The organism is Variovorax sp. Soil_C_33 (assembly GCF_057656935.1).
The window spans coordinates 1-54,483 of the sequence record NZ_JBDGJK010000013.1 but is presented as its reverse complement, the minus strand read 5'-3'; the positions used below and the strand labels follow the sequence as shown (position 1 = coordinate 54,483).

The following is a 54,483-nucleotide window of genomic DNA, read 5'->3' as shown; positions in this document are numbered from 1 at the left end:
GGATGCGCTCGACCGCCTCAATGCGCTTGGTGAAGTTGCGGCGGCGTTCCTTGAGCTGCGCATCGAGCTGGGCGCCGGCGCCCTTGCTCCAGCGCTCCACCTCGGTCATGGCTGCTTCGTTGACCACACGCAGCCGGCTTGCCAGCGCGCGCACGAGCTTGTCGCAGAAGTCCGGCTGCGCCAGCTTGAGCAGGTTGCCGATGCCGAGGTAGTGGATGTGGCTGCGCTCGATCTGGCTCAGTTGCTGTTCGAAGCCCATCAGGTCGGGCTCCGCCGGCGCCTGCAGCGCGAAGCCATGCTCGGCGTTGAGCTGGCGGAACGTGGCGTGCAGCATCGACTGGATCTCGGCCGTGGTCGCCTGCACCTCGCGCAGGTTGTTGCGCAACGAGTCGAAGGTTTCGCCGTACACCTTGCGCACGTTGAACTTGATGCCCGGGCGCTTGAGCGCGGAGGCCAGGCGGCCCATGTCGGCCTTGAGCGCGGTGCTGCCGAGCACCGCGTACACCTCGCGCAACAGCTTGCCCTGCACCGAGCGCAGCGCCAGGATGCGCGCGTTGCTGCCTTCGAACTCGGTTTGCTCCTGCTCTATGCGGCTTCGCATGTGGCGGATGACCGACACGTTCTTGCCGCGCAGGCCTTGCAGTTCCAGCGCCTGCTCCGAAAGATCGCGTTGGCGAACCTTGAGGATGCGCGCCGCTTCGGCCTGCAGGGCCGCGATGCCCGCGTCGACAGCGAGCCGCAGCATCTTTTCGCGCTTGCCGAGCAGGCCCTCGCCCAGCACGGCTTCGAGCGCAGGAAGCCGGCTCGCCTGCAGCAGCGGCACGTCGCGGCGGATCTTGGCCTGCAGTCCTTTTTGCGCCGACACCGGCAGCACCTGCGGCAGCGGCACGCCGAGCAGTTCGGCAGCGCCCTTGCGCTGGCGCTGGATCTGCGCGTCGATCTGCGCCGGCGTGCTGAGGGTGTCCCACATGGTGTCGATCTTGTTGAGCACCACGATGCGGGTGTCGCCGGCCTCGCTTTCGGTGATCAGATGCTCGCGCCAGATGGCGAGATCGGAGCGCGTGACGCCCGTGTCCGCGGCCAGGATGAAGACCACGGCGTGCGCCTGCGGGATCAGGCTGACGGTCAGCTCGGGCTCGGCGCCGATCGCGTTGAGTCCAGGCGTGTCCAGAATCACGAGGCCTTGCTCCAGCAGCGGATGCGGCATGTTCAGTACTGCATGGCGCCAGCGCGGAATTTCGACATGCCCCTCGGCGTCGGGCACCGGATTGTCCTCGGGCGAGTCATCGTTCCAGAATCCCAGCGAACGCGCCTCGGCCTGGGGCACCCATCGAACTTCGGCCACCTTGTTCATCGTCTGCGACAACTGCTCGGCATCCTCGACGTCGATCGGAATCTCGGTCCAGTGCTCGGGCTTGTCGCGCCAATGGGCGAGCGAATACGGCTCGAGGCGGGTTTCGATCGGCAGCAGCCGCAGGCTGGGGAGATGCGCAGCGTCGTATCCGAGTTCGGTCGGGCACATCGTCGTGCGACCCGCGCTCGCCGGCATGATGCGGCGTCCGTAGGCGGCAAAGAAGATCGCGTTGATCAGCTCGGACTTGCCGCGCGAGAACTCGGCGACGAAGGCCACCATGACCTTGCTGGTGCGCATCTGCGATTCGAGATCGCGCAGCCGTTCGGCCACGCTCTGATCGAGCAGCTCGTTCTCGTCCAGCCAGCGCGAAAGCCATTTGAGGCGATGCGCGAAATTGCGTCGCCAGGCGCCATGCTGGTCGAATTGCTGATTGAAAGAACGTGTCAAGGGTGATGTAAAGGTTGCTTACAAAATATAGCACCCACTTGGGTTTCGCGCCTCATCTGTCCTCAGCGCTTTCAACGCTTTTGGCATTTTGGACAGAAATAAGTGGATCGCTGGCCTTGGCGCATCTGCCTTACAAGTGTCGCGCACACGCGGCATGGTTCCCCAGCGCGTCCGTAAACGGTTGCTTCCAGCTGGAAATAGCCGCTCTGGCCGTCGATATTGGAGAAGTCGCGCAAGGTGCTGCCGCCGCGTTCGACGGCCCGCGCCAGAATTTCGCGCACCGCGGCATGCAAGCGCACAGCGCGCGGCCGGCTGATGCGTGAAGCAGACATCGTCGGGCGGATGCCGGCGAGAAAGAGCGCCTCGGAAGCATAGATGTTGCCCACACCCACCACCACGTCGCCGGCCAGCAACACCTGCTTGATCGGCGCCCTGCGGCGCCGCAGCCCTGCGTAAAAACGGTCGATATCGAAAGCCTCGCCCAGAGGCTCCATTCCCAGGCCGCCCAACAGCTTGATCGCCAGCGGCGCAGCCTCGTCCGCGGCATAGACGACGGCGCCGAAGCGCCTCGGATCGTTGAGGCGCAGCGTGCCGCGGCTGGTCACCAGATCGAAATGGTCGTGCGTACCGGGCGAAGGCAGGCCTGCATCGAAGCGCAGGCTGCCCGACATGCCCAGGTGCACCAGCAGCAATCCGGCATCCAGGTCGATCAGCAGGTACTTGCCGCGCCGGCGCACCGCACGTACGGTGCGTCCCACCAGTTCAGCCGGCTCGACGGCAAGTGCCCAGCGCAGCGGCTTGCCCGTGCGCACGGCATCGATGCGCGCACCGGCAATGCGATCGGCGAAGCCGATCCGCGTCACTTCGACTTCAGGCAATTCAGGCATGGACGAAGGCTGACATGAAAAGAAGCCGGGGCTGAAGCCCCCGCATGACCATCGTTCAAAAGCCTGGATTATTATGGTTCGATGACCCCATCGCTCCGCCGATCCCGCCTTGCGGCGGCCGCGCTTCTGACCCTCGCCGTGCTCGCCGTCCAGGCGCAGCCTGCAACGCCAGCCCCTGCAGCGCCGACCAGTCCGGCTCCCATCATCGAACCGGCCGCGCCCGCGGCAACGACATCGGCCGCCGCGGCCCAGCGCGCCGAAAAGGCCCAGGCCTCGGCGCTCACGGCGGAGCTGTTCTACGAAGTTCTGATGGGCGAGCTGACCGCCCGCACCGGCGATCCGGGCTCGGGCTACGCGCTGGTCCTCGATGCTGCGCGCAGGTCGCGCGACGGCAAGCTGTTCCAGCGGGCGGTCGAGATCGCGTTGCAGGCGCGCTCCGGCGATGCCGCATTGGCTGCTGCGCGCGCCTGGAAGGAAACCCTGCCCGAATCGCGCGAGGCGCGGCGTTTCGAGCTGCAGATCCTGATCGCGCTGAACCGCATCGGCGAAACCGCCGAACCGCTGCGGGCCGAACTGGCCGCCACGCCGCAGGTGGAACGTCCGTTCCTGATGGCCGTGATCGCGCGCAACTATGCGCGAGCTACCGACAAGAAGCTTGCCGCTTCGGTGGTCGAACAGGCGCTGGCCGATGAACTCAAGAGCCCCGCGACGGGCGGGGCGGCCTGGAGCACGGTCGGCCGTCTGCGGCTGGCAGCGGGCGATACCTCGGGGGCGCTCGACGCCGCGCGAAGAGGCCAGGAAGCCGATCCTTCCTCGGATGGCCCCGCCATGCTGGCGCTGGAGCTGATGGACCCCGGCCAGCCGTTGGCCGAACCGCTGGTGAAGCGCTACCTCGCGGGCCCGAAGGCGCTGCCGGAACTGCGCGTCGCCTACGCGCGGGTGCTGGTGGAAGGACGCCGCTATGAAGATGCCAGCGCGGAACTCGCCGCGCTCACCGTGGCCCGTCCCGAACTGGCCGAACCCTGGCTGCTGCTCGGCAGCCTGCAAACGCAGGCACGCCAGGATGCGGCGGCCGAAAGCTCGCTCAAGCGCTACATCGGCCTGGCCGATACGCAGCGCGATGCCGAGGCGCGCAGCCGCGGCCAGACCCAGGCCTTTTTGCTGCTGGCGCAACTGGCGGAGCGCCGCAAGGACTTCAAGGGTGCCGAGCACTGGCTGGGCCGCATCGACAGCACCGACGACCTGGTAGGCGCGCAGACGCGCCGCGCGGCACTGCTGGTGCGCCAGGGCAAGCTGCCCCAGGCACGCGAGCTGGTTCGCGGCTTGCCCGAACGCACTGCTGACGAAAAGAAGCAGAAGTTCCTGGCCGAGGTCCAGCTGCTGCGCGATGCCAAGCAATACCAGGCCGCCTACGACATGCTGACCGAGGCCAGCACGGCCGCGCCGCAGGACACCGACCTGATCTACGACCGGGCGATGGTGGCCGAGAAGCTGAACCGTCTCGACGAGATGGAACGCTTGCTGCGCCGCCTGATCGAGCTCAAGCCCGACAACCAGAACGCCTACAACGCGCTCGGCTATTCGCTGGCCGATCGCAAGGTCCGGCTGGAAGAGGCGCGCACGCTGATCCTGAAGGCCGTGCAGCTGGCCCCGGAAGACCCGTTCATCGCGGACAGCCTCGGATGGGTCGAGTTCAGGCTCGGCAACATCGACGAAGCCATGCGCATCCTCGAGGCGGCCTACAAGCGCCGGCCCGACCCGGAAATCGGCGCGCACCTCGGCGAAGTTCTCTGGGCCAAGGGCCAGCGCGACCGCGCGCTTTCCATCTGGAAGGAAGCGCACCTGGTCGATGCCGACAACGAGACGCTGCAGGAAACGCTCAAGCGCCTGCGCGTAAAGCTTTGAACCGCCGCCTGGCATTGAGCGCCGGCGCCGCCGGCGTGTTGCTGCTCGCGGGCTGCGCCAGCCCGGTCGGCCCGACCGGCGCGATTGGCGCGGTCGGCACCGAAGCCTGGAGCGGCCGGCTGTCGCTGCGCATCGACAGCGAGCCGGTGCAGACTTTCTCGGCCCTGTTCGAACTGCGCGGCGCGCCGCGGGCCGGCGAGCTCACCCTCACCAGCCCGATTGGCAGCACCTTGGCCCAGCTTCACTGGGCGCCCGGCGAAGCGCTGCTGAAGGACGGCAGCAAGACGCGGCGCTTCGACTCGCTCGACGCGCTCATCGAGGCGGCGACGGGTGCCGCCATTCCGGTGGCTGCGCTGTTCGGCTGGCTGGCGGGCCGCGAAGAGCGCGTGCCGGGTTGGCGGCCCGACCTGTCGCAGATCGGCACAGGACGATTGCAAGCCACCCGCGACGCACCGCAGCCGCGGGCCGATCTGCGCATCGTCTTCGAACGCGCATGAAGGCGATCTACGACCTTCCGGCGCCGGCCAAGCTCAACCTCTTTCTGCATATCACCGGCCGGCGTGCGGACGGCTACCACCTGCTGCAGTCGGTGTTCATGCTGATCGACTGGTGCGACACCCTGCATGTCGAAATACGCGGTGACGGCGCCGTCACCCGCGAAGACCTGACGACCGCGCTGCCGCCCGACGACTTGGTTGTGCGCGCCGCGAAGGCGCTTCAAGCCTTTGCCCAAACCCCGCAAGGCGCCCATATCGGAATCGCGAAGCAGGTGCCGGCCCAGGCCGGCATGGGCGGCGGCTCCTCGGATGCCGCCACCTGCCTCCTGGCGCTCAATCGCCTGTGGGGACTGAAGTTGCCGCTGTCGAAACTGGAGCAGATCGGCCTGGCGCTGGGCGCCGATGTGCCCTTCTTCCTGCGTGGACGGAACGCCTGGGTCGAGGGAATCGGCGAAGAGATCACGCCCATCGAGCTGCCGCCGGGATGTTTTGCCGTCGCCAAGCCGCCCGAGGGACTCGACACCCGTCTGATTTTTGCAGCGCCCGATCTTCAGCGCGCCACACCCGCTGCTATAATCTCGGGCTTTGCTGCACACAGCGGGGCTGGAGCCACAAGTTTCAGCTTTGACTTCGGTCATAACGATCTGCAGCCGGTTGCCGAGCGGCTTTGTCCCGCGGTCACCGAAGCCGTCGAATGGCTCGGTCGCCAAGGACTTCAGGCCCGGATGACCGGTTCGGGGAGTTCGGTGTTCGCAGCGATGCCGCACCAAGCGGAACTCGCCACGGCGCCCTCGGGCTGGCAGGTTCGCAAGTGCAGCAATCTGGCCGTTCATCCCCTCGTGGGCTGGGCGGGCTAGAAGATCAGAGCGCTTTTGTGATCTGATGCGACATATATCGGTTGACGACCCTGGTCGTCGACCCGTGTAGGGGAGTCGCCAAGCTGGTTAAGGCACTGGATTTTGATTCCAGCATGCAAAGGTTCGAATCCTTTCTCCCCTGCCAAATCTTCATTGACACGTAGATTGGCGGCCCTCCAAAAGGGCCATTTCGCATTGCCGGATGCATTTTGCCGGGACGCTCATGCAGGTTCACCACCCTGATTTCATGGTTTTCACCGGCAATGCCAACCCGGGCCTTGCCGCAGAGATCGCGCAGCATCTGGGCACCTCGCTGGGCGCCGCCCGCGTCGGTCGCTTCTCCGACGGCGAAGTCACCGTCGAGATCAACCAGAACGTGCGGGCGCGCGACGTGTTCGTCGTCCAGTCGACCTGCGCGCCGACCAACGAGAACCTGATGGAACTGCTCATCATGGTCGACGCGCTCAAGCGCGCTTCGGCCGAGCGCATCAGCGCGGTGATTCCCTACTACGGCTATGCGCGCCAGGACCGCCGCCCGCGCTCGAGCCGGGTGCCGATCTCGGCCAAGGTGGTGGCCAACCTGCTCGAAACGGTGGGCGTCGCCCGCGTGCTGACCATGGACCTGCACGCCGACCAGATCCAGGGCTTCTTCGACATCCCGGTCGACAACATCTATGCGTCGCCGGTGCTCCTGGGCGATCTGCGCCAGCAGAACTACGAAGACCTGATCGTGGTCTCGCCCGACGTCGGCGGCGTGGTTCGCGCCCGCGCCCTCGCGAAGCAGTTGAATTGCGACCTGGCGATCATCGACAAGCGCCGTCCGCGCGCCAACGTGAGCGAGGTCATGCACGTGATCGGTGAAATCGACGGCCGCAACTGCGTGATCATGGACGACATGATCGACACCGCCGGCACCCTGGTGAAGGCGGCCGAAGTCCTGAAGGAACGCGGCGCCAAGAAGGTGTACGCCTATTGCACGCACCCGATCTTCTCGGGCCCCGCCATCGAGCGGATCGCCCAGGGCAGCGCGCTCGACGAAGTGGTCGTGACCAACACGATCCCGCTGTCGAGCGTCGCGACGGGCTGCACCAAGATCCGCCAGCTCTCCGTGGCACCGCTGATCGCCGAAACGATCCAGCGCATTGCCAAGGGCGAGTCGGTGATGAGTTTGTTTTCGGACCAGGAAAATCTCTTTTAGAAGAGCCTGGTCTGAGCAAGAAGCCGGGCTCCCTTCGAGGAGCCCATTTTGAAACCGGAGTCGCACTGGTCGCGGTCGACTTCCACAGGAGTAGTTATGAAATTCGTCGCTTATGAGCGCGCAAAGCAGGGCACGGGTGCGAGCCGCCGTCTCCGCATCACGGGCAAGACGCCCGGTATCGTCTACGGTGGCGAAGGCCAGCCGCAATTGATCGAGCTCGATCACAACGCGCTGTGGCACGCCCTCAAGAAGGAAGCCTTCCACTCGTCCATCCTCGAGATGGAACTCGCCGGCGCTACGACCAAGGTCCTGCTGCGCGACGTGCAATACCACCCGTTCCGCCCGCTCGTGCAGCACGTCGACTTCCAGCGCGTCGATGCCCGCACCCGAATGACGGTCAAGGTGCCCCTGCACTACAAGGGCGAGGAAGAGTCCACGGCCGTCAAGCTGGACCACAACCTCGTGAACCACGTGATGACCGAAATCGAAGTCAGCTGCCTGCCGGCCGACCTGCCCGAGTTCATCGAAATCGACCTCTCCGGCCTGACGAAGAACGCCACGCTCCACGTCAACGACATCACGCTGCCCAAGGGCGTGAAGTTCGTGAGCCACGGCAAGGTCAACCCGGTGCTGGTGTCGGCCGTGCCGCCGCTGGTGGCTGAAGAAGCCGCTCCGGCAGCCGAAGGCGCTGCCCCGGCAGAAGGCGCCCCGGCTGCCGCCAAGACGGACGCCAAGGCTGCGCCTGCCAAGAAGAAGTAATTTCTTCGCGCCTCCAGCCTGAAACGGCCCGCCTCGCGCGGGCCGTTTTTCTTTTTGCAGCCACGGATAATCCCCTCCATGATCAAGTTGTTCGTCGGCCTGGGCAACCCCGGCCCGGAGTACGAAGCCACGCGGCACAACGCAGGCTTCTGGTGGATCGATGCGCTCGCGCGCGAGCGCAAGCTCGCGCTTTCGCCCGAGCGCGCCTACCACGGCCTGGTTGCGCGCATGCAGATCGGCGGGCAGCCCGTGTGGCTGCTCGAGCCGCAGACCTTCATGAACCTCTCGGGCAAGTCGGTTGCCGCATTGGCCCGATTCTTCAAGATCGAGCCGAACGAAATCCTGGTGGTGCACGACGAGCTCGACGTGGTGCCCGGCCAGGCCAAGCTGAAGCTCGGCGGCAGCCATGCCGGGCACAACGGCCTGCGCGACATCCATGCGCAGCTCGGCACCGGCGACTACTGGCGGCTGCGCCTGGGCATCGGCCATCCGGGCGTGAAGTCCGAGGTGGTCGGCTGGGTGCTGAAGAAACCCCTCAAGGAACAGCGCGAAGCGATCGACGACGCGATCGCCCGCACCCTGCATGCCTTTCCGGCGCTGGTGGCCGGCGAGATGGACAAGGCGACCCTGCTCATCCACACGAGCAAGCCGCCGCGCCCCAAACCACCGCGGCGCGAGCCGGGCGACGGGGGTGAACCCGCCGCGGGCTAGCGGAAAGCGAAGCAAGGGAGAGAAAGAAAAATGAAACTGTCAGAAGCATCGATCGCCGCCCTCCTCGCGGCAGCCTGCGCCCAGTTGGTGCCGCCTGCAGCCCACGCAGGCACGGAAACCTGGCGCTGCGGCAACACCTATACCGACCAGCCGTGCCAGGGCGGCAAGGCGATAGTCCTCGACGACGCGCGCGATGCGACGCAAAAGCGCGAGGCCGACGGCGCCACGCGGGAGGCCCTGGCTGCCGCCGAACCGCTGGAGCGGGAGCGTGTCCGGCTCGAGTCCGCGCAGGCCCGCCGCGCACCAGCGCTGATCGACAACAAGCCGCTCAACGCGAAGCCGGATCCACCGCAAGGCCCGGGCGTTGTGCAGAAAAAGAAGAAGATCAAAAAGGAATCCGACTACTTCAGCGCCCACGACCCGATCGCCACGGCGAAGAAGAAGGCCGCAAAGGCCGCCAGCAAGAGCGCCGGCAAAAGCTAGGAAGCCGCCTTGGCGGCAGTCAGCCGCTGGAACTTCTGCCACAAGGTCTCACGCGTCTCCAGATGCGCGGGATTCTTCGGGATGCAGGCCACCGGGCACACCTGCACGCACTGCGGCTCGTCGAAGTGGCCCACGCACTCGGTGCACCTGTGCGGGTCGATCTCGTAGATCTCCACGCCCATGTAGATCGCGTCGTTGGGGCACTCCGGTTCGCACACATCGCAGTTGATGCATTCGTCGGTGATCATGAGGGCCATGGCGCGAATTATCCGCCGGCCGCCGCGGGGCCGCCCCCAAGGCGGCCGAAGCCCCCACAGGGGGCAGTGAGGACGCGAAGCGCCGAACGTGGGGGCAAACAGTTCAGGCATGGTCGTTGCGTCCGTCGGGTTATGCTGCCCCCCGCCCTATGAGCCTGTTTCTCTTCAAGCGCTTCGTGACGCTGATCGCCACCTTGATCGGCGCTTCGGTCATCGTGTTCCTCGTGCTGGAGATCCTGCCCGGCAATGCCGCGCAGATGCTCATGGGCCCGGACGCCTCGCCCGACGCGGTGGCGGCGCTGGCCGCCAAGCTCGGGCTCGACCAGCCGGCCTGGACCCGCTACTGGCACTGGATCGGCGGTTTGCTGACCGGCGAGCTCGGCGACAGCTACGCCTACAGCTCGCCGGTGCTCGACCTGATCCTCGAGCGCCTCGCGCTGACCGTGCCGCTGGCGCTGCTCGCGATGACCCTCACCACCGTGCTGGCGCTCATCGTGGGCGTGACGGCCGCGGCGCGCCACAACAAGCTCGGCGACGTCGGCCTCATGGGCCTGACGCAGGTGGGCATCGCTATCCCCAACTTCTGGTTCGCGATCCTCCTGATCCTCGTCTTCTCGGTGCAGTTGCAGTGGTTCTCTGCCGGCGGCTTCGAAGGCTGGGGGGAAGGCGTGTTCGCCGGGCTCAAGGCGCTGCTCTTGCCGGCCCTCTCGCTCGCGGTGGTGCAGGCCGCGATCCTGGCACGCATCACCCGCTCGGCCGTGCTCGAGGTGATGCGCGAAGACTTCGTGCGCACCGCGCGCGCCAAGGGCGTTTCGCAGCGGGCCGTGCTGTGGACCCATGTGCTGCGCAATGCGCTGATCCCGGTGATCACCGTGATGGGCATGCAGTTCTCCGAGCTCTTGGCCGGCACCATCGTGGTGGAGAACGTGTTCTACCTGCCGGGTCTGGGCCGGCTGATCTTCCAAGCCATCAGCAACCGCGACCTGATCGTGGTGCGCAACTGCGTGATGCTGCTGGCCGCGATGGTCGTCATCGTCAACTTCGTGGTCGATGTCCTGTACGCCGTCATCGACCCGCGCATCAAGGCGAGCGACATATGAGCCCCCTCGGCTTTTCACTCCGCTTCGCTGCGTGTAACTCCACCCCCCGTGGGGGCGGCGCAGCGCGCCTTGGGCCGGCCCGGCGGCGACCGCTATGAGCGCCGTTCCCACCCAAGTGCCGAGTGCAGCCGCCTTCAAGGTGCCCGGCTTCTGGCGCCGCGCACTGCACCACCGCAGCTTCACCATCGGCGCCGTGCTCACGCTGCTGCTGCTGCTCGCGGCCGCCGTCTCGCTGATCTGGACCCCCTGGTCCCCGTACGAGATGGACATCGCCAACAAGCTCAAGCCGCCGAGCGGCGCGCACTGGCTGGGCACAGACACCTTCGGCCGCGACGTGGCCTCGCTGCTGCTGGTGGGGGCGCGCGCGTCCATCCTGGTCGGCGTGATCGCGGTCGGCATCGGCCTGGCGGTGGGCACCGCGCTCGGCCTGCTCGCGGCGGCGCGGCGCGGCTGGGTGGAGGAAGCGATCATGCGCTTCACCGATTTCTCGATGGCCTTTCCCGCCATCCTGTCGGCCATCATGATGACGGCGGTGTTCGGCGCCGGCATCGTCAACGCGATCATCGCGATCGGCATCTACAACATCCCGACCTTCGCCCGCATCACGCGCGCATCGGCCAACGCGATCTGGTCGCGCGAGTACGTGGCGGCCGCGCGCGCCTGCGGCAAGGGCGCGTTCGCGATCACCATGCAGCACGTGCTGCCCAACATCTCGGCCGTGCTGATCGTGCAGATCACGATCCGCTTCGCCATCGCGATCCTGGCCGAGGCCGCCCTCTCCTACCTCGGCCTCGGCACGCAGCCGCCGCAGCCTTCCTGGGGCCGCATGCTCAGCGAAGCCCAGACCATGATGTTCCAGGCGCCGCTGCTCGCGGTCTTTCCGGGCATGGCGATCGCGCTGGCTGTGCTCGGCCTCAACCTGCTGGGCGATGGCCTGCGCGATCTGCTCGATCCGCGCCTGGCCCGCGCCCGTTAGGTCCCGCACCATGCCTCTGCTCGAAGTCAACAACCTTCACGTCCAGCTGCAGACACAGCGCGGTCCCGCCGAGGCCGTGCGCGGCATCGGCTTCACGCTGGAACGCGGCGAGACGATGGGCATCGTCGGCGAGTCGGGTTGCGGCAAGTCGATCACGGTGCAGTCGCTGATGGGGCTGCTGCCGGCCAGCGCCGAGGTGACGGGCAGCATCCGCTTCGACGGCACCGAACTCGTCGGCCTGCCCGAGCGCGCGATGTGCGATATCCGCGGCAACCGCATCGGCATGATCTTCCAGGAGCCGATGACGGCGCTGAACCCGGTCCACACCATCGCGCGCCAGGTCGGCGAGCCGCTCCGGCTGCATCGCGGCCTCTCGAACGCCGACGCGCGCCAGGAGGCACTGGCGCTGCTCGCACGCGTCGGCATCCCCGATGCCGCAGCGCGGCTCGATGCCTATCCGCACCAGTTCTCGGGCGGACAGCGCCAGCGCATCGGCATCGCGATGGCGCTGGCCTGCGGGCCCGACCTGCTGATCGCCGACGAGCCGACGACCGCGCTCGACGTCACGATCCAGAAGCAGATCCTCGAACTGATCCAGAACCTGGTGGCCGAGCGCGGCATGGCGCTGATCCTGATCTCGCACGACCTGGGCGTAATCGCGCAGAGCGTCTCGAAGATGCTCGTGATGTACGGCGGCAGTGTGGTCGAGAGCGGGCCGACCGCGGCCGTGTTCGCCGAGCGCGCCCATCCGTACACGCAGGGCCTGTTCGCCGCTCGGCCCGCGCTCGGCGCGCCGCGCGGCCTGAAGCTCGCGACCATCAAGGGCAGCGTGCCTGAGCTGGTCGACCTGCCGGCGGGCTGCCCCTTCGCGGGCCGTTGCCGCTTCACGATCGACGACTGCCACACGACGCGTCCGCCGCCCACGCAGATGCCGCACAACCACCAGGTGCGCTGCATCCGGCTCGACGACGTGATCGCCGAAGGAGTGACTGCGTGACGGCTCTGCTCGAAGTCAGCGACCTGGTCCGCCACTACACGCTGCCGCGCGAGCGCCTCTTCGGCCCGCCGCCGTCGGTCAAGGCGCTCAACGGCGTGAGCTTCAGCCTGCGCGCGGGGCAGAGCCTCGGCATCGTCGGCGAATCGGGCTCGGGCAAATCGACCATCGCACGGCTGGTGATGGCGCTCGACAAGCCGACCTCGGGCACCGTGAAGCTGCTCGGCCGCGACCTTCATGCCCTGCCCAGGGGCGAGCTGCGCGCCGCGCGGCGCGACGTCCAGATGGTGTTCCAGGACCCCTACGGTTCGCTGGATCCGCGCCAGACCGTGGCGCGGATCGTCGCCGAGCCGTTGGAGGCGCTGGCCGAAACCAGCCGCGCGGAGCAGCGCGAGCGCGCCGGCGAATCGCTCGCCGCCGTCGGCCTGCGCGCCACCGACCTCGGCAAATACCCGCACGAGTTCTCCGGCGGCCAGCGCCAGCGCATCGCGATCGCGCGGGCGCTGATCACGCGGCCCAAGCTGATCGTCGCCGACGAGCCGGTGAGCGCCCTTGACGTCTCGGTCCAGGCGCAGGTGCTGAACCTCATGCAGGACCTGCAGCAGCAGTTCGGCATCAGCTACCTGCTGATCAGCCACGACCTCGCGGTGGTCAACCACCTGTGCGACGAGGTCTGCGTGCTGCACCGCGGATTGGTGGTCGAGCGCGGCACGCCGCAGCGACTGTTCGCGCATGCGGAACACCCCTATACCCAAGCCCTGCTCGCTGCGGTACCAAGGGCGGAGCCTGCGGCCGTGCAAAGCCAGATGCTTGCGGCCGGCGAGGCCGCTCGCGCATGATGTAACGATTGCTTTCTTCTCAGTTTTTTCCTGGAGCCCTGACCATGTTGAAACGCCGCACCCTTCTGACCACCGCCGCACTGGCCACCGTGCCGCTCGCACTGCCGCAAGCCGCACTGGCGCAGGGCCGCAAGGATTCGATCGTGCTCGGCATGGCGCTGGAACCGCCGGGGCTGGACCCGACCGCGGGCGCGGCCGCCGCGATCGCCGAGATCGTGCAATACAACATCCTCGAGACGCTGACCAAGATCAATGCCGACGGCAGCGTCACGCCATTGCTGGCCGAAAGCTGGGAAGTTTCGCCGGACCTGCGCACCTACACCTTCAAGCTGCGCCAGGGCGTCAAGTTCCAGAACGGCGAGCCCTTCAATGCGCAGACGGTCAAGTTTTCCTTCGACCGCGCCGGCGGCGAGAAAAGCACCAACAAGGACAAGCGCACCTTCGCCAACATGACAACGCAGGCGGTCGATGCCAATACCGTAGTCGTCATCAACAAGGAGATCGACCCCGACCTCCTGTTCGTGCTGGGCCAGGCTACGGCCGTCATCGTCGAGCCCAAGAGCGCCGACACCAACGCCACCAAGCCGGTCGGCACCGGCCCGTACAAGCTCGACAGCTGGAGCAAGGGAAGTTCGATCGTGCTGAGCAAGTGGGAGGGTTTCCGCAATCCGGGCGCGGCGAAGCTTCGCAAGGTGACCTTCCGCTTCATCTCCGACCCGGCCGCACAGGCCGCTTCGCTCCTGGCCGGCGACGTCGATGCGTTCCCGCGCGCGGCGACACGCATCGTTCCGCAGTTCAAGAACAACCCGCAATTTCAGGTGATCCTGGGCGGCTCGCGCGCCAAGACCATTTTGGCCTTCAACAACAAGAAGAAGCCGCTGGACGATGTGCGCGTGCGGCGCGCGATCTCGGCGGCCATCGACCGCAAGGCCGTCATCGAAGGTGCGGCCGACGGCTTCGGCGTGCCGATCGGCAGCCACTATGTGCCCGGCGCCACCGGCTTCGTGGATACCACCGGCGTCAATCCCTTCAACATCGAGAAGGCCAAGGCCCTGCTGGCCGAAGCCGGCGTCAAGACGCCGCTCGAACTCACGATGACGCTGCCGCCCCCTCCCTATGCGCGCCAGGGCGGCGAGGTGATCGTCGCGCAGCTGGCCAAGATCGGCATCACCGTGAAAGTGCAGAACGTCGAATGGGCGCAGTGGCTGAGCGGCACCTATGGCAACAAGGACTACGACCTCTCGATCGTTTCGCACGTCGAGCCCTTCGACCTCGGCAACTACGCCAAGCCGGACTACTACTGGGGCTACCAGTCGAAGGAGTTCAACGCGCTGTTCGACAAGATCAAGACCACGCCCAACCCGGCCGAGCGCGTCAAGCTGCTGGGCGAGGCGCAGAAGCTGCTCGCTGCCGACGCGGCCAACGGCTTCCTGTTCCAGCCCCAGTTCCCGACCATCGCGAAGAAGGGCGTGAAGGGGTTGTGGAAAGACATGCCGATCTTCGCCAACGACCTGTCGGCGCTGTCGTGGTCGTGAGCCGCCGGGCCGCCCCCAAGGCGAACGCCGCAGCGCGCAGCGCGGAGGCTGCCGAGTGAGCCGCAACCTTCACGACCTGTCCGCACGGGAACTCGCCGCCGCCTATCGCGACGCCAGCCTTTCGCCGGTCGAAGTCACGCAGGCCGTGCTCGACCACATCGCGCGCTGGGAGCCCCATCTGCAGGCCACCTGGCTGCTGCGCCCCGAGGCCGCGCTCGAACAGGCGCACACCTCTGAAGCGCGCTGGCGGCGCGGCGAGCCGCTCGGCCCGCTCGACGGCGTACCGACGACGATCAAGGAGAACATCGCGACGCGCGGCGATCCGATGCCAGCCGGCACGGCCGCCGTCGAACTGCGGCCTGCCGCGGCCGATGCGCCCCCGGCGGCACGCCTCAAGGAAGCCGGCGTGGTCGTCGTGAGCAAGACCACCATGCCCGACTACGGGATGCTGTCCTCGGGCCTTTCGAGCTTCCACACGCTGGCGCGCAACCCCTGGGACCTGCGCAAGACCCCGGGCGGATCGAGCGCCGGCGCAGGCGCCGCGGCGGCGGCCGGCTACGGCCCGCTGCACATCGGCACCGACATCGGCGGCTCGCTCCGTCTGCCGGCGGCCTGGTGCGGCATCTTCACCCTCAAGCCCAGCCTGGGCCGGATCCCGATCGATCCGCCGTACATGGGCCGCGCCGCCGGGCCGATGACGCGCAGCGTCGCCGATGCTGCGCTCATGATGCAGGCCCTGGCCCGCCCCGACGCGCGCGACAGCATGAGCCTGCCGGCGCAGGACATCGCATGGTCCGAGTTCGATGTCCCCGCGGATCACTTGCGTGGCCTGCGCATCGGTCTTTTGCTCGATGCCGGCTGCGGCCTCGCGGTCGAGCCCGAGATTCGCGCGGCGGTCGAGCAGGCGGCGCGCCTCTTCGAGCAGGCCGGCGCCATCGTCGAGCCGATGCAGTCCTTCATGTCGCAGGCCATGCTCGACGGCATGGACCACCTGTGGCGCATGCGCTCGCTGGTGGACATGAACGCGCTCCCGCCCGCGCAGCGCGCGAAGGTGCTGCCCTACATCCGGGACTGGGCCGAGAGCGCAGCGGGCTTCAGCGGCGAGCACGTATTCCGCGCCTTCAGCCAGTTCCATGCGACGCGCGTCGCGGCGGTGGCGGCCTGCGCGAAGTTCGACTACGTGATCTCGCCCACTGCGCCGAACTCGCCGGCAGCCGCCGAACTGCCCTCGCCCACCAATGACCCGCTGCGGCCGCTCGAGCACATCGGCTTCACCGTGCCGTTCAACATGTCGGAGCAGCCGGCCGCGTCGATCAATTGCGGGTACACCAGCGAAGGTTTGCCGATCGGGTTGCAGATCGCGGGACAGCGCTTCGACGATCTGGGCGTGCTCAAGGTCTCGCGTGCCTTCGAGCTGATCCGCGAGCCGCAGCGGCCCTGGCCGGAACCGCCCGGCGCCTGAGACCTGGCGCTGCCGGCCCGCATCTCAGACGAGGTGCGAAGCCAGCAGTCCACGCGCGCGGGCGACGAAATCCGACTCGCCACGCCGCGCGGGCAGGAAATGAAAACCCACCCGCGGCAGCGCCGGCAGGCCGTGCGGCGGCGGCAGGCGCGCCACGCCCTCGCACAGCGCCGATTCGTTGAGGCAGGCCACGCCCAGCCCGGCCGCCAGCGCCGATTGCAGGCCGGCAACGCCCGAGGCCACGTGTGCCACCGAATAGGGCACGCGCCGCTTCTGCAGCAGTTGCACGGTGAACTGGTGCAGCGAGCAGGTGTCGGGCAGGACCAGGAGTCGCAGCGGGTCGCAGCGCGCGATGCGCAGGCCGGCTGCGCCCATCCACGCCAGCGATTCGCGGCGCAGCACCGGTGCCTCCGGCCTGGCCGCGGCACCCGGCGTGCCGGTGATTCGCATCGACAGGCCGACGTCGAAGTCACCCTTCGCATACCCGGCCTCGATCGCGCCGCTCTTGAGGATGCTCACGTGCAAGCGCACCTGCGGATAGCTCTCGCCGAGGCGGCTCAACAGCCGGGTCAGGTCGCCCGGCCTGAAGTAATCGGTGACTGCGAGCCGCAATTCGCCCTGCAGCGCTTCACCGCGCATATCCCGAAAGGCCTCGTCGGAGAGCGCCAGGAGCCGATGCGCATGCGCCAGCAATCGGATGCCCGCCGCCGTGGGCGCCACCCCGGCCTTGCTGCGCGTCAGCAGCGACTGGCCGACCCGTTCCTCGAGCTTGCGCATCTGCTCGCTGACGGCGGATTGCGACAGGAAGACCTGCGGCGCCGCCGCCGTGAGGCTGCCCGCTTCGGTGACGGCGACGAAGGTCCGGAGTTGCTCGAGATCGAAGGCCTGCATGGCGCAATCCATTCGTGAAACAGATGACAATCATCATATCTTCCCGCTTTTCCGATGCCATCGATCTTTCCACAATGGCGGCACCAACCACCAAAAAGGAAAGCGCCATGCCTCACATCGTCATCCATCTCTCCGGCCAACCCGACGCCCAGCTCACCCGCCGGACCGTCGACACGGTGGCAGAACTGACGCAGACCGTGCTCGGCAAGAAACTGCCGGTGATCGCCGTCACGGTGCAGTACATCGCGGACGACGCCTGGTTCGTCGGCGGCCGATCGCTGGCCGAGCTGGGCAAGTCGGCATTCCATCTGGACATCAGCATCACCGACGAGACCAACACCAAGGCGGAGAAGGCGCGCTACCTGCGCGAGGTCTACGCGGCCATGGCGGCGCTGCGCAAGAACCTGCACGATGTGTCGTACGTGCACCTGATCGATGCGCGCGCCGCCGCCTACGGCTATGGCGGCCTGACGCAGGAGTACCGCCATCAACAGGCCGGGGTCTAGCACAATAAGCTTCATGCAAGACAGCCTCGGCAACCCGGTCAGCCTGACAGACGCGGCCAGCCTGCGCGCCGTCAACGACTTCGTCGAAGGCTTCATCGCCTGCGAGGCGCGCGCGGTCGACGTGCTGGCCGCCGCGCAGGACGAGAGTCCGATCGTGCAGGCCTATTGCGCCACGCTGCACCTGTTTGCCGAATCGCGGGATGCCGCTTCCAACGCGCGCCCCTTTCTCGAGCGCGCTCGAGGCGGCGCAGCCCGCGCCAGCTCGCGCGAGCAGCGCTACATCGCGGCGGTCGCGGCGTGGTCCGATGGCGACATCGCGCGCGCGATCACGCTGCACCAGGAGCAGGCACGCGAACATCCGCGCGACCTGGCTTCGCTCAAGCTCGGCCAGTACCACTGCTTCAACACCGGCGACTGCCCCGGCATGCTGCGGCTTGCGCTGGCGGCGCTGCCCGCGGCCGCCGACGTGCCCTACCTGCACGGCATGGCCGCCTTCGGTTACGAGCAATGCCACCTGATGCGCGAGGCCGAAGCCAGCGCGCGCCGCGCGATCGCGATGGAACGCAAGGAGCCCTGGGCACACCATGCGCTCGGCCACGTCATGCTGACCGAGGGCCGGCTCGCCGAGGGCCTGGCCTTCATGCAGGAGGTGAGCGACACCTGGGTCGGACTCAACTCCTTCATGGTGACGCACAACTGGTGGCACGTGGCGCTGTTCCTGATCGACCTGGGCAGGGACGCCGAGGCACTCGCCGTCTACGACCAGCAGGTGTGGGCCGTGGTCAAGGACTATTCGCAGGACCAGATCGGCGCAGTGTCGCTGCTCGCGCGCTTCGAACTCGCGGGCATCGATGTGGGCGAACGCTGGCAGGACCTGGCCGGCTACCTCGCGCAACGGCTCGACGACCACGTGCTGCCCTTCCTCGATCTGCAGTACCTCTACGGCCTGGCTCGCGCCGGACGGCCCGAGGCCGAGGCCTTGCTGCGCAACATCGAGGCCTACGCAGCGCATGCGCCGGCCTCGTCGCGACCCGCCTGGCAGCGCGTCTGCGTGCCTGCGGCGCATGGACTCCTTGCCCATGCGCGCGGCGACTTCGGGGCAACGATCGAATCGCTGGGGCAGGCGCTCCCGCGCCTGATGGAGATCGGCGGCAGCCATGCACAGCGCGACCTGTTCGAGCAGGTTTACCTCGACGCGCTGATCCGCAGCGGCACCGCGGCCGCGCTGGCTGGCGCCCAAGGCATCCTGCAGCAGCAGGTCAACGGGCAGCCGGAATCGCTGCGCCTGCGCCGGCAGGCCGATGCGGTCTACACCGCGCTGGGTTTGCGGGCGGCGGGCAGGTCAGCGCCGGCGGTGAAAGCTCCCGCCTGAGCGCTGTCCGCACGCGGGGATCACCCCGTCAGTGCGCAGTCCGGTCGTGCCACCAGCGGCTGTAGTCCTTGTCGGTCAGCAGCGTCCACAGCGCCAGCACCAGGACCACGAGGCCGGTGATGACTGCCGTGAGCATGGCGTCGCCATGGGCGTTGAAGCCGAGCACCCACGGGGATGCCATCAGCCAGAGCCCCAGTGCCGCTTCGACCCACTCTTCCCAGGCCTGGGGGAGCAGCATGGCGCCGAAGGCCGCGGCGATGAGCGCCACGCCGACGATCACAGCGTTCGGCATGGCAGAAGCCTCGCCGGTGTAGCCCAGGATCCAGGGCGAAAGAGCCAACCAGACACCCAGTGCACCGTTGACCGGGTCTTGCCAATGCTTGAGTTGCATCATGGTCTGTACCTCCAGCCGGCAATAAGGCGCCGGCATCCGTTGGAGCCGCGCTTGACAGCCGAGTTTCCGGCCTAGGGAGCTATGCCAAATAGTGCCGGAAGGAGCATCATTCATGCTGACGAACCCACGGTATGGGCTCATTGCGAGGCAGAGCGTGGCAAGGTTCAGAACGGTCTTCTGGCTCGGCGCGGCGCTCGCCGGGGTGGCTGCGCTCGTCGCCTTCGCCGTGGACGAACTCAAGACCTCGCGGCTGCAATCGGCGCTGTGGCACGACTACGCCCGAGACGCGCGCTTCAGCGTCGATGCCGGCGCCAGCGACGCCATCCGTTTTCCCCATAGCGGCCCCTACGACGAGCGCCTGGGCTACCGCCAGCTGCCCGACTACATCGAGCGCCTGCAGGCCCAGGGCTACGTGCTGACCCGCCAGGCGCGCATGTCGCCGCGGCTGATCGAGCTGCATGAGCGCGGGCTTTTCGGGCCCTACCGCGAGAAGAACCAGGCCGGCTTGACGGTGCGCGACTGCCGCGCGCAGACGCTGCTGCGTACGCGGGTGCCCCAGCGCGTGTACGAACGCTTCGAGGAGGTGCCGCCGCTGCTGGTCAACGCCCTGCTCTTCGTCGAGGACCGCCATCTGCTGGATGCCCAGCCGGCGCAGCGCAACCCCGCGATCGATCCGGAGCGCTTCGCGAAAGCCGCGCTCGAGCAGATGCACCGGGCGCTCGACGTCACGCGCCCGGCCTCCGGCGGCAGCACGTTGGCCACGCAGATCGAGAAATACCGTCATTCGCCTGGAGGCCGCACAGCCTCGGTCGGCGACAAGCTGCGCCAGATGGCATCGGCCTCGCTGCGTGCCTACCAGGACGGCGACGACACGCTAGCGCGGCGCCGGCAGATCGTGGTCGACTACCTCGACACCGTGCCTCTGGCCGCACGTCCGGAGTACGGCGAGGTCCACGGCCTGGGCGACGGCCTGTGGGCCTGGTACGGGCGCGATTTCGGCGAAGTCAACCGCCTGCTGGCCGACACCGGCGAAGAGGCAGCCCCTTCGGACGAGGCCCTGCGCCGCCAGGCCGAGGCCTTCAAGCAGGCGCTGTCGCTGATGATCGCGCAGCGCCGTCCGTCGCAGCACCTGCTCGGCAAGGGCGAGGGCCTGGCGCGGTTGACCGACAGCTATCTGCGGCTGATGGCCGATGCGGGCCTCATCGCGCCCGCGCTGCGCGATGCCGCGCTGGCCGTCCCGCTGCAGCGTCAGGGCGAGTTGCCGACGGCGCCGCGTCCGGACTTCGTCCAGCGCAAGGCGGTGAACGCGTTGCGCACCCACGTGGCCACGCTGCTGGATGTGCCGCGCGCCTATGACCTCGAGCGCCTCGACCTGGAAGCGGAAACCAGCCTCGACAACGAGGCCCAGGCGCTTGCCACGAACGTGCTGACCCGCTTGCGCACGCCCGCCGCGACGAAGGCTGCAGGGCTCGTCGGCGATCACCTGCTCGATCCGGGCGCAAATCTCAACCCCCTGATCTACAGCTTCACGCTGTACGAGCGCGGCTCGCAGGCGAACCTGCTGCGCATTCAGGCCGACAACATCGACCAGCCCTTCGACGTGAACCAGGGCGCCAGGTTGGACCTCGGCTCGACGGCCAAGCTGCGCACGCTGGTCAGCTATCTCGAACTGGTGGCCGAGATGCACGAACGCTGGTCCGGGCTCGACGCGGCCGCGCTGTCCGCATTGAAGCCCAGCGATCGCGATGCGCTCGGCACGTGGGCGCGGCAGTACCTCCTGCGCGCCAAGGACCGCAGCCTCGCACCCATGCTGGAGACGGCGATGCAGCGCCGCTACTCGGCGAGCGCGGGCGAAGCCTTCTTCACCGGCGGCGGCCTGCATCGCTTCGAGAACTTCGATCGCACGCATGCAGACGCTTCGATGACCGTGCAGGAAGCCTTCAAGCATTCGGTCAACCTGGTGTTCATCCGCCTGATGCGCGACATCGTGCGCCACCGGATGTTCGGCAGTGCCGACGATGGCCAGCGCCTGCTGCAGGACCCGGCCGACCCGCGTCGCCGCGAGATGCTCGCGCGCTTCGCCGACCGCGAAGGCTCGGCTTACCTTGCGCGCTTCCATCGCAAGTACAAGGGCAAGTCGGCGGCCGAGGCGGAAGCGCTGCTGCTGCGCGGCGTGCGCCCCTCCGCGCCGCGCCTCGCGAGCGTGCTGTTCACGATCGAGCCCGAAGCCGGCGATGCGCAGCTCGACGAGCTGCTCGCGCGCAAGCTCGGCCGCGGTGCCGGCTCGCCGCGCACACTGCGTGCACTGCGCACCACCTATGCGGGTTTGTCGCTCGCCGACCGCGGTTACGTGGCCCGCGTGCATCCGCTCGAGCTCTGGCTGGTCGGCTACCTGCGGCGCCACCCGGACGCGACGCTGGCCCAGGCGCTGGACGCGAGCCCGGGCGAGCGACAGGAGGTCTATGCCTGGCTCTTCAAGACGCGCCACAAGAGCGCGCAGGACCGGCGCATCCGCGAGTTGCTCGAACTCGACGCCTTTGCGCAGGTTCATCGCTCATGGCAGCGCCTGGGCTACCCCTTCGCCTCGCTGACGCCTTCTTACGCCAGCGCGATCGGCGCTTCGGGCGACCGGCCGGCGGCGCTGGCGGAACTGATGGGCATCCTCGTCAACGACGGCGCGCGGCTGCCGGTGCAGCGCGTCGGCGCACTGCACTTCGCACGCGACACGCCCTACGAGAGTCGGCTCGAGCAGCGCGCCCCCGCGCTGCAGGTGCTGCCGCCCGAGGTGGCCGCGACGGCACGCCGCGCACTGTTCTCGGTGGTGCGCGAAGGCACGGCGAGACGCCTCAAGGGGACGTTCGTGGGCGCCGACGGCCGCGCGATGGAGATCGGCGGCAAGACCGGCACCGGCGACCATCGCTACGAACTCAGGGGGCGCAGCGGCCAGGTGATCGCCGAGCGCAAGATCGGCCGCTCGGCCACCTTCGTCTTCATGATCGGCGATCGCTACTACGGCACGATCCTCGCGTACGTGCGCGAGCCCCACGCCGCGCGCTATCGCTTCACGAGCGCGCTGCCGGTACAGCTGCTGAAGTCGCTGGGGCCCCAGTTGCTGCCGGTGCTCCAGCGCAACGGATGCGGCGAGAACGGCCGCTCATGATTTCCTGAGGTGGCGGCTCTGGTCGTAGGTGGGCTGCGGCGGCAGATCGGCCAGGTGCCGCGTGTCCGCCCAGTCGACGATCTCGATGCGCTCCGGCGCCGCGGCATCGGTCATGCGGATGCGGTTGAAGCCCGCATTGGGAATCTCGCTCTGCCGCGGCCCGTTCAGGCCCAGGCCGCGCGCGGTGCGCCAGACCATGTCGAGCACGCCGCCATGCGTGACCACCAGCACCTTCAGCCCTGCATGGGCGGTTGCGATGCCGCCCAGCGCCTCGATGATGCGCGCATGAAACTGGCGCGCCGACTCGCCTTCGGGCATGGCATGGTCTTCCCGGAACTGGAGCCAGTCCTCCCAGGCGCGCGGATGCAGGCGCTGGATCTCGTCGGCACGCATGCCTTCGACGATGCCGAAGTGCTGCTCTCGCAGCGCGGCCGATGTGATGACGTCGAGTTCGAGCTGGCGCGCAGCCGGTGCCGCCGTCTGCTGCGCGCGCATTAGGTCGCTGCTGATCAGCTGCTGCACCGGTTCGCCTGCGAGCCGCAGCCCGAGCCGGCGCGCCTGCTCGTGTCCAGTGTCGTTGAGAGGAACGTCGATGTGGCCTTGAAAGCGGAGTTCGCGGTTCCAGTCGGTTTCGCCGTGGCGGATCAGGATGATTTCGGTGGACATGGTCTGGGCTCTATTCTCCTCGCAGCAGATGTCAGCAATTCGGCCGCCGCCTCATTGCCTCGGATCGCGGAGAATCCGGCGATGTCCCGTCTTGTCCTGTTGCCCGGCCTCGCCTGCGACGAGCGCCTCTGGGAGGCGCAGATGCCTGCCCTGCCCGCCACGCTCGACGTGCATGTGAGCGATGCCCACATGCGCCACGATCGCATCGAAGCCATGGCCGAGGCCGTGCTGCGCGAGCATGCCGGCCCGCTGATCCTCTGCGGCGCCTCGATGGGCGGCATGATCGCGATGGAGGCCGCGCGCCAGGCGCCGGAACGCATCGCAGGGCTCGCGCTGCTCGGCACCAATGCGCGGCCGGAAACGCCCGACATGTACGCGCTGCGCGAATCGGCGATCGAGCTTTTCGAGCAGGGCGAGGCGCGCGACGTGATCGAGTTCAACGCGGGCTTCGCCTTTCATCCGGCGCAGGCCGGCGACAGGGCGCTGGTGCGGCGCTATGTCGAACTCGTGCTCGACGCCGGCGCGCAGCAGTTGATCCGCCAGAACCGCGCGCTGATGGAGCGTCCCGATGCGCGCCCGAATCTGGCTTCGCTGCGCTGCCCGGTGCTCGTGGTGTGCGGCGACGGCGATCGGCTGACGCCGCCCGAATGCTCGCAAGAGATTGCGCAGATCGTGCCGCATGCCGAGCTCGTGTGGGTGGTGGACTGCGGCCACATGCTGACCATGGAGAAGCCCGCCTTCGTCAACGCCGCGCTGGTTCCGTGGCTCGAGCGCTTGCTGGCCTAGTTCAACTGACCGCCCGTTTCGCGCACGTCCTCGCGCACCGCGAGCGATGTGCCGACTGCGATGCGCAGCGCCGCGATCACGGTCTCGAGCGCCATGCTCGGCAAGCCCGGAAAACGCGTCGCCTGTTCCGGCAGATAGGGAATGTGGATGAAGCCGCCGCGCATGCCCGGCACCGGCCGCGTCGCGATGCGGTGCATGAGACCGAAGAACAAGTGATTGCAAACGAAGGTGCCGGCTGTGTTCGACACCGCGCCCGGGATGCCTGCGGCGCGCAGATCGCGTACGATGGCCTTGATCGGCAGGCTCGAGAAATAGGCGGCCGGCGCGCCCGCCACCACCGGAACATCGATCGGCTGGCAGCCCGCGTTGTCGCAGATGCGGCCGTCGTCGACGTTGATCGCGATGCGCTCGGGCGTGATCTCGCTGCGGCCGCCGGCCTGGCCGATGCCCAGCACCAGCTGCGGCTGCAGTTCGTCGATGGCGCGATCGAGCTCGGCGAGCGCCGCGCCGAACACGCAGGAGATGCGGCGCGCATGCACCGCGGCGCCTTCGCAGCGCCAGCCGTCGAGCGCGCGCACCGCTTCCCACGAGGGATTGAGCGCTTCCTTGTCGAAGGGCTCGAAGCCGGTCAGCAACACGTTCACGGCGCGTGACGGCGCTCAAGCCGTGGCGGCGACCGCAATGCCCTCGGTCGCGAGGCGCTCGCGGATGCGCTTTGCGAACGCCAGCGCATGGGCGCCGTCGCCGTGCAGGCACACCGTCTGTGCATTGACGCCGACCACCGTGCCGTCGATGGCGGTCACCTTGTGATCGCGCACCAGGGAGAGCGTCTGCGCCAGCGACTGCTCTTCGTCCTCGATCAAGGCACCGGGCCGGCTGCGCGGCACCAGGCTGCCGTCGGGCATGTAGCCGCGATCGGCGAACACCTCTTCCACCGGCTTGAGGCCGGCGCGTTCGGCGGCGCTGATCATGCCGCTGCCCGCGAGTCCGAAGAAGCGCAGGCCGGGGTCGAAGCGCCGCACAGCCTCGCAGATCGCCTCGGCCAGCACCGGGTCCTTCACCGCCTGGTTGTAGAGCGCGCCATGCGGCTTGACGTGCGCCAGCGTGCCGCCTTCGGCCTTGACGATCGCCGCCAGCGCGCCGACCTGGTAGAGCACGCCGGCAACGATCTCTTCGGGCGGCAGCTTCATTTCGCTGCGGCCGAAGTTCTCGCGGTCGGGGAAGCTGGGATGCGCGCCGATCGCCACGCCGTTGTTTATGGCCCAGCGCACGCACTGGCGCATGGTCTTGGCATCGCCCGCATGCCAGCCGCAAGCGATGTTGGCCGAGCTCACGAGGTGAAGCAGCGCTTCGTCGTTGCCGCAGCCTTCGCCGAGGTCGGCGTTGAGGTCAATCTGCATGGCTTTCTCCTGTAGGGCAATTCTGCGCCGCGGGGCGCCAGCCTGCAGACGCCAGGGCTTGCGCCACCTGGGCCAGGTAGCGCTGCTGCTCGGCCCAGGCCTCCAACGCCGCGGCCGCATCGACCTGCACGAGCCGCAGCCGGCCGTTGAGCGGCGCCCGCGCGAGTTTCCAGAGGTCGGCCCGGATGACGACGCCGATGCGCGGATAGCCGCCGGTGGTCTGCGCATCGCCCATCAGGATGATCGGCTGCCCCGAGGGCGGCACCTGGATCGTGCCGGGGATCACCGCCGACGACAGCATGTCGGCGCTGCGTTTGCGCTTGAGCTCCGGGCCTTCCAGCCGGTTGCCCATGCGGTTGCTCTGCGACGTGGTGCGCCAAGGCTCGCGCCACAACAGCTCGCGCGAGGCCACGGTGAACTGTTCGAACTCGGGCCCCGGCATGACGCGCAGCAGCAACGCGCCGTCGTCCTCGTGCTCCCATTCGGGCGCGCGCAAGCCGAAGGGCCGCCGCGCCATCTGGGCCGCGTCCAGCGCTGGTGCGCCCAGGGGCAACCGGTCGCCCTTCTTGAGCGCGCGGCCCAGATGACCGCCGAAGCCGGCCTTCAGATCGGTGCTGCGCGAGCCGATGACCAGCGGCACGTCGATGCCGCCTGCGATCGCCAGCCAGCTGCGCAGCCCTTCCTTCGAACTCCACTGGTTGGCAGCTTCCAGCTTGAGCACCTGGCCGGCCGCCACCGGGACGCTCCAGCAGGGCCAAAGCGGCGCGCCGTCGAGCCGGGCGCCGAAGTCGTCGCCTGCCAGGGCGATGCGGGTGGGCGATTCGAACCGGATTTCGCAGCCGCCCATCGTGAGCTCGAGGCCGGCCGCGCCGTCGGCGTTGCCGACCAGCCGGTTGGCCAGCGCGAGGGCCAGCGCATCGAGCGCGCCGCCCGGGCAGATGCCCTGCTGGCGATGGCCATAGCGCCCCAGGTCCTGCACCGAAGCCAGCATGCCGGGGCGCAGGATCGCGATGCCGCCGCTCGCCGCCGTCAAAGCTCGACGCTTTCCGCGACGAAGCGCACGCGGTCGCCGGGGCGCAGCAGGGTCGGCTCGTCCGCACGCGGATCGAAGAGCTCGATCGGGGTCCGCCCGATCAGTTGCCAGCCGCCCGGCGACACCAGCGGATAGATGCCCGTTTGCTCGCCGCCGATGCCGACCGAACGGGCCGGCACCGCCACGCGCGGTTCAGCGCGACGCGGCGTCGCGAGTTCGGGCGCGAGCCCGCCCAGGAACGCGAAGCCGGGCAGGAAGCCGAGCAGGTAGACCACGTACTCGCCCGCACTGTGGCGCCGCACGACTTCGGCCGGCGTCAGACCGGTATGCGCAGCCACGTCGGCGAGGTCGGGGCCGGCCTCGCCGCCATAGGCGACCGGAATCTCGATCTCGCGCCCCTGGATCGAGGTCGCGGCCAGTTGCGGCCAAGCGGAAAGCACCTGCATCTCGAGTTCGGCGGCATCGATCTGCTCCGGGTCGAACAGCAGGCTCAGGTTGTTCATGCCGGGCAGGACTTCGTGCACGCCGCGCCACTGCACGGCTTCAGTCGCCAATGCCCAGATCTGCTGCTGCTGTGCCAGTGTCGCCGGTGCGGGGAGTTCGCACAGCAGTGCGGCATCACCCAGCGCGTGGAGACGGGGCGATGTCATTCGCGGCCGAGACTCCGCACCTTGGCCATCAGGCTGTCCTGGACGTTGGGCGAGACAAACTTGTCGACCTCGCCGCCGAGCATCGCGATCTCGCGCACGAAGGTGCTCGAGATGAACTGGTACTTGTCGCTCGGCGTCAGGAACACCGTTTCCACATCCGGCATCAGCGAGCGGTTCATGCCGGCGAGCTGGAACTCGTAGTCGAAGTCGGTCACCGCGCGCAGGCCGCGCACCATCGCCTTGCCGCCGCGCGCGACGACGAAATCGCGAAGGAGGCCAGAGAAGCTTTCCACGGTGACCTGGTCGCTGTAGGGCTGCACCGCCGTGCGCGCCATGTCCATGCGTTCCTGCAGCGTGAACAAGGCCTTCTTGTGATGGCCGGCCGCCACCGCGACGATGACCTTGGAAAATAGCTGGGTCGCTCGGCGCACCACGTCTTCATGACCGAGCGTCATGGGGTCGAAGGTGCCGGGGTATACCGCGATCACGTTGCTGGACATGGTGGCTTCCTCCTCGTGCAGTTGATGCGGCCTGATCCGGCGGATTATGCAGTGCTGTCAGTCGCAAGTATCAAGAGATGCGCATGCACCGCGCCGGCCTTGAGATAGCGATAGGCCGCGAGCCCCAACGCGGCCAGTTCCTCGTCGCTCCATCGGCGAGCGGCTTCGAGGTAGACCACGCCGTTGGGCCGCAGCGCCCGCGCCGCGGCGCGCAGCGCGGGCTCGTAGAGCGCGGCGTTCTCGAAAGGCGGATCGAGGAAGACCGCATGCACGCTGCCGGCCGGCGTGCGTTCGAGCAGGGTGACGCCGTTGCCGCGCTCGATGCGCACCGCTTCGGCTGCCAGCTTGCTCTTCAGGGTCTGCAGTTGCGCAACCAGCGCCGCGTCCTGCTCGCACAGCAGCACCGAAGCGGCGCCGCGCGACGCGGCTTCGAGACCCAGCGCGCCGGTGCCGGCGAAGGCGTCGATGCAATGCCAGCCCGGCAGTTCGCCGCCGCCGGCGCCGGCCAGACTCGCCAGCCAGTTGAACAGCGTTTCGCGCACGCGATCGGGCGTGGGGCGCAGGCCGGGCTTGTCGGCCACGGCGAGGCGCGTGCGCCGCCATTGGCCGCCGATGATGCGGATGACATGGGGCGCCTTCGCGAGCTTGGGCGAGGCTGCAGGAGTGGTTCGGGGTGTCGCTTTCACGCGCAGAGCTTAACGGCTGCCGCGCATGAGCTCTACGCCTTCAGGGCTTGCCGCCCACCACCACCGTCACCATCCGCTCGGGCTGCAGCTTGCGCGCGAATGCGGCCTTGACGTCGGCCGCCGTGACCGCGTTCATGCGCGCGGTCCAGGTGTCGAGATAGTCGAGCGGCAGATCGTTCCACGCGATGTTGGACACGTTGCCGAGCAGCTTGCGGTTGCTGTCGAGCAGGAGCGGGAAGCCGCCGATCAGGTTGTCCTTGGCGGCCTTGAGTTCGGCCGCGGTCGGCCCCTCGGCGACGAACTTGGCAACCACCTCGCGCGCGACCTTCACCGCCTCCGCGGCCTGGTCGGGCCGGGTCTGGAAGCCGATGCGGAAGGCGCCCGCGTGCAGCCCCGGCGAAAAGCCGCTGTAGACGCTGTAGGCCAGGCCGCGCTTCTCGCGCACTTCTTCGGTCAGGCGCGAAACGAAGCCACCGCCGCCGAGGACGTAGTTGCCGAGCGTGAGCGCGAAATGGTCCGGGTCGCTGCGCGGGTAGCCGGGCTGGCCGACCCACACGTGCGCTTGCGCCGAATCGAAAGGCAGGCGTTCGTCCTTCGCCGCCGCAAGCGCGGCGACCTGCGGCACGGGCGGCAGCGCGGCGCAGCCGCCGGGCTCGGTGGCCGTGGGCAGGCGCGACAGCAGCGTGGTCGCGATAGCCTCCGCCCGCGCGCGCGTGACCGCACCGACGATGCTGAGCTTGGCGCGGCAAGGCAGGATGAGCTGCTCGTAGCGCTGGCGCATGGTGGCGACGTCGATCCGCGCCAGCGTGGCCTCGGTCGTGTCCTGGCCATAGGGATGCGTGCCGTAGACCGCCTGCGAGAAGGCACGGCCGGCGATGGTCGCGGGCTTGGTGTTGGCTTCGCGGATCGACGCGTTGAGCTGTTCGCGCTCGCGCTTCCAGACGTCTTCGGGAAAGGCCGGTTCGCCGATTTCACGCGAAGCCAGCCGCACCGCCTTGTCGAGCAGCGCCGGCTCGGACAGCGTGCGCAGCGAGAAGCTCATGCGGTCGGAGCCCGCGCTGGCATCGAAGCTCGCACCCAGATCGGCCCAGGCTTCGCCGAGCGCGTTCTCGTCCATCGCAGGCTCGTTTCCATTCACGCGAATGCCCTTCTCGACCATGCCGGCCGTGACGCCAGCCAAGCCGGACTGCGCCGGCGGATCGCGCCGGCTGCCGGCATCGAAATCGATCTGCACGTCGACAATCGGCAAGGCGTTGGTGGCCACGAGGTAGATCTTCGCGCCGTTCGGGAGCGTCCAGTGCTCGATCGGAATGGCGGCCTGGGCGACGGCGCCGAAGAGAACCGCTGCGCCCGCCAGCACGGCACGCGCCAGGATCTGTTTCTTGAGAGTCAGCATGAAGCGAGGCCTTTCAGCGCAGTTCGCCGGCCGGCGCTGCAAAGCCGCGCGGGCGGCGATTCGTCTCGGTCGGCAGCGGGCGCAAGGCGGCGGCGGTCAGTTGGTCGTCGCCGAAGTACTTGGCAGCCACAGCCTGCACCTCCTCGGCAGTGACGGCCTGGAGCCGCGCGATGATGCGTGCGCTGGCGTCCATCGGCAGGCCCTGGATCCAGTTGCTGCCGAGCTCGCGCGCCTGGGCCATCACCGAATCCAGCTTGTAGGTTTCGCTCGCCACCCACTGGGTCTTGACGCGCGCCAGCTCGGCTGCGCCGATACCCTCGCGCGCGATCAGCGCCACCTGCGCGCGCAGCGCGGCCTCGACCGCTTCCGCGCTCTTGCCCGCGGCGGGCACGCCGTCGAGCACAAAAAGCTGCGGGCCGCGGCCGACGAAGCCCGCGTACGCGCCAGCCGAGTCAGCCACGCGGTCCGGGCCCTGGGTCAGCGCGCGGTCGAGCCGCGCGCCGGAGTAGCCGTCGAGCACGGCGGACAGGACCACCAGCGCATAGGAATCGCTGGCGGCGTCGAACTGGTCGGTGGCGGGTATCTGCGGCACGCGGAAGGCGAGCGAGACATAGGCCTGCTCGGCCGGCGCCTTGAACTCGATGCGTCGGATCCCGCGCTGGGGGGGCTCGATGCGCGGCTTGCGCTCGGGCACCGCGCGTGCCGGGATGCGGCCGTAGTACTTCTCGGCCATGGCGCGCACTTTCTCGACGTCGACATCGCCCGCCACCACCACGGCCGCGTTGGCCGGCACGTACCAGCGCTGGAAGAAGGCACGCGCGTCGGCCGGCGTCATGGCATCGAGATCGCTCATCCAGCCGACGATCGGCCGGTGATAGGGCGAGGCGATGAAGACGGCGGCGTTCTGCTGCTCGCCGAGCAGCGCGCGTGGCTGGTCCTCGGTGCGCAAGCGGCGCTCTTCCTTGACGACTTCAATCTCGCGCTTGAACTCGTCGTCGGGCCACTGGTTGTTCGCGAAGCGGTCGGACTCCAGCTTCATCACCTGCTCCAGCTTGTCGGCCGGGATCTGCTGGTAATAGCCGGTGTAGTCGCGCGTGGTGAAAGCGTTCTCGCGCCCGCCGAGCGCGGCGACGCGGCGCGAGAACTCGCCGGCTTTCAGGTCCTTCGTGCCCTTGAACATCATGTGTTCGAGCACGTGCGCCACGCCCGAGGTCCCGTCGACCTCGTCGATCGAGCCGACGCGCACCCAGAGCATCTGCACCGCGGTCGGCGCGCGCCGGTCGGGCTTGACGATCAGGGTCATGCCATTGGCCAGGGTGAACTGTCGGGCTTGGGCGGGAGCGGAGGCGGCCGGCGGGGTTGGCTGCGCAAGTGCGGGCAGGATCGGCAGCGCGAACAGCACCGAGGCCAGCACCGCACCAGACGCAGCGCGGCGTGGCGAGGGGTGTTTCATAGAATGGGTCGGATTGTAAAAACCCCCCAATGTTCAGTTTCTTCAAGAAAAAGCCGCCGGCCGACAGCCCTGCCCCGGCACCTGCGGCTTCGCCGGCCCCGCCGGCCGCCGAGCCGCCGCTGCCCGCCAAGTCGGTCTTTTCGCCCTCGAGCTGGTTCGGCGCCAAGCCGCCTGCCGGCGAGTCGCCGCCTGCGCCTGTGGCCGTGCCTGCAGCGCCGCCCGTCCAAGCGCCGCCGACCGAAGCCGAGCAGCGCAGCGGCTGGCTCGGCAAGCTCAAGACCGGCCTGCGCAAGACCGGCAACAGCATCACGGCGGCCTTCGTCAACGCGCAGATCGACGATGCGCTTTACGAGGAGCTCGAGGCTGCGCTGCTGATGGCCGACGCCGGCGTCAAGGCTACCGAGCACCTGCTCGAGGATTTGCGCCGCCGCGTCAAGAGCAACATGGCGACCGAGGCCTCGCAGGTGAAGCTGCTCCTGGCCGACGCCATCGCCGACCTGCTGCGTCCGCTGGAGAAGTCGCTGGTGATCGGCGAGCACACGCCGACCGTGATCATGGTGGCAGGCGTCAACGGCGCCGGCAAGACCACCTCGATCGGCAAGCTCACCAAGCACCTGGCCAACGAGGGCGCCTCGGTGCTGCTGGCCGCGGCCGACACCTTCCGGGCGGCGGCGCGCGAGCAATTGCTGGTCTGGGCCGATCGCAATACGGTCGAGATCGTGAGCCAGGAGGGCGGCGATCCGGCGGCCGTGAGCTTCGACGCCGTCAATGCCGGCAAAGCGCGCGGCAAGGACGTGGTGCTGGTCGACACGGCCGGCCGGCTGCCGACGCAGCTGCACCTGATGGACGAGCTGAAGAAAATCAAGCGCGTCGTCACCCGGGCCGACGCGAGCGCGCCGCACGAGGTGCTGCTGGTGATCGACGGCAACACCGGGCAGAACGCGCTGGCCCAGGTCAAGGCTTTCGACGAGACGCTGGGCCTGACGGGCCTGGTCATCACCAAGCTGGACGGCACGGCCAAGGGCGGCGTGTTGTGCGCCATCGCCCGGGAACGGCCGATTCCGGTCTATTTCATCGGCATCGGCGAGAAGCTGGAGGACCTGGAAACCTTCAAGGCGCGCGAATTTGCCCAGGCCCTGATGGGCTAGGGCCTGTTGCAGGCCCTGGCCTGCGCGGCCCTGCTTCTGGCATCATCTTTCGGGGCCGCAGAGCCCGCCAGGAGACAGCCATGCACATCGCCGACACGCCCTTGCCCGGCACCGACCGCAAGGTCGACCGCCTGCTCGCCCACTACGGCGAAAGCCACCGGAACCCGACCAACGAGGCGATCCACATGGTCGCCATTCCCGCAATCATGTTCAGCATCGTCGGCCTGCTCTTCGCGCTCCATCCCTGGGTGGCCTACGCCTTCGTCGCGGCCAGCCTGGTCTACTACGCGACGCTGCGCTCGCCGGCCTTCCTGGCCACCATGCTGATCGGCACCGTGCTGCTGCTGGCCGTGGTGCATGCGATGGGGGATCTTGTTTTGCCGGTTTCGGCCGTCATCTTCGTCGTGGCGTGGATCTTCCAGTTCATCGGCCACAAGATCGAAGGCAAGAAGCCGTCCTTCTTCGAGGACATTCAGTACCTCTGGATCGGCCCCTTGTTCGTGCTGTCGCGCCTCTTCTTGCGGCTCGGACTGCGCTGGTAGACCGGGAAACCTTTCGCCGTCATCAGGATCAGACATCGTCCCATCCAAACGAGGACGGTGCCGGAATAGGCTGTGCCTATCAACCCCATCGGAAATGGGTGGGAACCCTAGGCTTAGCACTCCCTCAAACCGAGTGCTAACATGCCCGCCAACGAAGGAGTTTCCCCAATGACAACACTGTCCGGAGCGTCTGCCAACCAGCTTGCCGTCGCCAATCCGTGGTCGATGGTGCCTCCGCTGGGCAACCTGGACGCTTACATTTCGGCAGCCAATCGCTTGCCCTTGCTCACGCTCGAAGAAGAGCAGGGCTTCGCGCGCCGTTTGCGCGACCACAACGATCTGGAAGCTGCGGGCGCGTTGATCCTCTCCCACCTGCGCCTCGTGGTCTCGATCTCGCGCCAGTACCTGGGCTACGGGTTGCCGCACGGCGACCTGATCCAGGAAGGCAACGTCGGCCTGATGAAGGCCGTGAAGCGCTTCGACCCCGATCAGGGCGTGCGGCTGGTCAGCTACGCGATGCACTGGATCAAGGCGGAGATCCACGAGTACATCCTGAAGAACTGGCGGATGGTCAAGGTCGCGACGACCAAGGCCCAGCGCAAGCTGTTCTTCAACCTGCGCTCGATGAAGCAGAGCTTCAAGGCCGATTCGGCCGCCGGCGACGGCGATACGCACCGCGACACGCTGAGTGCGGATGAGGTCTCGCAAATGGCCACCCGCCTGAACGTGAAGCCCGAGGAAGTGCTGGAGATGGAAACGCGCCTGTCCGGCGGCGACGTGCTGCTCGATCCGAGCCCTTCGGACGACGGCGACGATGGTTTCGGCCCGATCGCCTATCTGGCCGACGCCTCCCAGGAGCCGACCGCCCAGCTCGAATCGCGGCAGCGAGATCGCCTGTCGACCGACGGCATTTCGACTGCCCTGGCGACACTGGACGATCGCAGCCGCCGCATCGTGGAAGAGCGCTGGCTCAAGGTCAACGACGACGGCTCCGGCGGCATGACGCTGCACGACTTGGCCGCGGTCTACGGCGTGAGCGCCGAGCGCATCCGCCAGATCGAGGTGGCGGCCATGAAGAAAATGAAGAAGGCGCTGGCGGACTTCGCCTGAGGCGCCCTTTCAGCCCGATCAAAGCCCGGCTTTTCGTCGGGCTTTTTCATTGCTTCGATGGCGTCAGGACTTGAGCAGCGCCTTCACGTCCGACACCATCGCCGGCACCCCTGCGCCGTAGCGCGCATAGAGCCGCAGCCGGCCCTCGGTGTCGTAGACGAAGCTGGCCGCCGAGTGGTCCATGGAATAGCTGGTCGGCGTCTTGCCTTCGACCTTCTTGTAGTAGGCCTTGAAGTCCTTCGCCAATGCCGGCAGCTGCTCGGGCGTGGGGATCAGCGCGACGAAGGCCGGATCGAAGGCGCCCATGTAGGCCTTCATGACCGCCGGCGTGTCGCGCTCCGGATCGACGGTGACGAACAGCACCTGCAGCTTGTCGCCGTCGGTGCCGAGCTGCTGCTTGACCTGCGCCATCTCGCTCATGGTCGTCGGGCAGACGTCGGGACATTGCGCATAGCCGAAGAACAGCACCACGACCTTGCCCTTGAAGTCGGCCAGCGTGCGCAGCTTGCCGTCGGCGTCGGTCAACGAGAAGCCCCGGGCGTAATCCGCGCCCGTGATGTCCACGGCATTGAAGCTGGGCTTCTTCTCCGAGCATGCCGCGAGACTCCAGCTCGCCGCCGCGAGGCCGGTCCAGGCCATCAGCCGAAGTGCATGCCGCTTGTTCATGAGTTCGTTCATCGCAGGTAGTGGTCGATCAGCAGCGCTGCGAACAGCACGCTCAGATGGATCAATGAAAAACGGAAGGTCTTGCGCGCGAGCGCGTCGGAATAGTTGCGCCACAGCGCGAAGGCGTAGCCGGTGAAGCCGATGCTCACCCCGACGGCGACCGCCAGGTACAGCCAGCCGCTCATGCCGTAGATGAAAGGCATCAGGCAGGCGGCGAAGAGGATGAAGGTGTAGAGCAGCACCTGCAGCCGCGTGAACTCGTTGCCGTGCGTCACCGGCAGCATCGGCAGGCCCGCCTTGCGATAGTCCTCGACGCGGTACAGCGCCAGCGCCCAGAAGTGCGGCGGCGTCCACAGGAAGATGATGAGGAAAAGGATCAGCGCCTCGGGCCCGACCTCGCCTGTCATCGCGGCCCAGCCCAGCACCGGCGGCATGGCGCCGGAAGCCCCGCCGATCACGATGTTCTGCGGCGTCAGCGGCTTGAGGATCACGGTGTAGACCACGGCATAGCCGACGAAGGTTGCGAAGGTCAGCCACATCGTGAGCGGGTTCACCGCGAACCACAGCACGGCCGAGCCGGCAGCGCACAGCGCGGCAGAGAACACCAGGGCCTGCCGGTCGCTCAGCTGGCCGCGCGCGGTGGGCCGCCAGGCGGTGCGCTTCATCTTCGCATCGATGCCCTTCTCGACCAGGCAATTGAAGGCCGCCGCCGCGCCGGCCACCAGCCAGATGCCGATGCAGGCCAGCGCGCCGCGCTGCAGGTCGGCCAGACCGGGCACGCCGGGCACCGCGAGCACCATGCCGATCAGCGCGCAGAACACGATCAGCTGCACGACGCGCGGCTTGGTCAGCGCGTAGAACTGGCGCAGCACGCTGGCGGTGCTCGGGCTGTGGATCGATGCAGGCGTGGTCATGCGACCTCCATCTTGCCGCGCGGAGCGCGAGTATCCGCAGGCACAGGCATGCGCTCGCGCCGGCTTTCACACAGCGTCCAGGTCAGCACCACAGCAAGCGCGGCGGCGCCGCCAGTATGAAGAACGGCCGCCACCAGCGGCCATCCGAGCAGCACATTGCCGAGGCCGGTCGCGAGCTGCAACAGCGCCAGGCCGGCCAGCCATTTCGCCTGCGCGCGCAGCGGCGCGATGCGGCGCAGTTGCCAGACCAGCACGCCGATCGCGGCGAACACCAGGTAGGCCATCAGCCGATGGACGTAATGGATGGCGGTCAACGCCGCGAAGTCGATCGGTGTGCCGTTGGCCGATTCGCCCAGCGAACGCCAGATCTGGAAGCCCTGCGTGAAGTTCATCGGCGGCCACCAGCTGTTCTGGCAGATCGGGAACTGGGTGCAGGCGAGCACGGCGTAGTTGGTGCTGACCCAGCCGCCGAGCGCGATCTGCAGAACGAGCAAGGCGGTCACGGCGATCAACAGCCTGCGCAGCATCGGCGGCACGGCCGTCGGCAGCCTTTCCGCCGCGGCCTGCCGGTAGCGCACGGCCTGGATGCACAGCAGCGCCAGCAGCACCACGGCGCCAAGCAGGTGGAGCGTGACGATGGCGGGGTAAAGCTTCCAGGTCACGGTCAAGGCACCGAAGGCGCCCTGCAGGCAGACCCAGACCAGCGTGGCGGCCGGCCACCAGGCGCTCAGCGGCCGCTCGCGCGCGTGCTGCGCATCGTGCCGCTGGCGCCAGCGCGCGCGCCAGGTGGCGACCGCCAGCGCCAGGATCAGCACGCCGACGCCGGTGGCCAGGTAGCGATGGACCATTTCCACCCACGCCTTGCTGTGCGTCACCGGCCCGGTCGGCTGCGCAGCCTCAGCCATGGCGATGTCGTGGCTGGCGCCGAACGGGCTGGCATTGCCGTAGCAACCGGGCCAGTCGGGGCAGCCCAGGCCCGAATCGGTGAGCCGCGTGAAGGCACCGAACAGCGTGAGATCGAAGGTCAGGAAGAGCGTGAGCACGGTCAGGGCGTAGAGCCGCCGGGCCGGCCCGGCGCCGGTGTTGCGCCGCCAGACCCAGGCCAGCGGGCCCAGGGCGAGCAGCACCCCGACGCCCATGAGCCAGGCGATCGGCGTGAGGTCGTAGAGCGAGCCTGTTTCCATGATGGTCAGGGCCTGTGTCGACAGGCTTAGCGGCCGGGCTCGTCCCACGACGCGGAGGCGCGCAGGAGCCGTTCGAGATCGCGCTTGGCCCGGCTGGCCCCGGCCGCATCCATGCGGGCGGGGAAACGCATCATCCAGTTGCCGATCGGATCGACCACGTAAAAGTGCTCCGCCAGCGCGTGACCGGGAGCAGGTGCCAGCCACTTCGCCAGTTGCGCCCCCGGCACGCGCAGCACCGTCGCGCCATGCAGGCCATTGCTCAGGCGCTCGGGGACGGGCGCGGCATCGCTGACGAGCCAGACGCGGTCGAGCCGATCCTTTTCGCGGCCCAGGCTCTCCCGCAGCTGGCGCTGCAGATAGAGCTGCTGCTCGCACAGCCCATCGCAGGCCGCATCGGCCACGGCGACCAGCAGCCACTGGCCCTTGAGCGTCGACAGGCGCACGGGCGTACCGTCGCGCGCGGTCGCGACGAGGTCGGGCAGGCTGCGCTGCGGATCGACGAGCTCGCCGTAGACGCGGCGGCTCTCGGGCCGGATCACGTAGTAGGTGAAGTACGAAGCGATCACCGGCGCGGCGCAGCACAGCATGACCAGGATCATCTTCCAGCGGCCGATCACGGTCCGGCGCCCTTCCGCGCCGTCCAGCGCCTGGCGCGGCGAAGGCATCGAGTGCACGGTCAGGCCGAGCGGTTCGTCAGCTGCGGCGGAGATGGCGCGCGCGGCGGTAGGGGGAGATGAATTGAAACCAGACATAGAGGAATACCACGAGGGTCGCGAGCCCGAACCACTGGAACGCATAGCCGTAGTGCTTTTCGACACCCAGCGCGGGAGCCGGCCAGTCGCGCTGCAAGCCCTCGGAAGCCGGCCCGGCCTGCTGCAGCGAGACATCGGTCCGCAGGGGCAAACCGGTTTCGGCGCGGAACGCTTCAAGGTCGAGATTCTGCCGGATGGGCGAAGACCCCGCGCCGGGCTGCGCCTGCGTCCCCGATGCGACCTTGCCCAGCTCGAGCAGATGCGAGGGGGGCGGCTCGATCCTGCCGGTCACTTCGACCAGGCCGGCCGGCGTGTCGACCGGCGCGAGTTGCGCCCGGTCATTGAAATTGCGTTGCACCCAGCCGCGCTGCACCAGCACGGTCTGCTCGCTGCCTTCGATGGCAAAGGGCGTCAGCACGTAGAAGCCGGGCACGCCATGCATCTGGCGGTTGTCCAGATAGACCGTGTGCGGCGCCAGCCAGAGCCCGCGCAGCCGCACTGGCCGATGCAGGGCCGAGGTGGCCTTGTCGAGCGCCAGGAAGGCCTGCTGATCGAGCGGCGGCAAGCTTTTCTGCGCATCGATTTCCGCCTGCAGCGCCTCCTTCTGCGCGGCGCGGGACAACTGCCAGCGGCCCAGCGAAACGGTCACCGCGAGGCTCAGCACGGCAGCCGCCGTCACGAGCCAGAAACGTCCTCCGCGCGAGCTGCGCATGGGAGGCCGAAAGTCATCGTTCAAGTCAGGGGACGGGCCGGGCCGCCGATAATGGGGGTCATGAAATACCTTGTCGCCCTCGCCTTCGTCGGCATCCTGGCGAGCCTCGGATTCGCGCTGTTCTTCATGCTGCGGGACGGGCGCGAGGGGCGCGCCAAGAGCGGCGGCATGGTGCGAGCGCTCACCGTTCGGATCGGCCTCTCGGTGGTTTTGTTCCTCTGCCTGCTGGCGGCCTGGAAGCTCGGCTACATCCAGCCGGGGGGATTGCCGCTCGGCAAGTAGGTTGTGCTCGTTCCACAAGCACCATGAAAAAAGCGCCTTTCGGCGCTTTTTTGTTGTGCCGTCGAGGATGCTCAAAGCCAGTAGACCAGGAAGTACAAGCCGAGCCACACCACGTCGACGAAGTGCCAGTACCAGGCGGCGCCTTCGAAGCCGAAGTGGCGCTCCGGCGTGAAGTGGCCGCTGCGCAGCCGAAGGGTGATGAACAGCAGCATCAGCATGCCGATGAACACGTGCAGGCCGTGGAAACCGGTCAGCATGAAGAAGGTGGAACCGTAGGCGCCCGAGCTGAGCTTGAGATTCAGGTCGGTGTACAGGTGGTAGTACTCGTAACCCTGCACGCAGAGGAAGGTGGCGCCGAGCAGCACGGTGAGCCACATGAAGCGCACGGCCTGGGCGCGATGGTTCGCCCGCAGCGCGTGGTGGGCGATCGTGAGCGTGACGCCAGAGCTTAGCAGCAGCGCCGTGTTGATGGTCGGCAGCCAGAAGGGGCCGACCGTCTGGAAGGGCTCGACGATGTCGGCCGGCGAACCCGTGACACCGGCGGCCACCGTGGGCCACACGGCCTTGAAGTCGGGCCACAGCAGGGCGTTGTCGAGGCTGCCGAGCGAGGGCAGCGCATGCGTGCGGGCCCACCACAGCGCCGTGAAGAAGGCGCCGAAGAACATCACCTCGGAGAAGATGAACCAGCTCATGCTCCAGCGGAACGAGAGGTCGACCTTGTGGCCGTACTGCCCGCCTTCGCTTTCGCTGATCGACTGGCGGAACCAGACGAACAGCGTGCCGAGCCACAGCAGCATGCCCGCCAGCAGGGACCATGCACCCCACTGGTGGCCGTTGATCCACTGGGCGGCGCCGAAGATGACGAAGAGGAGGCCGATCGACGCCATGACCGGGTACGGCGAGGGCGAAGGCACGAAATAGTAGGGCGTGGTGCCGTGGGTGCTTGAACTCATATCAGGTCCTGGCTTTCTTCTCTCAATTCAAATCTGTGGGGCAGGCTTTTTCTCGTCAGGGCGCAACGACGAACTTCACCAGGAGGATCAGCCCGACGACGAACACCACCACCGCGACGAAACCGACGGCAATGATGTGCAGCGGCGTGAGCTTGGCGATGTCTTCCTGGTAGTCGCTGTTCTTGCGCACGCCGAAGAAGCCCCAGGCCACCGCCTTGACGGTGCGCCACAGGGAGCCCTTGCCGGTCGGTTCGGTCGCGGTCATGAGCGCGGCTCCGCAGCCGGTGCCGCCGCATTGGCCGCCACGGGCGCTGCCGGCGTCTTGCCGCCGACCTCGAAGAAGGTGTATGACAGCGTGATCGTCTTGACGTCCTTGGAGATCTTCGGATCGATCACGAAGGCGACCGGCCACTGCTTCTTCTCGCCCGCATCGAGCGTGTACTGGTTGAAGCAGAAGCACTCGAGCTTGTTGAAGTACGGCGCCGCCTGCTGCGGCGCGTAGCTCGGGATGGCTTGCGCGGCCATGCGGCGGTTCTGCACGTTCTGGAACTCGTACATCACCGTATGGAGCTCTCCAGGATGCACCTGCATCGAGCGCTGCGCCGGCTTGAAATCCCAGAGGCCGCGCACGTTGGCGTCGAACTCGACCGTGATGGTGCGGCTGGTGTCGACCTGCGTGTTGTCGGGCAGCCGCACGTTCTTGCCGCCGCTCGCGCCGCCGGGCACCGCGAGCTCGGACAGCGACAGGATATTGACGCCTGTCATCTCGCAGATGGCGCGGTACATCGGCACCAGCGCATAGCCGAACGCGAACATGCCGGCCGCGACGACGGCCAGCTTGCCGACCATGCGGACGTTCTCGCGGCGGATGCGCTGGCCGATGCCCATCTTCAGTGCCCGATCCAGACCATGCGGACGATGAAACCGATGAAGAACAGCACCGCGATGGAGGCCAGCGTGAGCCCCATGCGTCGGTTGTTCCTCTTTTGCTCAGGCGTCATGACGCAATGCCTCTCAGCCGATCACCTTGGTGGCGGTGGGATCCAGCTTCGGGGGGTTCTCGAAGGTGTGGAACGGTGCCGGCGAGGGCACTTCCCACTCGAGGCCTTCGGCGGCCTCCCAGGGCTTCTGCGACGCCTTCTCGCCCTTGCCGAGCATGGTCGGCAGCACGATGAAGAAGAAGAAATAGACCTGCGCCAGGCCGAAGGCAAAGGCGCCCACGGAGGCCACCGCGTTGAAGTCGGCAAACTGCATCGGGTAATCGGCGTAGCGGCGCGGCATGCCCGCCAAGCCCAGGAAGTGCATCGGGAAGAAGGTGACGTTGAAGGAGATCAGCGACCACCAGAAGTGGATCTTGCCGCGCGCCTCGTTGTACATCACGCCGGTCCACTTGGGTGCCCAGTAATAGTAGCCAGCGAACATGGCGTAGAGCGAACCGGCGACCAGCACGTAGTGGAAGTGCGCCACCACGTAGTAGGTGTCCTGCAGCTGGGTGTCGATCGGCGCGACCGCGAGGATCAGGCCGGTGAAGCCGCCCATGGTGAATACGAAGATGAAGCCCACGGCGAACAGCATCGGCGTCTCGAAGGTCATCGAGCCCTGCCACATGGTCGCGATCCAGTTGAAGATCTTCACGGCCGTCGGCACCGCGATCAGCATGGTCGCGTACATGAAGAACAGCTGGCCGGTCAGCGGCATGCCGGTCGTGAACATGTGGTGCGCCCACACGATGAACGACAGGATCGCGATCGACGAGGTGGCGTACACCATCGAGGCGTAGCCGAACAGGCGCTTGCGCGAGAAGGCCGGCACGATCTGGCTGACGATGCCGAAGGCCGGCAAGATCATGATGTAGACCTCGGGGTGGCCGAAGAACCAGAAGATGTGCTGGTACATCACCGGGTCGCCGCCGCCGGCGGGGTTGAAGAAGCTGGTGCCGAAGTGGCGGTCGGTCAGCGTCATGGTGATGGCGCCGGCGAGCACGGGCATCACGGCGATCAGCAGGTAGGCGGTGATGAGCCAGGTCCAGCAGAACATCGGCATCTTCATCAGCGTCATGCCGGGGGCGCGCATGTTGAGGATGGTCACGATGATGTTGATCGAGCCCATGATCGAGCTGGCGCCCATGATGTGCATCGCGAAGATGCCGGCGTCCATCGAGGCGCCCATCTGCAGCGTGAGCGGCGCGTAGAGCGTCCAGCCCGCGGCCGGTGCACCGCCGGGCATGAAGAAGGAACCCACCAGCATGATGGCCGCAGGGATCAGCAGCCAGAAGCTGAAGTTGTTCATCCGCGCGAAGGCCATGTCGGAGGCGCCGATCTGCAGCGGAATCATCCAGTTCGCGAAGCCGACGAAGGCCGGCATGATCGCGCCGAACACCATGATCAGCCCGTGCATCGTGGTGAACTGGTTGAACAGCTCGGGGTTGACCACCTGCAGGCCGGGCTGGAACAGCTCGGCGCGGATCAGGAGCGCGAGCACGCCGCCCACCATCAGCATGGTGAAGGAGAACAGCAGGTACAGCGTGCCGATGTCCTTGTGGTTGGTCGCGAAGACCCAGCGGCGCCAGCCGGCCGGCGCGCCGTGGTGTTCGTCGTGGGCATGGTCGCCGTGGGCGTGGCCGTGAGGGTCGAGGACTGCGCTCATCTTGATATTCCTTGCAAACTCTTCGTCGTGGCGTCGTGGTGGCAGGGGCTTACTTGCCGCGCTGCGCGAGCACTTCGGCCGGCTGCACCAGTTGACCCGTCTTGTTCGACCAGCTGTTCTTGGTGAAGCTCACCACGGCCGCGATGTCGGTATCGCTCAGTTGCTTCCAGGCGGGCATGGCGCCGTTGTTCGCGCCGTTGAGCACGATGTGGATCTGCTTGTTGTGGTCGGCATCCACCACGAGGGCCGAGCCGTCGAGCGGCTTGATCGGGCCGGCGCCCTTGCCGTTGGCCTGGTGGCAGGCCGCGCAGTTGGCCGCATAGACCTTCTCGCCGCGGGCCAAGATTTCCGGCAGGGTCCAGACCTTGTTCGGATCGTCCTGCTTGGCGGCCGCTTCCTTGCGCTTGGCATCCACCCAGGCGGTGTAGTCGTCGGCCGAGACCACCTTGACGTGGATCGGCATGTAGGCGTGTTCCTTGCCGCAGAGTTCCTGGCACTGGCCGTAGTAGTCGCCCACCTTCTCGGCGCGGAACCAGGTGTCGCGAACGAAGCCCGGAATCGCATCCTGCTTGAGGCCGAGCTGCGGCACGGCGAAGGCATGGATCACGTCGTTGGCGGTGGTGATGATGCGCACCTTGGTGTCGACCGGCACGACCATCGGGTTGTCGACCTTGAACAGGTAGTCGTCCGGCACGTCGCCCTTGGCGCCGGCATCGGACATGGCGCGGTGCGAGCTGTCGAGCGTCGAGATGAAGGCCAGCCCTTCGCCCTCGCCCTTGAGGTAGTCGTAGCCCCACTTCCACTGGTAGCCGGTGGTCTTGATGGTGAGGTCGGCGTTGGTGGTGTCCTTCTGGGCCACCAGCACCTTGGTGGCCGGCAGCGCCATCAGGATCACGATGACGAAGGGCACGACGGTCCAGATGACTTCGACCACCACCGATTCGTGGAAGTTGGCGGCCTTGTGGCCGACCGACTTGCGGTGCTTCCAGATCGAATAGAACATGACCGCGAACACGGCGATGAAGATCACGGTGCACAGGACCATCATCGCGTTGTGCAGGAAATGCTGCTCAGCGGCGATCTTCGTGACACCGGTCGGCAGATTCAACTGACGCACCGACGGGCCGCCGGCCAGGTCGTTGACCGCGTGCGCCGCGCCGCTGAATGCCGCGCCGGTCGCCAGCAGCAGATTCGCCGGCCAGTGCTTGTTGCGCCAAATGCTCTTCATCGTGTTCACTTCTTCATTTCCAGTTAACCCACCGGTCCCCACGGTGCCGCACTGCGCCGAGCCTCAGGCGCCACGCAATGCCATGCGAATCTCGCGCGCCAGCGCCGCACGCAACTCCGGGCGCACGTAGCGCCCCACCCTGACCGAACGACCCTGACCCGAAACCTCGATCAGCGAGCGATCGCTGGCCTCCGGCTCGACCCGCACCTGGTGCGGCAAGAATTCCGCGCGCTCGTAGTGCCCGCCGTTCTCGAGCTCGACCACCAGCCGGCCGCCCTGCAGCGCGATCTTTTCGCCGTCTGTCGCATGCCGCGCATACAGCAGGAACGCGAAGCCCACGGCGGCCAGTTCGAGCCACGCGAAGGGCAGCACGAGCGGCGCGCCATGCAGCCAGAAGACGGTTCCGATGCCGAGCGACACCACGCACAGCGACGCATAGAGCCAGCCGAGCTGGCTCGGCGTGACCGAGCAGTTGCGCTTCAGGAACCAGTGGATGCTCTGGCCTGAGACAGTGGCAAAACGAAACACGGAATTCGACACGGGCGAGTTCAGCAAATCGGTGCGTCGAAACGATGTCAAACCCATGTCCGACAGGCCTCGATCACGGGACAATACCCGGGAGTTCACGCAGCGCCGGATTGTAGCGGGTCGAGCAAGCGCGGCTCAGCCGCCCGGACGGCCGCGCTGGAGCATGGAGCGCATCTCGCGCAGCGAGACCGCGCTTTCGGCCGCCAGCGCCACTCGCGGCGCGGGTTTGAAGGCATGGCCGTAGATGATTTCGAAGGTCAGCGCGATCCGCCCGGCCCCTTCCGCGGAGAGCGCGAAATCCGGCAGCGCCCGGCGCAGCGTCCGGTGCCAGGCCTTGCCGCGCAGCCCGGGGAAACGCGCCGGATGAAGATTGCGCCCGAGCGTGCGCAGCTCGGCGAGCGCCGCCTCGGCGGTGGGCCAGGTCAGCATGATGCGCTCCATGTCCATCACCGGCTCGGCGAAGCCGGCGCCCACGAGCATGTCGCCCCAGTCGTGCATGTCGGTGAACTCGTGGCTGGGCGGGGGCCAGCCGAAACGCTGGTGCAGCACGTGGAGCTCGCGCAGGGTGTCGGGCCCGAGGCAGGAGAACATCAGGAAGCCGTCGGTCGCCACCAGGCGGTGCCAGCGGGCGATCAAGGCTTGCGGATCGGCCGCCATGTGCAGCGCCATGTTGGCCCACAGCAGATCGACGCCCTCTTCAGGCGGCGGATCGAAGCTCGGCTGCCCGCCCTGCCAGCGCCGCGCGCTCCACCAGGGCGCCGCCAGCGCCTGGCCGGTGGCCGGCACCAGCGCCGCTTCCGGCTCGATCACGAAGGACTTGGCATCGCGATAGCGGCGCGCAACCTGCGAGTGCACCTCGAGGCCGCCGTGCAGCGGCGCCCAGTCGGCCCAGTTGCGCGGCCGGGCCTTGATCCATTGCAGCCGGTCTTCCATGCGGCGGCCGATTTCTTCGTGCAGCCACGGCGAGCCCGAGGCCGGCGCGAGCCGGCTCCAGCGTGCAGCCGCCCTGGCGTCGATGGTCGGCGGGCGCTGTGCGGGGGCGGTTTCCATGGGGCGCTCAGTATATTGAGCCATGTTCAAGCCGTGGACCGAACGCCCTTTCTCCTCATTGCTCGACCGCCTGCCGAGCCAGTGCGCCGTGTGCCGCGCCTGGCCCTCGCGGCCGGTGTGCGACGGCTGCGTGACGCGCTTCGCTCCGCCCGTTTCGCGCTGCACCGCGTGTGCGCTGCCGATGCCGGCCGGGGTTGCGCAGTGCGGCGACTGCATCCTGCACCCGCCGCCGCTCGACGCCTGCCTGGCGGCTTGCGCCTACGTCTGGCCGTGGCCGGAATGCATCGCCCAGTTCAAGTTCCGTGACGACGCGGGCTGGGCGGCCGTTCTCGACGCTACTGCGCAGTGCGCCCTGGGTCGAGCCGGCCCTCGAGCAGGCCGACCTGGTGCTCCCGATTCCGCTGGCGCCGGCACGGCTGCGCGAGCGCGGCTTCAACCAAGCGCACGAGCTGGCACGCCGGCTGGCGCCGCGCAAGGTCGACGCGACGCTGCTGCTGCGCACCCGCGAGACGACCGCGCAAAGCGGCCTCACGCGCGCGGAGCGGCTGCGCAACCTGCGCGGCGCCTTCGCGCTCGAACCACTGCGCGCGGCGGCCGTGCAAGGGCGGCGCATCGTGCTGGTGGACGACGTGATGACAAGCGGCGCCTCGCTGTTCGCGGCGGCGCAGGTGCTGCGCACCGGCGGGGCTGCGCACATCACCGCCGTCGTACTGGCAAGGACGGATCCTCCCGCGGGGTAGCCCCCCACGCTCGGCACTGCGTGTCCTCGCTGCCCCCCGAGGGGGCCGCAGGTCGCCTTGGGGCGGCCCGGCGTCGACCTGACGACAATCGTCCCATGTTCCACATCGTCCTGGTCGAGCCCGAAATCCCGCCCAACACCGGCAACGTGATCCGGCTTGCCGCCAACACCGGCTGCACGCTGCACCTGGTCGAGCCGCTCGGCTTCTTGATGGACGACCGGCTGCTGCGGCGCGCGGGGCTCGACTACCACGAGTACGCCGAAGTACGACGCCATGCGAGCTGGCAGATGCTGCTCGAAGCCGAGCAGCCGGCGCCCGATCGCCTGTTCGCCCTCACGACGCGGGGCACGCGCACGGTCCACGACGTCGCCTTCCGCCCCGGCGACTGGCTCGTTTTCGGATCGGAGACGCGCGGCCTCGCGCCGGAACTGCGCGAAAGCTTCGCCCCGCCGCAGCGCCTGCGGCTGCCGATGCGCGAAGGGCAGCGCAGCCTGAACCTGTCGAACGCGGTGGCCGTGACGGTGTTCGAGGCCTGGCGGCAGAACGGCTTTGCCTGAGCGCTGCCCTCAGCGGAAGCGGCGCACCACCGACTCGGCGACGCAGGCCGGCTTGGGCGCACCTTCGAGCTCGATGGTGGTCTCCCAGACCATCTGAAGCCCCTCGCCCGGAATCGGCTCGGCGCTCAGCAGCTTCATGCGTCCGCGCAGGCGCCCGCCCACCGGCACCGGCGTCATGAAGCGCACCCGGTTGAGCCCGTAGTTCACGCCCATGCGCGACTCGACCACGTCGAAGGCCGTCTCGTAGAAGCGCGGCAGCATCGACAGGGTCAGGAAACCGTGCGCGATCGGCCCGCCGAAGGGGCCGGCCTTGGCGCGCTCGACATCCACGTGGATCCACTGGTGGTCACCGGTCGCCTCGGCGAACTGGTTGACCTGTTCCTGCGTGACGGTGATCCAGTCGCTGACCGCGACTTCCTGGCCGACGCAGGCCGCGAGATCCTGAAGGGTCTGGAAAGTCTTTTTCATGCGTTTCACTTTATCCGGCCGATGGCGCGGCCGCTGTAGCTGGAGTGACAGGCTAGGCGTCCAGCCACTCGCGGATCGGCTCCCACTGCTCGAGATCGCGCTGCACGCGCCCCGGCGCGATGTCGAACAGCGTGAGCCCGCGCGCGGCAAGTTGCACATAGTTCTGCGTGTCGCGCAGCTCGCCCAGCACCGGCACGCCGAGTCCATCGACGAATTCGCGCAGCCGGTCGGCCGCCAGCGTGCGCGCATCGACGCGCATGCCGATGACGCCGATTTGCGTCTTGCCGGCATGGCGGTGGGCCAGCAGCTTGTCGAGGAAGTCGCGCGTCGCGTAGATATCGAAGATGCTGGGCTGCAGCGGCACCAGCACCTTGTCGGCCACGGCGACCACGTCCTTGAAGCGCGAACCGTGCAGGCCGGCGGGCGTGTCGATCACGGCATGCGTGGTGCCGCGCGGGGGGCGCACCACGTTGCCGTCGTCCGAGGCCTCCCAGGTCCTGATCTCGCGCGCCCGCGGCGTGCGCAGGCCGAGCCAGAGCCTGGACGACTGCTGGCGGTCGATGTCGCCCAGCATCACTGCATGGCCGCGGCTCGCGAAGTAGCCCGCAATATTGGTTGCAAGCGTGGATTTGCCGACCCCGCCCTTGGGATTGGCGACCAGGACCACCGGCATGACAGGCTCCTCGGGTGCGAAAGACAGGCGCCATGGTAGCGGCGCGCGGAGTGCGCTATGTTCGGCGCCTATGACGACAACAATAGGCCCGGGAAGCCCCCCACGCAGCATCTACCTGCTTGCCGCCCATCCGCACTGGCGCGATTCGCGCGCCAACCTCGCCCTGCTCAAGGCGGCCCGCGAGGTGCCCGGCGTCGACGCCAACGACCTCTATGCCAGCTATCCCGACTACGCAATCGACATCGAGGCCGAGCAGGCCCGCCTGGCCCGCGCCGACTTGCTGGTGCTGCTGCACCCGATCCAGTGGTACTCGATGCCGCCGCTGCAGAAGCTCTGGCTCGACGAGGTGCTGAGCTACGGCTGGGCCTACGGCGGCGGCGGCTCGGCGCTGGAAGGCAAGGACTGCTGGCTGGTCGCGACCACCGGCGGGCCGGAGCGCAGCTACCACCCGCAGAGCTACAACCGCTACTTCTTCGACGCCTTCCTGCCGCCCTACGAGCAGACCGCCGCGCTGTGCGGCATGCGCTTCCTGCCGCCGCTGCTGTTCCACGGCGCGCGCAGGGCGACGCAGGAAGAGCTGCTGGCGCACGTCGAAGTCTTCAAGGACCGGCTCTCGTCCTATCCGAACTGGCCCGAGCTGGAGGACATGGAGGGATGCCCGAGCTGCGTGGTGCCCGCCACCGACAGGCCGCACGAACAGCAAGAGGCCTGAGCATGGAACATGCACCAGGCTGGCTCGTCAATTCCCTGATCTATCTGGGCGCCGCCGTGCTCGTGGTCCCGCTGTCGAAGGCGCTCGGCCTCGGCTCGATCATCGGCTACCTGGCGGCCGGCATCATCATCGGCCCCTGGGGGCTGGGCCTGGTCAGCAACGTGGTGGACATCCTGCACTTCGCCGAGTTCGGGGTGGTGCTGATGCTGTTCCTGGTCGGCCTGGAACTGGAGCCCAAGCGCTTGTGGAGCCTGCGCCGGCCGATCTTCGGCTGGGGTTCGGCCCAGGTGCTGGCCTGCGCCGTCGTGCTGTTCCTGGTCGGCTGGGCGGCCGGCGCGAGCTGGCGCGTGGCGCTGGTCGCGGCGCTGGGGCTCGCCCTGTCCTCGACCGCGATCGCGCTCCAGGTGCTGGGCGAGCGCAACCTGCTGCCGACCGCGAGCGGCCAGGCCGGCTTCTCGATCCTGCTGTTCCAGGACGTTGCCGCGATCCCGATCCTGGCGCTGCTCCCCCTGCTGGCGGTCGGCTCCGACACCGGCCCGGCCATCACCGGCGCCGACCGCGCGCTCGAGGGCCTGAAGATCGTCGCGGTCGTCGGCGGCATCGTGCTCGGCGGCCGGCTCGCGGTGCGGCCGATCCTGCGCTGGATCGCGCGCAGCAACACGCCCGAGATCTTCACCGCCGCCTCGCTGCTGCTGGTGGTGGCGATCGCGGCGCTGATGCAGTTCGTCGGCCTGTCGATGGCCCTGGGCGCCTTCCTTGCCGGCGTGCTGCTGGCGGAAAGCGAATACCGGCGCGAGCTCGAGACCGACATCGAGCCTTTCAAGGGCCTCCTGCTCGGCCTGTTCTTCATCGCGGTCGGCATGAGCATCGATTTCGGCGTGCTGATCGCCCAGCCGGGGCTGATGGCGCTGGTGGTCGTCGGCTTCATGCTGTTCAAGTTCGTCGTGATCTATTCGCTGGCCAAGCTGATGGGCCTGCCCTACCAGGAACGGCCGGTGTTCACGCTGCTGCTGGCGCAGGGCGGCGAGTTCGCCTTCGTCGTGTTCCAGGCGGCCGGGCCCAACGTGCTGCCGCCGGGCGTCGCCTCCTTCCTGATCGGCGCGGTCGCGCTCTCGATGCTGGTCTCCCCGCTGCTGCTGGTGGCGCTCGACAAGTGGGTGCTGCCGCGCTACAGCGCATGCGGCACCGTCTCGATGGAGGAGATATCGGAGCAGCAGGATGCCAAGGTGCTGATCTGCGGCTTCGGCCGCTACGGCCAGATCCTCGGGCGCATGCTGAGCGCTCAGGGGCTCAAGCTCACCGTGCTCGACCACGACCCAGACACCATCGAAAGCCTGCGCGAGGCCGGCTTCCGGGTCTTCTACGGCGACGCGACCCGGCTCGACCTGCTGCGCACCGCCGGTGCCGGCACCGTCCGGGTGCTGGTGGTGGCGGTCGACGACATCGAGCAGTCGCTGACCATCGTCGACCTCGCGCGCGAGCATTTCCCGAACGCGCGCATCGTGGCGCGGGCACGCAACGTCGGCCATCTGTTCCAGCTGCTCGACCGCGGCGTGGAGACCGTCGAGCGCGAAGTGTTCGAATCCTCCCTGCGCAGCGCGCGCTCGGTCCTCGAAGGACTGGGCTGGCCGGCGCACGAGGCGCGCGAGGCGGCGATGCGCTTTCGCCGCCGCAACATCCAGCTGATGTACGAGATCTACCCGCACTACAAGGACCGCGCCAAGCTGATCGCGGTCTCCAAGGAGGGCCGCCAGCAGTTCCAGGAACAGCTGGCGCGCGAGCGCGAGGAGCGCAAGAAGCGTTCCGGCCGCGACTGGGACCTGCTCGAAGAAGACGAGCGCGCCTAGCCCCCAGGCCGGCGCCGGGCCGCCCCAAGGCGGCCTGCGGCCCCCTCGGGGGGGCAGCGAGTACACGCAGTGACGGAGCGTGGGGGCTCGTTAAGTGTCGAGCTTCAGCAGCCGCACCGCATTGCCCTTGAGGATGCCCGGCATCACCTCTGGCTTGAAGCCGGCGTCCTCGAAATCCTTCATCCAGCGGTCCGGCGTGATCAGCGGATAGTCGCTGCCGAATAGGATGCGGTCTTTCAGCAGCGTGTTGGCGTACTGCACCAGCTGCTTCGGAAAGTACTTGGGGCTCCAGCCCGAGAGGTCGATCCAGACGTTGGGCTTGTGCGTCGCCACGCTGAGCGCCTCGTCCTGCCAGGGGAAGCTGGGGTGCGCCATCACGATCTGCATGTCGGGGAAGTCGATCGCGACGTCGTCCAGGTGCATCGGGTTGCTGTATTCGAGCCGCAGTCCGCCGCCGCAGCGCATGCCCGAGCCGATGCCGCTGTGGCCGGTGTGGAACACCGCCGGCAGGCCGTACTCGTTGATCACCTCGTAGATCGGCCAGGCCATCTTGTCGTAGGGGTGGTAGCCCTGCACCGTCGGATGGAACTTGAAGCCCTTGACGCCGTGCTCCTCGACCAGCCGCCGCGCCTCGCGCGCGCCCATCTTTCCCTTGTGCGGATCGATGCTGGCGAAGGCGATCATGATGTCGCTGTTCTTCTGCGCCGCCTCGGCGATCTCCTCGTTCGGGATCCGGCGCCGGCCCAGGTTCGACTCCGCGTCGACCATGAACATCACCAGCCCGATCTTTCTTTCACGGTAGTAGTCGATGCTCTCCTGGATGGTTGGGCGCCGGCTCGACCGGAAATATTTATCGGCCGCGCGATCGTATTCCTCGCCATAGTTGTCGAAGGGATTCCAGCAGCTCACTTCGGCATGCGTGTGGGTGTCGATGGCGATCAGGTTCTGATAGTCCATGGCGTTGTCTCCAATGCGGGTAAGTACCAGTGTCCAAGGGCGAAGTGCGGCTTGAATTAGTTATTATCCATAACCATAATCGATCATGCTCCGGAGCGCAACCATGACCCATCCTGCCGACCTTCAACTCGAAATCCGCGACGACATCGCCATCATCCGCCTGACGCGCGCAGCCAAGCGCAATGCGCTCTCCGACGCGCTGATCCTGGCGCTGCGCGACACCTTCCAGAACCTGCCTTCCAGCGTGCGCGCCGCGGTGATCGATGGCGAAGGCCCGCACTTCTGCGCCGGCCTCGACCTCTCCGAACTCAAGGAGCGCGACGCCGGCCAGGGCCTCCACCATTCGCGCCTGTGGCACGCGGCGCTCGACCTGGTGCAATACGGCCCGGTGCCGGTGATCGCGGCGCTGCACGGCGCGGTGGTCGGCGGCGGGCTCGAGCTCGCGAGCGCCTGCCACATCCGCGTGGCCGACAGCACCACCTTCTATGCCCTGCCCGAAGGCTCGCGCGGCATCTTCGTCGGCGGCGGCGGGTCGGTGCGCATCCCCAAGCTGATCGGCGTCGCCCGCATGACCGACATGATGCTGACCGGCCGCACCTACAACGCCGAAGACGGCGAGCGTGCCGGCTTCGCGCAGTACCTGGTCGCAGAAGGCCGCGCCCTGGACAAAGCGATCGAGCTGGCGAAGCGCGTCGCCACCAACGCGCCGCTGACGAACTACGCGCTGACGCACGCGCTGCCGCGCATCGCCGAGCAGCCGGCCGACCACGGCTTCTTCACCGAAGCGCTGATGGCCGGCATCGCCCAGAGCGCCCCCGAGGCCAAGGAGCGCGTGCGCGATTTCCTCGAAGGCCGCGCGAACAAGGTGAGCAAGGAATGAACGCTGTCCGCTACCGGCCGTTTGCCTTCGGCGTGCACCAGGTGCGCCTCAGCGAAGGCGCGCCCGGCGTACGCTACCTGGAGGCCGCCGAGCCCCTGCAGGACTATGCGGTGCGCATCACCGACCGGCTGGTCCACTGGGCCGAAGCCGCGCCCGAGCGCAGCTTCATGGCGCGCCGCGAACAGCTGCCGGACGGCAGCACCGGCGACTGGCGGCACCTGAACTACGCGCAGGCGCTCGCGGGCGCACGCAGCATCGGGCAGGCGCTGCTCGAACGCGGGCTCGGCGCCGAACGCCCGGTCATTATCCTGAGCGAGAACAGCCTCGAGCATGCGCTGCTGGCGCTCGGCTGCATCTATGCCGGCATCCCCTACTGCCCGGCCTCGCCCGCCTATTCGACCGTCAGCCAGGACTACGAGAAGCTGCGCCACGTCTTCGACACGCTGACGCCCGGGCTGGTGTTCGCCAGCGACGCCGAGCGCTTCGGCCGCGCCATCGCGGCGGTGGTGCCGCCCGATGTCGAGGTGGTGCTGCACCGCGGCGAACTTCCGGGCCGCGCCGTCACTGACTTGGGCAGCCTGCTCGCAACGCCCGCCACCGCAGCGGTCGATGCCGCCATGGCCGCCACCGGGCCCGACACCATCGCCAAGTTCCTGTTCACCTCAGGCTCGACCAAGATGCCCAAGGCGGTCATCAACACGCAGCGCATGTGGTGCGCCAACCAGATGCAGATCGCCCAGTCGATGCCCGCGCTGGCCGAGGAGCCGCCGGTGCTGGTCGACTGGCTGCCGTGGAACCACACCTTCGGCAGCAACCACAACGTCGGCATCACGCTCTACCACGGCGGCACGCTCTACATCGACGACGGCAAGCCCACGCCCGCGCTGATGGGCGAGACGCTGCGCAACCTGCGCGAGATCGCGCCCACCGTCTACTTCAACGTGCCGACCGGCTTCGAAGCCATTGCCCACGCCATGCAGACCGATGCGCAGCTGCGCACAACGCTGCTGTCGCGCGTGCGCATGTTCTTCTATTCAGGTGCCGGGTTGGCGCAGCCGGTCTGGGACAGCCTGCATGCCATCCAGGAGGCCGAGATCGGCGAACGCATCGTCATGGCGACCGGCCTGGGCATGACGGAGTCGGGGCCGTCCGCGATGTTCATCAACAGCCCGGACGTGCGCGCCGGCGACGTCGGCGTGCCGACGCCCGGCATGACGCTCAAGCTGATCGAGGTCGACGGCAAGACCGAGGTGCGCTACCGCGGCCCCAACGTCACGCCAGGCTACTGGCGCGCCCCGGAGGAAACGCGCGCCGCCTTCGACGAAGAGGGCTTCTTCTGCACCGGCGACGCGGTGAAGTGGATCGACGAAAGCAACATCCACCGCGGCCTGCGCTTCGACGGCCGGATCGCGGAAGACTTCAAGCTCGCGACCGGCACCTTCGTGAGCGTCGGCCCGATGCGCGCAAAGATCATCGCGGCCGGCGCGCCTTATGTGCGTGACGTGGTGCTGACCGGCATCAACCTGAAGGAAGTCGGCGCGCTGGTCTTCCCGACGCAGAAGGTGCGCGAGCTTGCCGGCCTCGGGGCCGAGGCCACGATGCAGCAAGTGCTCGAAAGCGCGTCGGTACAGGCGCACTTCCAGCGCCTGGTCGACGAGCTCGCGAAGGCCGCCACCGGCAGCGCCAACCGCATCGCGCGCCTCGCGCTGGTCCACGAGCCGCCGTCGATCGACAAGGGCGAGGTCACCGACAAGGGCTCCATCAATCAGCGCGCCGTGCTCAAGCACCGCGCGCACACGGTGGACGCGCTGCATGCCGGCACCCTGGCCTTCACGTTGAAACCCCAAGGAGACAAAGCATGAACATCCAAGGACAAGCCGCGCTCGTCACCGGCGGCGCATCGGGCCTCGGCGAAGCGACCGCGCGCGAGTTGGCGCGCCTCGGCGCGAAGGTCGCGGTGCTGGACGTCAACACGAGCCTGGCGGAAAAGGTCGCGGCCGAGCTCGGCGATGAATTCGGCGACAGCTGCGCCGTGGCCTGCGCCTGCGACATCACCAACACCGACAGCGTGAATGCCGCGCTCGACAAGGCCGCCGCCGCGCACGGCCCGGCGCGCATCCTCATCAACGTGGCCGGCATCGGCAGCGCCAAGCGCATCGTGGGGAAGGACGGCAACGCGGCGGCGCTCGAAGACTTCGTGCGCGTGGTCAACGTCAACCTGATCGGCGCCTACAACATCAGCCGCCTCTACGCGGCGCAGTGCGCCAAGCTCGATCCGATGGAAGGCGGCGAACGCGGCGTGATGCTCTTCACCGCCTCGGTCGCGGCCTTCGACGGCCAGGTCGGCCAGCAGGCATACAGCGCCTCGAAGAGCGGCCTGGTCGGCATGACGCTGCCGATGGCGCGCGACCTCGCGCAGCACGGCATCCGCGTCTGCACCATCGCGCCGGGCCTGTTCGCGACGCCGCTCCTGAAGGAACTGCCTGAAGCGATCCAGCAATCGCTGGCCGCCTCGATCCCCTTTCCGCCGCGCCTGGGCAAGCCCTCGGAGTTCGCCGAGCTGGCCTGCCACATCGTGACCAACGGCCACCTCAACGGCGAAGTCATTCGCCTCGACGGCGCCCTGCGCATGGCGCCACGCTGAATTTCACGAAGACAAGGAGACAAGCCATGACCACCCGACGCGATCTCATTAAGACCCTCGGCGGCGCCGCCGCGCTCGCTGCCCTGCACCCGCTGGCCGCACTGGCCCAGACCCTCGAGCAGGTCAAGATCTACTA

Annotated in this window: 57 protein-coding genes, 1 tRNA gene and 1 pseudogene (1 of these 59 only partly in view); 29 read left to right on the top strand and 30 right to left on the bottom strand. The window is 67.9% G+C overall.

The window, feature by feature from the left end; all coding sequences use genetic code 11:
- Both AC3A6B_RS20015 and mutM read right to left on the bottom strand, forming a co-directional pair.
- Positions 1-1,801, bottom strand: partial view of a dynamin family protein gene (locus tag AC3A6B_RS20015; RefSeq protein ID WP_487838412.1) — the 5' portion only. The gene continues 161 nt to the left of window position 1, outside the view; only the first 1,801 of its 1,962 coding nucleotides appear in the window; its start codon is at positions 1,799-1,801; its stop codon lies off the left edge, out of view.
- A 71-nt stretch (positions 1,802-1,872) separates the two neighbouring features.
- Positions 1,873-2,688 carry a bifunctional DNA-formamidopyrimidine glycosylase/DNA-(apurinic or apyrimidinic site) lyase gene (mutM, locus tag AC3A6B_RS20010; protein ID WP_487838411.1) on the bottom strand — a complete coding sequence of 272 codons (816 nt, stop codon included), beginning with the start codon at positions 2,686-2,688 and terminating at the stop codon, positions 1,873-1,875.
- Between the two features lie 81 nt (positions 2,689-2,769).
- Between mutM and AC3A6B_RS20005 the strand changes: the two genes are divergently transcribed.
- The 8 genes from AC3A6B_RS20005 to AC3A6B_RS19970 all read left to right on the top strand — a co-directional run bounded on the left by AC3A6B_RS20005 (position 2,770) and on the right by AC3A6B_RS19970 (position 9,098).
- Complete coding sequence (locus AC3A6B_RS20005) at positions 2,770-4,593, top strand: tetratricopeptide repeat protein (protein WP_487838410.1); 1,824 nt, start codon at positions 2,770-2,772, stop codon at positions 4,591-4,593.
- Positions 4,590-5,090, top strand: coding sequence for a lipoprotein insertase outer membrane protein LolB (locus tag AC3A6B_RS20000; protein WP_487838409.1), 501 nt, complete (start codon positions 4,590-4,592; stop codon positions 5,088-5,090). Before AC3A6B_RS20005 ends, AC3A6B_RS20000 begins: the two co-directional genes overlap by 4 nt.
- A complete protein-coding gene (ispE, locus tag AC3A6B_RS19995; protein WP_487838408.1) occupies positions 5,087-5,947 on the top strand; it encodes a 4-(cytidine 5'-diphospho)-2-C-methyl-D-erythritol kinase in 861 nt (286 codons plus the stop codon). The genes AC3A6B_RS20000 and ispE overlap by 4 nt, the downstream gene beginning before the upstream one ends.
- Before the next feature lie 68 nt (positions 5,948-6,015).
- Positions 6,016-6,092, top strand: a tRNA-Gln gene (locus tag AC3A6B_RS19990).
- A 78-nt stretch (positions 6,093-6,170) separates the two neighbouring features.
- Complete coding sequence (locus AC3A6B_RS19985) at positions 6,171-7,145, top strand: ribose-phosphate pyrophosphokinase (RefSeq protein ID WP_126838506.1); 975 nt, start codon at positions 6,171-6,173, stop codon at positions 7,143-7,145.
- A gap of 96 nt (positions 7,146-7,241) precedes the next feature.
- Positions 7,242-7,904: a 50S ribosomal protein L25/general stress protein Ctc gene (locus tag AC3A6B_RS19980; protein WP_487838407.1), complete on the top strand. Its 663-nt coding sequence runs from the start codon at positions 7,242-7,244 to the stop codon at positions 7,902-7,904.
- A gap of 78 nt (positions 7,905-7,982) precedes the next feature.
- The gene (pth, locus tag AC3A6B_RS19975; RefSeq protein ID WP_487838406.1) at positions 7,983-8,615 is read left to right on the top strand and encodes an aminoacyl-tRNA hydrolase; all 633 of its coding nucleotides are present in this window, start codon (positions 7,983-7,985) and stop codon (positions 8,613-8,615) included.
- 30 nt (positions 8,616-8,645) lie between these two features.
- A complete protein-coding gene (locus tag AC3A6B_RS19970) occupies positions 8,646-9,098 on the top strand; it encodes a hypothetical protein (RefSeq protein WP_487838405.1) in 453 nt (150 codons plus the stop codon).
- On the opposite strand, the gene AC3A6B_RS19965 is transcribed toward AC3A6B_RS19970, so the two are convergent.
- The gene (locus AC3A6B_RS19965) at positions 9,095-9,355 is read right to left on the bottom strand and encodes a YfhL family 4Fe-4S dicluster ferredoxin (protein WP_487838404.1); all 261 of its coding nucleotides are present in this window, start codon (positions 9,353-9,355) and stop codon (positions 9,095-9,097) included. The two genes, AC3A6B_RS19970 and AC3A6B_RS19965, sit on opposite strands and share 4 nt — an antisense overlap.
- A 149-nt stretch (positions 9,356-9,504) precedes the next feature.
- Between AC3A6B_RS19965 and AC3A6B_RS19960 the strand changes: the two genes are divergently transcribed.
- From AC3A6B_RS19960 to AC3A6B_RS19935, 6 genes are all read left to right on the top strand, one after another.
- Complete coding sequence (locus tag AC3A6B_RS19960) at positions 9,505-10,455, top strand: ABC transporter permease (protein WP_487838403.1); 951 nt, start codon at positions 9,505-9,507, stop codon at positions 10,453-10,455.
- A 94-nt stretch (positions 10,456-10,549) separates the two neighbouring features.
- The gene (locus AC3A6B_RS19955; protein WP_487838402.1) at positions 10,550-11,431 is read left to right on the top strand and encodes an ABC transporter permease; all 882 of its coding nucleotides are present in this window, start codon (positions 10,550-10,552) and stop codon (positions 11,429-11,431) included.
- Positions 11,432-11,441: 10 nt separating this feature from the next.
- Entirely contained in the window at positions 11,442-12,428 is a 987-nt protein-coding gene (locus AC3A6B_RS19950) for an ABC transporter ATP-binding protein (RefSeq protein WP_487838401.1), read from the top strand.
- Positions 12,425-13,264, top strand: coding sequence for an ATP-binding cassette domain-containing protein (locus tag AC3A6B_RS19945; protein ID WP_487838400.1), 840 nt, complete (start codon positions 12,425-12,427; stop codon positions 13,262-13,264). The genes AC3A6B_RS19950 and AC3A6B_RS19945 overlap by 4 nt, the downstream gene beginning before the upstream one ends.
- A gap of 44 nt (positions 13,265-13,308) precedes the next feature.
- Positions 13,309-14,799 carry an ABC transporter substrate-binding protein gene (locus tag AC3A6B_RS19940; RefSeq protein ID WP_487838399.1) on the top strand — a complete coding sequence of 497 codons (1,491 nt, stop codon included), beginning with the start codon at positions 13,309-13,311 and terminating at the stop codon, positions 14,797-14,799.
- Positions 14,800-14,854: 55 nt separating this feature from the next.
- On the top strand, positions 14,855-16,261 hold the full coding sequence (locus AC3A6B_RS19935; protein WP_487838398.1) for an amidase: 1,407 nt from the start codon (positions 14,855-14,857) through the stop codon (positions 16,259-16,261).
- A gap of 24 nt (positions 16,262-16,285) precedes the next feature.
- Here AC3A6B_RS19935 and AC3A6B_RS19930 read toward each other — a convergent pair whose 3' ends face one another.
- Positions 16,286-17,152, bottom strand: a complete 867-nt coding sequence (locus tag AC3A6B_RS19930; RefSeq protein ID WP_487838397.1) for a LysR family transcriptional regulator — start codon at positions 17,150-17,152, stop codon at positions 16,286-16,288.
- A gap of 107 nt (positions 17,153-17,259) precedes the next feature.
- On the opposite strand from AC3A6B_RS19930, the gene AC3A6B_RS19925 reads away from it, so the two are divergent.
- Positions 17,260-17,658, top strand: coding sequence for a tautomerase family protein (locus AC3A6B_RS19925; protein WP_487838396.1), 399 nt, complete (start codon positions 17,260-17,262; stop codon positions 17,656-17,658).
- Positions 17,659-17,671: 13 nt separating this feature from the next.
- Positions 17,672-19,030 (top strand): tetratricopeptide repeat protein, encoded by a 1,359-nt coding sequence (locus AC3A6B_RS19920; RefSeq protein ID WP_487838395.1) that lies wholly within the window; start codon positions 17,672-17,674, stop codon positions 19,028-19,030.
- 28 nt (positions 19,031-19,058) lie between these two features.
- Here AC3A6B_RS19920 and AC3A6B_RS19915 read toward each other — a convergent pair whose 3' ends face one another.
- The gene (locus AC3A6B_RS19915; RefSeq protein WP_487838394.1) at positions 19,059-19,424 is read right to left on the bottom strand and encodes an SPW repeat protein; all 366 of its coding nucleotides are present in this window, start codon (positions 19,422-19,424) and stop codon (positions 19,059-19,061) included.
- A 154-nt stretch (positions 19,425-19,578) separates the two neighbouring features.
- On the opposite strand from AC3A6B_RS19915, the gene AC3A6B_RS19910 reads away from it, so the two are divergent.
- Positions 19,579-22,584 (top strand): transglycosylase domain-containing protein, encoded by a 3,006-nt coding sequence (locus AC3A6B_RS19910; protein WP_487838393.1) that lies wholly within the window; start codon positions 19,579-19,581, stop codon positions 22,582-22,584.
- Here the strand turns inward: AC3A6B_RS19910 and AC3A6B_RS19905 are convergent.
- A complete protein-coding gene (locus tag AC3A6B_RS19905) occupies positions 22,579-23,250 on the bottom strand; it encodes a histidine phosphatase family protein (RefSeq protein WP_487838392.1) in 672 nt (223 codons plus the stop codon). The genes AC3A6B_RS19910 and AC3A6B_RS19905 overlap by 6 nt on opposite strands.
- Positions 23,251-23,331: 81 nt before the next feature.
- Here AC3A6B_RS19905 and AC3A6B_RS19900 point away from each other — a divergent pair, with 81 nt between their 5' ends.
- Positions 23,332-24,036 carry an alpha/beta fold hydrolase gene (locus tag AC3A6B_RS19900; protein ID WP_487838391.1) on the top strand — a complete coding sequence of 235 codons (705 nt, stop codon included), beginning with the start codon at positions 23,332-23,334 and terminating at the stop codon, positions 24,034-24,036.
- Here AC3A6B_RS19900 and pcp read toward each other — a convergent pair.
- The 8 genes from pcp to AC3A6B_RS19860 are packed head-to-tail and all read right to left on the bottom strand — an operon-like array spanning position 24,033 to position 31,154.
- Positions 24,033-24,674, bottom strand: coding sequence for a pyroglutamyl-peptidase I (pcp, locus tag AC3A6B_RS19895; protein ID WP_487838533.1), 642 nt, complete (start codon positions 24,672-24,674; stop codon positions 24,033-24,035). The genes AC3A6B_RS19900 and pcp overlap by 4 nt on opposite strands.
- A gap of 21 nt (positions 24,675-24,695) precedes the next feature.
- On the bottom strand, positions 24,696-25,436 hold the full coding sequence (pxpA, locus tag AC3A6B_RS19890; RefSeq protein ID WP_487838390.1) for a 5-oxoprolinase subunit PxpA: 741 nt from the start codon (positions 25,434-25,436) through the stop codon (positions 24,696-24,698).
- The gene (locus AC3A6B_RS19885) at positions 25,426-26,469 is read right to left on the bottom strand and encodes a 5-oxoprolinase subunit C family protein (RefSeq protein WP_487838389.1); all 1,044 of its coding nucleotides are present in this window, start codon (positions 26,467-26,469) and stop codon (positions 25,426-25,428) included. Before AC3A6B_RS19885 ends, pxpA begins: the two co-directional genes overlap by 11 nt.
- Entirely contained in the window at positions 26,466-27,119 is a 654-nt protein-coding gene (pxpB, locus tag AC3A6B_RS19880; RefSeq protein WP_487838388.1) for a 5-oxoprolinase subunit PxpB, read from the bottom strand. Before pxpB ends, AC3A6B_RS19885 begins: the two co-directional genes overlap by 4 nt.
- The gene (coaD, locus tag AC3A6B_RS19875) at positions 27,116-27,619 is read right to left on the bottom strand and encodes a pantetheine-phosphate adenylyltransferase (protein ID WP_093109048.1); all 504 of its coding nucleotides are present in this window, start codon (positions 27,617-27,619) and stop codon (positions 27,116-27,118) included. The genes pxpB and coaD overlap by 4 nt, the downstream gene beginning before the upstream one ends.
- Before the next feature lie 44 nt (positions 27,620-27,663).
- Complete coding sequence (locus AC3A6B_RS19870) at positions 27,664-28,305, bottom strand: RsmD family RNA methyltransferase (RefSeq protein WP_487838387.1); 642 nt, start codon at positions 28,303-28,305, stop codon at positions 27,664-27,666.
- 40 nt (positions 28,306-28,345) lie between these two features.
- Positions 28,346-29,701: a M16 family metallopeptidase gene (locus AC3A6B_RS19865; RefSeq protein WP_487838386.1), complete on the bottom strand. Its 1,356-nt coding sequence runs from the start codon at positions 29,699-29,701 to the stop codon at positions 28,346-28,348.
- Positions 29,702-29,714: 13 nt separating this feature from the next.
- Positions 29,715-31,154: a M16 family metallopeptidase gene (locus AC3A6B_RS19860; protein ID WP_487838385.1), complete on the bottom strand. Its 1,440-nt coding sequence runs from the start codon at positions 31,152-31,154 to the stop codon at positions 29,715-29,717.
- A gap of 29 nt (positions 31,155-31,183) precedes the next feature.
- On the opposite strand from AC3A6B_RS19860, the gene ftsY reads away from it, so the two are divergent.
- From ftsY to rpoH, 3 genes are all read left to right on the top strand, one after another.
- The gene (gene ftsY, locus AC3A6B_RS19855) at positions 31,184-32,302 is read left to right on the top strand and encodes a signal recognition particle-docking protein FtsY (RefSeq protein WP_487838384.1); all 1,119 of its coding nucleotides are present in this window, start codon (positions 31,184-31,186) and stop codon (positions 32,300-32,302) included.
- An 80-nt stretch (positions 32,303-32,382) separates the two neighbouring features.
- Positions 32,383-32,844, top strand: a complete 462-nt coding sequence (locus AC3A6B_RS19850; protein ID WP_487838383.1) for an Mpo1 family 2-hydroxy fatty acid dioxygenase — start codon at positions 32,383-32,385, stop codon at positions 32,842-32,844.
- A 168-nt stretch (positions 32,845-33,012) separates the two neighbouring features.
- Positions 33,013-33,954 carry an RNA polymerase sigma factor RpoH gene (gene rpoH, locus AC3A6B_RS19845; protein ID WP_487838382.1) on the top strand — a complete coding sequence of 314 codons (942 nt, stop codon included), beginning with the start codon at positions 33,013-33,015 and terminating at the stop codon, positions 33,952-33,954.
- A 63-nt stretch (positions 33,955-34,017) separates the two neighbouring features.
- On the opposite strand, the gene AC3A6B_RS19840 is transcribed toward rpoH, so the two are convergent.
- Genes AC3A6B_RS19840 through AC3A6B_RS19820 form a run of 5 tightly spaced genes read right to left on the bottom strand, consistent with a single transcriptional unit; the run spans position 34,018 to position 38,182 of the window.
- Positions 34,018-34,620: an SCO family protein gene (locus AC3A6B_RS19840; RefSeq protein ID WP_487838532.1), complete on the bottom strand. Its 603-nt coding sequence runs from the start codon at positions 34,618-34,620 to the stop codon at positions 34,018-34,020.
- Between the two features lie 8 nt (positions 34,621-34,628).
- Entirely contained in the window at positions 34,629-35,534 is a 906-nt protein-coding gene (gene cyoE, locus AC3A6B_RS19835; protein ID WP_487838381.1) for a heme o synthase, read from the bottom strand.
- Entirely contained in the window at positions 35,531-36,721 is a 1,191-nt protein-coding gene (locus tag AC3A6B_RS19830; RefSeq protein ID WP_487838531.1) for a COX15/CtaA family protein, read from the bottom strand. Before AC3A6B_RS19830 ends, cyoE begins: the two co-directional genes overlap by 4 nt.
- 23 nt (positions 36,722-36,744) lie before the next feature.
- The gene (locus AC3A6B_RS19825; RefSeq protein ID WP_487838380.1) at positions 36,745-37,470 is read right to left on the bottom strand and encodes an SCO family protein; all 726 of its coding nucleotides are present in this window, start codon (positions 37,468-37,470) and stop codon (positions 36,745-36,747) included.
- On the bottom strand, positions 37,412-38,182 hold the full coding sequence (locus tag AC3A6B_RS19820; RefSeq protein ID WP_487838379.1) for an SURF1 family protein: 771 nt from the start codon (positions 38,180-38,182) through the stop codon (positions 37,412-37,414). Before AC3A6B_RS19820 ends, AC3A6B_RS19825 begins: the two co-directional genes overlap by 59 nt.
- A gap of 51 nt (positions 38,183-38,233) precedes the next feature.
- Here AC3A6B_RS19820 and AC3A6B_RS19815 point away from each other — a divergent pair, with 51 nt between their 5' ends.
- Complete coding sequence (locus tag AC3A6B_RS19815; protein WP_093109057.1) at positions 38,234-38,464, top strand: twin transmembrane helix small protein; 231 nt, start codon at positions 38,234-38,236, stop codon at positions 38,462-38,464.
- Positions 38,465-38,535: 71 nt separating this feature from the next.
- Here the strand turns inward: AC3A6B_RS19815 and AC3A6B_RS19810 are convergent, their stop codons facing one another.
- The 8 genes from AC3A6B_RS19810 to AC3A6B_RS19775 form a co-directional block, all read right to left on the bottom strand.
- Complete coding sequence (locus tag AC3A6B_RS19810) at positions 38,536-39,417, bottom strand: cytochrome c oxidase subunit 3 (protein WP_487838378.1); 882 nt, start codon at positions 39,415-39,417, stop codon at positions 38,536-38,538.
- A gap of 55 nt (positions 39,418-39,472) precedes the next feature.
- Complete coding sequence (locus AC3A6B_RS19805; RefSeq protein WP_487838377.1) at positions 39,473-39,682, bottom strand: DUF2970 domain-containing protein; 210 nt, start codon at positions 39,680-39,682, stop codon at positions 39,473-39,475.
- Positions 39,679-40,305 carry a cytochrome c oxidase assembly protein gene (locus tag AC3A6B_RS19800; RefSeq protein ID WP_487838376.1) on the bottom strand — a complete coding sequence of 209 codons (627 nt, stop codon included), beginning with the start codon at positions 40,303-40,305 and terminating at the stop codon, positions 39,679-39,681. The genes AC3A6B_RS19805 and AC3A6B_RS19800 overlap by 4 nt, the downstream gene beginning before the upstream one ends.
- Before the next feature lie 2 nt (positions 40,306-40,307).
- Positions 40,308-40,418 (bottom strand): cytochrome oxidase small assembly protein, encoded by a 111-nt coding sequence (locus AC3A6B_RS19795; protein ID WP_212733682.1) that lies wholly within the window; start codon positions 40,416-40,418, stop codon positions 40,308-40,310.
- 13 nt (positions 40,419-40,431) lie between these two features.
- Entirely contained in the window at positions 40,432-42,063 is a 1,632-nt protein-coding gene (gene ctaD / locus AC3A6B_RS19790; protein ID WP_487838375.1) for a cytochrome c oxidase subunit I, read from the bottom strand.
- A 49-nt stretch (positions 42,064-42,112) separates the two neighbouring features.
- On the bottom strand, positions 42,113-43,291 hold the full coding sequence (gene coxB / locus AC3A6B_RS19785; protein WP_487838374.1) for a cytochrome c oxidase subunit II: 1,179 nt from the start codon (positions 43,289-43,291) through the stop codon (positions 42,113-42,115).
- A gap of 63 nt (positions 43,292-43,354) precedes the next feature.
- Positions 43,355-43,831, bottom strand: coding sequence for a DUF2244 domain-containing protein (locus AC3A6B_RS19780; protein ID WP_487838373.1), 477 nt, complete (start codon positions 43,829-43,831; stop codon positions 43,355-43,357).
- 123 nt (positions 43,832-43,954) lie between these two features.
- Positions 43,955-44,869, bottom strand: coding sequence for a biotin synthase (locus AC3A6B_RS19775; protein WP_487838372.1), 915 nt, complete (start codon positions 44,867-44,869; stop codon positions 43,955-43,957).
- Between the two features lie 22 nt (positions 44,870-44,891).
- On the opposite strand from AC3A6B_RS19775, the pseudogene AC3A6B_RS19770 reads away from it, so the two are divergent.
- Positions 44,892-45,609 (top strand): annotated as a pseudogene (locus AC3A6B_RS19770) (ComF family protein).
- A 95-nt stretch (positions 45,610-45,704) separates the two neighbouring features.
- Positions 45,705-46,166, top strand: coding sequence for a tRNA (uridine(34)/cytosine(34)/5-carboxymethylaminomethyluridine(34)-2'-O)-methyltransferase TrmL (gene trmL / locus AC3A6B_RS19765; protein WP_487838371.1), 462 nt, complete (start codon positions 45,705-45,707; stop codon positions 46,164-46,166).
- 9 nt (positions 46,167-46,175) lie between these two features.
- Here the strand turns inward: trmL and AC3A6B_RS19760 are convergent, their stop codons facing one another.
- Both AC3A6B_RS19760 and AC3A6B_RS19755 read right to left on the bottom strand, forming a co-directional pair.
- The gene (locus AC3A6B_RS19760; RefSeq protein ID WP_487838370.1) at positions 46,176-46,634 is read right to left on the bottom strand and encodes a MaoC family dehydratase; all 459 of its coding nucleotides are present in this window, start codon (positions 46,632-46,634) and stop codon (positions 46,176-46,178) included.
- A 52-nt stretch (positions 46,635-46,686) separates the two neighbouring features.
- On the bottom strand, positions 46,687-47,307 hold the full coding sequence (locus AC3A6B_RS19755) for a ParA family protein (protein WP_487838369.1): 621 nt from the start codon (positions 47,305-47,307) through the stop codon (positions 46,687-46,689).
- A gap of 70 nt (positions 47,308-47,377) precedes the next feature.
- On the opposite strand from AC3A6B_RS19755, the gene kefF reads away from it, so the two are divergent.
- Positions 47,378-48,019 (top strand): glutathione-regulated potassium-efflux system oxidoreductase KefF, encoded by a 642-nt coding sequence (kefF, locus tag AC3A6B_RS19750; protein ID WP_487838368.1) that lies wholly within the window; start codon positions 47,378-47,380, stop codon positions 48,017-48,019.
- Between the two features lie 2 nt (positions 48,020-48,021).
- Complete coding sequence (gene kefC / locus AC3A6B_RS19745; protein WP_487838367.1) at positions 48,022-49,866, top strand: glutathione-regulated potassium-efflux system protein KefC; 1,845 nt, start codon at positions 48,022-48,024, stop codon at positions 49,864-49,866.
- A 90-nt stretch (positions 49,867-49,956) separates the two neighbouring features.
- Here the strand turns inward: kefC and AC3A6B_RS19740 are convergent, their stop codons facing one another.
- Positions 49,957-50,823: an amidohydrolase family protein gene (locus AC3A6B_RS19740; RefSeq protein WP_487838366.1), complete on the bottom strand. Its 867-nt coding sequence runs from the start codon at positions 50,821-50,823 to the stop codon at positions 49,957-49,959.
- Between the two features lie 103 nt (positions 50,824-50,926).
- Here AC3A6B_RS19740 and AC3A6B_RS19735 point away from each other — a divergent pair, with 103 nt between their 5' ends.
- Genes AC3A6B_RS19735 through AC3A6B_RS19725 form a run of 3 tightly spaced genes read left to right on the top strand, consistent with a single transcriptional unit; the run spans position 50,927 to position 54,347 of the window.
- Positions 50,927-51,703, top strand: a complete 777-nt coding sequence (locus AC3A6B_RS19735) for a crotonase/enoyl-CoA hydratase family protein (protein WP_487838365.1) — start codon at positions 50,927-50,929, stop codon at positions 51,701-51,703.
- Complete coding sequence (locus tag AC3A6B_RS19730) at positions 51,700-53,565, top strand: feruloyl-CoA synthase (RefSeq protein ID WP_487838364.1); 1,866 nt, start codon at positions 51,700-51,702, stop codon at positions 53,563-53,565. The genes AC3A6B_RS19735 and AC3A6B_RS19730 overlap by 4 nt, the downstream gene beginning before the upstream one ends.
- Positions 53,562-54,347: an SDR family NAD(P)-dependent oxidoreductase gene (locus AC3A6B_RS19725; protein ID WP_487838363.1), complete on the top strand. Its 786-nt coding sequence runs from the start codon at positions 53,562-53,564 to the stop codon at positions 54,345-54,347. The genes AC3A6B_RS19730 and AC3A6B_RS19725 overlap by 4 nt, the downstream gene beginning before the upstream one ends.
- The last annotated feature ends 136 nt before the right edge of the window (positions 54,348-54,483 follow it).

Coding starts and splice junctions, on each gene's coding strand:
- mutM (WP_487838411.1), bottom strand. CDS start 2,688: ATGCCTGAATTGCCTGAAGTCGAAGTGACGCGGATCGGCTTCGCCGAT.
- AC3A6B_RS20005 (WP_487838410.1), top strand. CDS start 2,770: ATGACCCCATCGCTCCGCCGATCCCGCCTTGCGGCGGCCGCGCTTCTG.
- ispE (WP_487838408.1), top strand. CDS start 5,087: ATGAAGGCGATCTACGACCTTCCGGCGCCGGCCAAGCTCAACCTCTTT.
- AC3A6B_RS19985 (WP_126838506.1), top strand. CDS start 6,171: ATGCAGGTTCACCACCCTGATTTCATGGTTTTCACCGGCAATGCCAAC.
- AC3A6B_RS19980 (WP_487838407.1), top strand. CDS start 7,242: ATGAAATTCGTCGCTTATGAGCGCGCAAAGCAGGGCACGGGTGCGAGC.
- pth (WP_487838406.1), top strand. CDS start 7,983: ATGATCAAGTTGTTCGTCGGCCTGGGCAACCCCGGCCCGGAGTACGAA.
- AC3A6B_RS19970 (WP_487838405.1), top strand. CDS start 8,646: ATGAAACTGTCAGAAGCATCGATCGCCGCCCTCCTCGCGGCAGCCTGC.
- AC3A6B_RS19965 (WP_487838404.1), bottom strand. CDS start 9,355: ATGGCCCTCATGATCACCGACGAATGCATCAACTGCGATGTGTGCGAA.
- AC3A6B_RS19960 (WP_487838403.1), top strand. CDS start 9,505: ATGAGCCTGTTTCTCTTCAAGCGCTTCGTGACGCTGATCGCCACCTTG.
- AC3A6B_RS19955 (WP_487838402.1), top strand. CDS start 10,550: ATGAGCGCCGTTCCCACCCAAGTGCCGAGTGCAGCCGCCTTCAAGGTG.
- AC3A6B_RS19950 (WP_487838401.1), top strand. CDS start 11,442: ATGCCTCTGCTCGAAGTCAACAACCTTCACGTCCAGCTGCAGACACAG.
- AC3A6B_RS19940 (WP_487838399.1), top strand. CDS start 13,309: ATGTTGAAACGCCGCACCCTTCTGACCACCGCCGCACTGGCCACCGTG.
- AC3A6B_RS19930 (WP_487838397.1), bottom strand. CDS start 17,152: ATGCAGGCCTTCGATCTCGAGCAACTCCGGACCTTCGTCGCCGTCACC.
- AC3A6B_RS19925 (WP_487838396.1), top strand. CDS start 17,260: ATGCCTCACATCGTCATCCATCTCTCCGGCCAACCCGACGCCCAGCTC.
- AC3A6B_RS19920 (WP_487838395.1), top strand. CDS start 17,672: ATGCAAGACAGCCTCGGCAACCCGGTCAGCCTGACAGACGCGGCCAGC.
- AC3A6B_RS19915 (WP_487838394.1), bottom strand. CDS start 19,424: ATGATGCAACTCAAGCATTGGCAAGACCCGGTCAACGGTGCACTGGGT.
- AC3A6B_RS19905 (WP_487838392.1), bottom strand. CDS start 23,250: ATGTCCACCGAAATCATCCTGATCCGCCACGGCGAAACCGACTGGAAC.
- AC3A6B_RS19900 (WP_487838391.1), top strand. CDS start 23,332: ATGTCCCGTCTTGTCCTGTTGCCCGGCCTCGCCTGCGACGAGCGCCTC.
- pxpA (WP_487838390.1), bottom strand. CDS start 25,436: ATGCAGATTGACCTCAACGCCGACCTCGGCGAAGGCTGCGGCAACGAC.
- pxpB (WP_487838388.1), bottom strand. CDS start 27,119: ATGACATCGCCCCGTCTCCACGCGCTGGGTGATGCCGCACTGCTGTGC.
- coaD (WP_093109048.1), bottom strand. CDS start 27,619: ATGTCCAGCAACGTGATCGCGGTATACCCCGGCACCTTCGACCCCATG.
- AC3A6B_RS19865 (WP_487838386.1), bottom strand. CDS start 29,701: ATGCTGACTCTCAAGAAACAGATCCTGGCGCGTGCCGTGCTGGCGGGC.
- AC3A6B_RS19860 (WP_487838385.1), bottom strand. CDS start 31,154: ATGAAACACCCCTCGCCACGCCGCGCTGCGTCTGGTGCGGTGCTGGCC.
- ftsY (WP_487838384.1), top strand. CDS start 31,184: ATGTTCAGTTTCTTCAAGAAAAAGCCGCCGGCCGACAGCCCTGCCCCG.
- AC3A6B_RS19850 (WP_487838383.1), top strand. CDS start 32,383: ATGCACATCGCCGACACGCCCTTGCCCGGCACCGACCGCAAGGTCGAC.
- rpoH (WP_487838382.1), top strand. CDS start 33,013: ATGACAACACTGTCCGGAGCGTCTGCCAACCAGCTTGCCGTCGCCAAT.
- AC3A6B_RS19840 (WP_487838532.1), bottom strand. CDS start 34,620: ATGAACAAGCGGCATGCACTTCGGCTGATGGCCTGGACCGGCCTCGCG.
- cyoE (WP_487838381.1), bottom strand. CDS start 35,534: ATGACCACGCCTGCATCGATCCACAGCCCGAGCACCGCCAGCGTGCTG.
- AC3A6B_RS19825 (WP_487838380.1), bottom strand. CDS start 37,470: ATGTCTGGTTTCAATTCATCTCCCCCTACCGCCGCGCGCGCCATCTCC.
- AC3A6B_RS19820 (WP_487838379.1), bottom strand. CDS start 38,182: ATGCGCAGCTCGCGCGGAGGACGTTTCTGGCTCGTGACGGCGGCTGCC.
- AC3A6B_RS19815 (WP_093109057.1), top strand. CDS start 38,234: ATGGGGGTCATGAAATACCTTGTCGCCCTCGCCTTCGTCGGCATCCTG.
- AC3A6B_RS19810 (WP_487838378.1), bottom strand. CDS start 39,417: ATGAGTTCAAGCACCCACGGCACCACGCCCTACTATTTCGTGCCTTCG.
- AC3A6B_RS19805 (WP_487838377.1), bottom strand. CDS start 39,682: ATGACCGCGACCGAACCGACCGGCAAGGGCTCCCTGTGGCGCACCGTC.
- AC3A6B_RS19800 (WP_487838376.1), bottom strand. CDS start 40,305: ATGGGCATCGGCCAGCGCATCCGCCGCGAGAACGTCCGCATGGTCGGC.
- AC3A6B_RS19795 (WP_212733682.1), bottom strand. CDS start 40,418: ATGACGCCTGAGCAAAAGAGGAACAACCGACGCATGGGGCTCACGCTG.
- ctaD (WP_487838375.1), bottom strand. CDS start 42,063: ATGAGCGCAGTCCTCGACCCTCACGGCCACGCCCACGGCGACCATGCC.
- coxB (WP_487838374.1), bottom strand. CDS start 43,291: ATGAAGAGCATTTGGCGCAACAAGCACTGGCCGGCGAATCTGCTGCTG.
- AC3A6B_RS19775 (WP_487838372.1), bottom strand. CDS start 44,869: ATGGAAACCGCCCCCGCACAGCGCCCGCCGACCATCGACGCCAGGGCG.
- trmL (WP_487838371.1), top strand. CDS start 45,705: ATGTTCCACATCGTCCTGGTCGAGCCCGAAATCCCGCCCAACACCGGC.
- AC3A6B_RS19760 (WP_487838370.1), bottom strand. CDS start 46,634: ATGAAAAAGACTTTCCAGACCCTTCAGGATCTCGCGGCCTGCGTCGGC.
- AC3A6B_RS19755 (WP_487838369.1), bottom strand. CDS start 47,307: ATGCCGGTGGTCCTGGTCGCCAATCCCAAGGGCGGGGTCGGCAAATCC.
- kefF (WP_487838368.1), top strand. CDS start 47,378: ATGACGACAACAATAGGCCCGGGAAGCCCCCCACGCAGCATCTACCTG.
- kefC (WP_487838367.1), top strand. CDS start 48,022: ATGGAACATGCACCAGGCTGGCTCGTCAATTCCCTGATCTATCTGGGC.
- AC3A6B_RS19740 (WP_487838366.1), bottom strand. CDS start 50,823: ATGGACTATCAGAACCTGATCGCCATCGACACCCACACGCATGCCGAA.
- AC3A6B_RS19735 (WP_487838365.1), top strand. CDS start 50,927: ATGACCCATCCTGCCGACCTTCAACTCGAAATCCGCGACGACATCGCC.
- AC3A6B_RS19730 (WP_487838364.1), top strand. CDS start 51,700: ATGAACGCTGTCCGCTACCGGCCGTTTGCCTTCGGCGTGCACCAGGTG.
- AC3A6B_RS19725 (WP_487838363.1), top strand. CDS start 53,562: ATGAACATCCAAGGACAAGCCGCGCTCGTCACCGGCGGCGCATCGGGC.